The organism is Paenibacillus sp. 2TAB23, assembly GCF_052115165.1.
Taxonomy (GTDB): domain Bacteria; phylum Bacillota; class Bacilli; order Paenibacillales; family Paenibacillaceae; genus Pristimantibacillus.
Window position 1 is genome coordinate 1 of sequence record NZ_JBFRGD010000001.1, and the last position, 57,671, is coordinate 57,671.

Below are 57,671 nucleotides of genomic sequence, written 5' to 3' on the forward strand. Positions count from 1 at the left end.
GCTTACAGCTCATTCAATAGGGTTACTTGGCCGCTGTTAGAGCATATTGGTGCTTACAGCTACCCTTCAACCTCACTCCTACGCCAATCTGACTCCATAAGAACGCATGTGTGCTTACAGCTCATTCAATAGGGTTACTTGGCCGCTGTTAGAGCATATTGGTGCTTACAGCTTCCTTCACTCTCACCCCTACGCCAATCTGTCTTCATAAGCACGCATGTGTGCTTACAGATCACTCAATAGGGTTAACTTGCTGCTGTTGAACATATAGGTGCTTACAGCTACCTTTCAATCTCACTCCTACGCCAATCTGCCTTCATAAGAACGCATGTGTGCTTACAGCTCATTCAATAGGGTTACTTGGCTGCTGTTAGAACATATAGGTGCTTATAGCTACCTTTTAATCTCACTCCTGCGCCAATCTGTCTCCATAAGAACGCATGTGTGCTTACAGCTCACTCAAGTGGGTTACTTGGCTGCTGTTAGAACATATAGGTGCTTACAGCTATCTTTCAACCTCACTCCTACGCCAGTCTGCCTCCATAAGAACGCATGTGTGCTTACAGCTCACTCAATAGGGTTACTTGGCTGCTGTTAGAGCATATAGGTGCTTATAGCTACCTTTTAATCTCACTCCTGCGCCAATCTGCCTCCATAAGAACGCATGTGTGCTTACAGCTCACTCAATAGGGCTACTTAGCTGCTGTTAGAACATATAGGTGCTTACAGCTACCCTCACTCTCACCCCTACGCCAATCTGACACCATAAGAACGCATGCATGCCCACAGCTACCGGTTTTGCATAATTTCCTAAACCATAAAAAATAAAAAAAGAAGCCGCAGCAGCGACTTCTTCCATTAGCTTTTGTATTCAACTTACGCCTCAAGTATGAACAGCTTGCGCGTCAAATCTGTAAGGCGCTCATCGATCCTGCGAACTTCTCCGGATTCCTTCGTTTGATTGCGAAGGTCAAGCAGCTCATTGACAGCGCTGTTTAACAAGCCGATCTCGCGCTCGATAAGTCGACTGCGGAATACTCGCTCCAACTGACCTAACGTATCCTTGAATTCGAACACGACTCGGTCTCCCGTTTTGGAGCTTTCGACAATTTGGTGAACAGAACCATTCTTATAATGATAGATCATCGTATAATGACTATAGATTCGGTTGACGATCGCATTGCCGCGGAAAGCAGACAGTGCCTTTCGCATGGCATTGGTCAGCCTCGGTTGCACAAGACGGCAGGATAGTACGCACACATAATAGTCTTGTTGACGTTCAAAGGTCAGTCGGACTTCTTCCCTCCCTGCTACGTCTTCGAGAACGAGCTCTTGATTCCCATTGTCGAGCACTAGCACCTGAAGGTGAATTTGCTGCTCTTCAAATAAACGGATAAACTCAGCCATCTCTTCATTCGTCAATTGCAGTTTGGCATTTACATACTCTGTGGCTAGCCGCTTAGCCATAAAAATCTCCTCAATTCTTTGAACTTGCACGCTTTGGACTTATAACTCTGGTCTCGTTGCTTAAGTATATTATACGTGATCTGAACATTTTATTCCTGCTGTTCATCCCCGATATTCTCGCATATTCCACAAAATAACGGAAGAATTCACGAGTATTGCCGGCTTTTTCACTGTATCCTCTGCTTTATATAAGAACTTGCTGCTCTTGCTACCTCATGTAGCAATCGCTTCGTTAATAATATCCCAAAGCTGCTCTCTTCCAATACCCAATTCCGACGAAAATAAAACAACAGAATCGCGCGGATCCACTTCAAGCGTTTTTTTGACCATTTTGATATGCTTGTCCCACTTCGACTTTGGAATTTTGTCCGCTTTCGTTACGACGACACAGGTTGGAATTTCGTAGTGCTTCAGCCATTTGTACATCTGCTGATCCTGCGCCGACGGTTCATGGCGGATATCAATGATCAGAAGCTGCAGCTTAAGCGGCTCTCGGCCTTGGAGATACCGCTCAATCATTTCGCCAAACAGCACGCGCTGTGTCTTCGAAACCTTTGCATAGCCATAACCCGGAAAATCGACCAAATAAACTAGATCATTTACCCGATAATAGTTAAGCTGCTGCGTTTTTCCAGGCTGCGAGCTCGTTCTTGCTAAGTTTTTGCGTAAAATAAGCTTGTTGATCAATGAAGATTTTCCTACATTCGAACGCCCTGCCAGAGCAATCTCTGGCAAGGCGTCTTCTGGATATTGGTGGGGCTTTACTGCACTGATGACGAACTCTGCTTGTGTAATTTTCATAAAATCGATGTACCTGCCTTCTCCTCCGTTTGAACGGGAAGCAACGCATGCTGCAGCACTTCATCCATATGACTGACAGGAAAAAATTGCATATCATGACGTACGCTGTCGGGAATATCCCTTAGATCCCGTTCATTTTCTTTCGGCAACAGTATCGTGCGAATTCCTGCCCGATGCGCGGCTAGTGATTTCTCTTTCAAGCCGCCGATCGGCAGCACACGGCCTCTGAGCGTTATTTCACCCGTCATCGCTACTTCCTTATTCACGTAACGGTTCGTTAGTGCTGAAATAAGAGCTGTTGCAATGGTAATGCCCGCAGATGGGCCGTCCTTTGGAATAGCGCCCTCTGGAATATGAATATGAATATCGTTTTTCTCATGGAAGGACGGATCAATGCCAAGCTCGATCGCTTTCGAGCGGGTATAGCTGAACGCAGCTTGGGCCGATTCCTTCATGACATCACCTAGTTTACCAGTTAACGTTAGCTTTCCGCTACCTGGCATTACGGTAACTTCAATTACAAGCGTATCTCCGCCAACCTCCGTCCAAGCCAGACCGGTCACCGCGCCGATTTGATTCTCGCTCTCGGCAAGACCATAACGGAACTTAGCTGGCCCAAGCCATTCCTTAAGCAGCTCGCTCGTCAGCTCAAGGGGCTCCAAGATTTCGGTTTGCTCTTGGGACACGAAATGCTTGGCTGCTTTACGGCATACGGCTGCGATTTGCTGCTCCAAGTTACGTACACCTGACTCGCGCGTATACTCCCGAACAAGCTGCAGCAGTACCTCTTCCTTGATAACCAAATGTTCTTCCGTCAGCCCGTGCTCCTTCTTCTGCTTCGGCAGCAAATAACGCGTACCGATTTGCAGCTTTTCAAGCTCCGTGTAACCGGGAATATACAGGACCTCCATACGGTCAAGCAGCGGACGCGGAATATTATGAAGCGCATTGGCAGTCGTAACGAACATTACGTTGGATAAATTAAACGGTACTTCAACGTAATGGTCACTGAACGTATTGTTCTGCTCGGGATCCAATACTTCCAAGAGCGCAGATGCGGGATCTCCGCGGAAATCCATCGCCATCTTGTCAATCTCGTCAAGCAAAAATACCGGGTTCAAGGAGCCAGCGGTTTTCATTCCTTGAATAATACGGCCGGGCATCGCTCCAACGTAGGTGCGGCGATGTCCGCGTATCTCAGCCTCATCGCGCACGCCGCCGAGCGAAATGCGTACAAATTTACGACCAAGCGATTTGGCGATCGAACGAGCAAGCGACGTCTTGCCCACACCTGGAGGACCTACTAGACAGAGAATCGGTCCCTTCAGCTGCTTTACAAGCTGCTGTACAGCCAAATATTCGAGCACCCGCTCCTTTGGCTTCTCTAATCCGTAATGATCATCATTAAGAATCGCTTCGGCCTTGCTCAAGCTTAAATCATCATCCGTCGTCTTGTTCCACGGCAGGGAAAGAAGCCAATCGATATAATTGCGAATGACGCCGCCTTCAGCTGAGGTAGACGGCATTTTCTCGAGACGATCGATTTCCTTCTCGATTTTCTCTTTAACCTGCTCAGGCACCCCCGCTTCAGCGAGCTGTGAACGCAGCTCCTCTACCTCGCCTGCGCGGCCTTCTTTCTCGCCAAGCTCCTTCTGGATCGCCTTCATCTGTTCACGCAAATAATATTCCTTTTGCGTTTTTTCCATTTGCTTCTTGACGCGTTGGTTGATTTTACGCTCGAGCTCCAGCACCTCGCGCTCGTTATTGAGAATATCCAGCAGCTTCTCTAGACGCTCTCCGACATCAACCGTTTCAAGAATATCCTGCTTATCCTTGATTTTGAGCGACAAATGGCTAGTAATCACGTCCGCAAGCCGGCCTGGATCATCGATATCGGATACAGCTGCATAGGTTTCGGGCGTAACCTTTTTCGATAAAGAAATGTAATGCTCGAATTGGTTCAGCACGGAACGCATAAGCGCATCAACCTCAGGATCATCCGTCTCCTGCTCCGGCAATTCTTTCACGGACACTTCGTAAAATTCATCATTCGGCAAATAGTCCAGGATCTCAGCGCGCGACACACCCTCCACCAATACGCGGATCGTGCCGTTCGGCAGCTTCAGCATTTGCCTTACCTTCGCAATGGTGCCGACTTTATAAATATCTTCCTCCGTCGGCTCCTCAATGTTCACTTCAGACTGTGAACAAAGCAATATCATATGATCTTCGACCATCGAGCGCTCAAGCGCCCGCACCGATTTGTCCCTACCCACATCAAGGTGAAGCACCATGCTGGGATAAACGAGTAGCCCTCTTAGCGGAAGCAAGGGCAGCCGACGGCCTTTCGTTTTACTAGGTCCCACACCAGCACCTCCAATTGTTAACGTCTACCCTAGTTTATCATTCTACGGAATCAGCCTGCAAATAGGGAACGGCGGAAGCGATAAAAAGATCGGTTCCAAACGGCGCTTCCACTCGTACCGAGGAGTTCTCCGCCCCAGGAAATACATACTTAAATACTTCTTCTACCTTTTCGACCGGTATCACCTTAAGACCTTCCAGGTCTGCGAAAATCGCCTGCCAATTTTCTCTTGGAATGATGACCGTATTCGCTCCTGCTTGAAAAGCAGCCTCAACCTTGGCCAGTACGCCGCCGACCGGCTTCACATTGCCGTGAATGCCAACCTCGCCGGTCATAGCCAGCTTATTGTCGATCGGTATCCCTTTTATTGCCGAAGTGATGGCCGTCGCCATCGCAATACCTGCGGAAGGCCCATCGATCGGAGTGCCGCCCGGGAAATTGATATGCAGATCGAAATCCTGCGGATTCAGACCTATGCGCCGCAAGACGGTAAGCACATTTTCAACCGACCCCTTCGCCATGCTCTTTCTTCTCAGCGTACGAGACCCGCCGCCGAGCTCTTCCTCATCCACGACGCCTGTAATCGTGAACTGCCCTTTGGAAGCAGCCGCCGGAATCGCGCTCACTTCGATTTCAAGCAATGTCCCCATGTTTGGACCGTACACGGCAAGACCGTTCACGAAGCCAACCTGAGGCGCATCCGGCACTTTGCGGTCGGGACGCGGAGGAATCTGACTGCTGTTCACCACCCACTCAATATCCCCGGCAGCAATCGCATCCCGTTTCTCTGACAGCGCCACGCCAGCAGCCAGCTGTATGACGTTTACCGCTTCACGACCGTTCGTCGCATAACGCTTGACGACATCAATAGCTTCCGGGCAAGGCGCAAAACCGATTTTTCTTACTGCATTTTCGGCGACAAGCCCAATTTCATCTGCAAGCAGCGGACGAAAAAACACCTCCATGCAGCGGGAACGGATAGCTGGCGGAATCTCCTGCGGCGAACGCGTTGTCGCGCCTACAAGCCTGAAATCTGCCGGCAGTCCGTTTTGGAATATATCATGGATGTACACCGGAATGTTGGAATCTTCGGAATTGTAATAAGCGCTCTCCAGAAAAACCTTGCGGTCCTCCAGCACTTTTAACAATTTATTCATCTGTACCGGATGCAATTCACCTATTTCGTCAATAAACAATATGCCGCCATGCGCTTTCGTCACTGCACCAGGCTTCGGCTGCGGGATACCTGCTACCCCCATGGCTCCAGCGCCTTGATAAATCGGATCGTGGACCGAGCCGATCAAAGGATCAGCAATTCCGCGCTCGTCAAATCGAGCCGTAGTCGCATCGATTTCCGTGAACTTTGCTTCCGGCAAAAACGGCGAGGAAGGATTCTTTTTCGCTTCCTCCAACACGACGCGCGCAGCTGCGGTTTTACCGACGCCTGGCGGACCATAGATGATCACATGCTGCGGATTAGCGCTGCATAAAGCTGCCTTAAGAGCACGCAGTCCATCGCGCTGGCCGACAATATCCTGCATCGCCTGCGGTCTTGTTTTCTCCGCAAGCGGCTTCGTTAGGGACACGCTTCTCAGCTTCCGGAGCTTGTCCATTTCTTTCCGCGACTCTCGATCGACCGCAGAGCGGTTCGTCTTCTGATTGCGCAGCAAATTCCAGAAATACAAGCCGATTACAACGGCAAAAAAAACTTGGATCAACATCAACACAACACTTAAACTCATAACATTCCGCTCCTTTCAAGCGTAAACGGTCGTAACCGTGTAGTAGTGAAGACTCGTTTCGCGTAGAAATAGAAGGCTCATGGAGGAGTATTGCTCCATGCTTCTATTTCAAGCGTAAACGGTCGTAACCGTGTAGTAGTGAAGACTCGTTTCGCGTAGAAATAGAAGGCTCATGGAGGAGCTATTGCTCCATGCTTCTATTTCAAGCGTAAACGGTCGTAACCGTGTAGTAGTGAAGACTCGTTTCGCGTAGAAATAGAAGGCTCGTGGAGGAGCTATTGCTCCATGCTACTAATTCAAGCATAAACGGTCGTAACCGTGTAGTTGTGGATATGTGGCAATGCACACACATATTCTGCGAATTTATATGGAAATATTGTTAATTTTTCCATTATTGTTTTTCAACTTTTTAAGGAGCACCTTCTTCGTTGCCAGTTGAGCATGCTTTCCGTATTTTTCACTCGTAATGGATAGTATTGCCCCTACGATGTGGTAATAACCGTTAATTTTCGTTAATTTTACAACGAGCACCCTTCACCCCATCCAGCTCATGATGTTCATGAAACGCTTGAGCGGGACAATGAACAATGTGATTGGCGAAATGACAGTAATGGCTGGCCAGTCATACCACTTCGAACCAAGGAGATAAGCCGTCCACAGCAGCATGACCGAATAAGCAATAAAGTTGCGGTACAGTCCTTTTTTTATCAATAGCTTGTACCCTATTCCAATAGCAGCAGCAATCGTCAAAACAAACCATATGGTGATATAACTCATTGCTCATTCTCCTTATTTCTCATTCTCCTTATTTTTTTCCCTCTCTTAATTTGTTGACGTTAATCGGCTGATTGCTGAGTCCTACATTTGTGATCGTAATTTCAGCCGATGCCTCGAGTTTAATCGTAGAGAAATAATGATCCCAATCCTTCTTCCATTCTCGCCACTGCTTTCGGTATTTTCTATGCGCCATATCGGCAAACCCTACTGCATCGGTCTGCAAGCGCTGAGCCGCTTTCCATCCCGCATTTGTAAACCGCAGCAGCTCTCTCTCCGCCGCGGTTTCCAATTCGTCAACGATCTCAGGCTTATACAAATCCATGGACGCGCAGTCTGACTGGGTAAGCACGGCTTTTCCTTTTATGTTGGCTTTCACGGTCATCACTCCCTCCTTCAAAGAAGGCTGAAGCGCTGTTGAAGAATCTGAAAGCTGTAAAGTTAAATACTTATTTTCGTCATTCGGACACGCAAAGGTCAGCATTGCATTCTTAACATCATTGCGTAAAAATGCTACCCCTAGCGACTCCTTTCGCGAAAGCCAACCCACCATTTTATCCTTTTTAATAACAGCTACTCTGCCTAGCTTAACTTTGGCAGGCAGGGTTGTGCTTTCAAAAACTTTAAGCGAGGAGGCATCCGAATTCCCTGCTACAAAAACTTCGGGAAGCAGCGCGCTTCCTGAATCGCTAGCCAGATTCATAGCCAGTTGATAAAGCTTCACCTCAGGCAGAACAGACGTAAATTTGGACTCCAAGTGATTAATTTCCCTAATGCCGTCACCAGAAATTTTTGAGATCTGCATCATTTGCTCCAGGATTTTGCGGGCGCTGCCTGGAGCGATGAGTACATCAACAGTCTCACGCGCATCTGTGTTTCTTAAATAAACGTCTAGTACCGGATTCAGCCCACGGCGTGCCGTTTCTTCGCTGACAATGATGACCCTGTTATGAGCAAAATAAAGCTTGCGTGGGCTTTCAAAAAAGCTTCGCGCATTTGCCTCCCTAATCGTTTTCCCCGTGGTCGAATAAACGTTCACTGGCGCCCCTGCTCCGCCTCCTGTAATACCGATCCCAGATGAGATAGACGATGGGATGACCACTTGAAAGGAAACGAGCCAATCCTCACCTTTTCTATCGACCGACGTAGCCGACGTTATGGCAAGCTCATTGAGCTCGATTCGGTTCCAGCAGCCTGTGAGTAGAAGTAAGCAAAGAACATATGCCGTTGCAACACGCCATAACCGCACTCTTCTCATAAGCCCTCCAAAGACGGCATCGCTTTATGTTTCGTCAGTCGCAGTCCGATCCAAATCAGCATGCAAACGGCGTAATTGTTGAGCAAAAAATAAATGGTCAGTGTCGTATAGCTGAACTCGGCAACAACCACATTGCTTGGCCATGCAAACAAAGCATTAGCAAGAATAAAAATGCCTCCTGCTGCGTAGTGGCTGAAATGGGGCGTAATCTTAAAGGTTTGCTCCGTAAGCTGAAAAAAACCGAACGTAAAGATGGAAACCTGAGCAAACATGGAGGCTGTCCAAGCCGATATGAGAAACACGTCAACTCGTTCGATGAATTGACCAATTTCTACCGTCCCGATAGCCGCAAAAGCAGGATATGAAATCGCTCCTATGATCTTGGTTCCAAACACCGCAATTGTGACCATCGTGACCAACATAAATATTGTGCCAGAAATCGCGGTACCCCAAATCGCCACTTTAATGGAAGATTCAGGTTTTTCCAAGTAAGGCATAATCAACAGCAATACTGCGATTTCGGAGAGACATCCGAGCGGCATAAGCATCGCTTCCACATGGTCTGATGGCGGGCTTTCAATAAACGGCAGAAATTGATTGAAATCGAGCTGTCCCCATATCAACACCATATTAAAGCCTACAAAAAACGTAAAAAATAGAAACACAATAAAAATGACGCGGGCTAATGATTCGATTCCTTGTGATGCGATATATACGGAAACGAGCACGATGATTCCCGCCAGCATAACCATCGGCGTAGTCAAAAGCGCCTGCTCGGACATGAAATTGGAAAATTGCCTGACTATAACGACAGAAGCGACAAAATAATACACACACAGAACTAACCCCAGCCCCGTGGAAATCATTTTACCAAACCGGTTTTGGAGCCACTTAAGCAGCGGCTGCCGATTCCCTTCGGCACAAACATGTCCGATCACAAGCGCAAGCAGCAGTGAAAAAACAAGAGCTAGCAGTACCGAAATCCAACCATCCTGTTTAGCAATTTGAATGACAAAGCTTGGTATGTAGAACAATGAGCTGGGAACGATTGCGATCACGACAATAACGATCGCCTCCAAGGTCGTTATACGCTGCTTCACTGCTGCTCGCCCCCTTTCTGTGTATGCTCATCATCTGTTTCCGTAAGGCTGCTTGGCGTCCCCTGACGTACGGTTCCGGTTTGATTCTGGTAGAGCCTCGGCCGTTTCTTCATCGCCCACCACGGCACGCGAATAAAGACATCCTTTAAGTTGCCAGGCACAAGCGGCGCAATCGGCGCCAAATACGGAACGCCAAAAGATCGCAGCGCCGACAAATGGGTTAAAATCATCATAAGCCCCGCCAATATCCCGAATACTCCGAAAGTGCCCGCAAGAATCATGAGCAGAAAACGGATTAGGCGGGCAGCGGTACCCATGTTGACGGATGGAATAACGAAGCTGGCAATCGCCGTAAACGATACAACGATAACCATCGCTGCCGAAACGAGTCCCGCCTGTACAGCTGATTGACCCAGTACAAGGGCGCCGACGATCGAAATGGCTGGTCCAATGATGCGCGGCATTCTTACGCCGGCTTCACGCAATATTTCGAACGTCACTTCCATAATCATCGCTTCAATTAACGCAGGGAATGGCACCCCTTCCCTTTGAGCGGCGATACTGATTAACAGCTGGGTTGGCAGCATTTCTTGGTGAAAGGTCGTAATGGCAATATAAATGGATGGCAGCAGCATCGATGCAAAAAAAGAAAAGAAACGTATGATCCGCAAAAAGGTGGAAATATCATAACGCTGGTAGTAATCTTCACTCGATTGAAAAAACTTAACGAACGTAACAGGGGCGAGCAGCACAAACGGCGTACCATCTACCACAATCGCGAATTGACCCTCAAGCAATCCCGCCGCTACCGCATCAGGGCGTTCGGAGTTCTGCAGAAGCGGAAACGGTGTAAACGTTTTGTCTTGAATAAACTCCTCGATATACCCGCTCTCCAAAATACTGTCCGTATCGATTAAATCCAATCTGCGGCGAACTTCTTCGATGACTTTTTCGTCAGCAATTCCTTTCATGAAGACGAGTGCGATCGTTGTACGAGTCTGATGCCCGATTATTTTGTATTCCATACTCAAATTCGTTGACTTAATCTTATTGCGAATCAGCGCCGTATTAATGTGAAGAGTTTCGGTGAAGCCTTCCTTCGGGCCGCGAACGACGGTTTGCGTGCTCGGCTCCTCTACAGATCGTTTTTCCACCCCGCATGTATATGCCGCAATCGCATTCTTGTACCCATCAAGCAGTACAATTGAATTGCCTTCAAGCATGGCATGCAATACTTCATTAATACTGTCAAGCTTTCGAACGCCCCCTACCGCCAAGGACCGATACATCACGCAATCGAAAGGTGATTCCTCCTGCTCGGAGCCGCTGCTCAGTGGCGGCTCGGCTAACATGCTCATCACAAGGAGATTAACCGCATTCACATCTGTCATGCCTGCAATGTACAGAAGAGCCGCCTTGCTGCTTTTGAACATATGCAGATGCCTAATCATGATATCAGGCTGCGTGCCTAGCTCGTCGGTAACCATTTTTATGTTCTGATCCAAATCGGCAGATAATCGTTTTAGATTTTTTTCATTTTTAGAATCGCCTGTCTTTTTTTCATCCTTAGAATTACCGGCCTTTTTTTCATCCTTAGAATTACCGGCCTTTTTCTCATCATTCATTTTGCATGCACCTTTTCACTCCGTCTCTTTTTGATGATGGCCAGTACAAGCAGAAGTAGAGGAATCCATATTTGAAATATGGGAAAATGGTATTTTACGTTATACCGAAAGCCGAACCACACTTGTTCCATGTAGTTTCTAAATATAAAAGAACCAAAATAGATCATTGATCCTATTGTCAGAACAGTAAATATTTTAGATGAATTCAACATTTGCTTTAAAGCCAGCACCGCCCCGAAATAATACGCCGTAAGTTTAAAAAATACGCCCGTAAAAAGGAGAAGCGCCACCAGCGGATCAATCCGCTCTAGAAACTGAGCGAAATCAATCAAGTTCGTCATCTGCATCAAGGGAATCGTTACTTTGCCGGCGAGGCTGCCTAAGCCCGCGAGAATAAAAAAATTCGTGAACGTAATAAACAAACCTGAAAACAAAAAACATTTTACGACCAGGCTTGCCATATTTCCTTCATGCTCTGTATACTTCCAAAACATCATAAACAAAATGATCTCGCCGAACGGAAATGAAATCAGCTCTGGCACAGCAGCTTCCCATACTGGTTTGAATCCATTGTCAAGCACAGGTGTTACATTCTCAACATGCAGCAGGCCTGACCATGCGACTAGCAAAAACAAAAAAATATAAATGATGACAACGACGGGCAGAATCGCTTCGGCCATTCTAAAAAAAACATCCACCCCATGAAATACTGTATAAGTAGCCAATAGGCAGACCACGAGCATGAGTACGGGCAATGGGGTTTGCGGAAGCAAGTACATAATGATTAAATCGCCGAACTCTCTGACGTTCCGGATCGACTTATAACAGAAATACAAAACATAGGTGATGGAAATCACGTAACCGAGAGGCTTTCCCATTAATTCGAAAATGATTTCAATTAGATTTTTTTGCGGCATCAAACGATACAAGGATAAATTAACGCCCCATAATATGAGCAAGCCGCAGAGCATTCCAACAATTACAGCAAGCCACGCGTCCTTGGAAGCATCACTAGCGAGCAAAAACAACGAGGAGCTGCCGATCAGAAACAATACGATCATGGATCCAAGCTGATTGAGACTAATCCGCTCCACATTCTCCCCGCCTTTATTTCTGAGATGTAATCAATATTTTTCCTTCAATCCCGTAAATTATGCACTTATGGCAAAAGTAACTGTATTCGCTGCAAATAAGAAGAAACGCCTGAGGGCGTCCTTTCTATAGACGCCATCGTTTCGGCGAAACGTATAGAGAAAGGATGAGTACACTCCTATCCTTTCCTTTACATCAAAAAGAAACGGCTTAGCCGTCCTCTGCTGAAGAAGGATATCCGTTTCTCGTAGAAATAGAAAAATACTTTATCGCATGAAGCCTATAAAGTCTTATATATTAAAAAAAGGCTTACCGCATCCAGGTTGGATGCAATAAGCCTATTTGTTCATTATGCTGGCGCATGGTGCTTCCGGCCCGGAATTTCTCCGGTCGCTTCGAACACGCGCACAATTTCGTCGATTTCCTTCTTCAGTTCGGCTAGCAATTCAGCTTCAGGCACCTTACGAATGAGTTCTCCGTATCGGAACAGCATGCCCTCGCCTCTAGCACCTGCGATACCGATATCGGCTTCTCGCGCCTCGCCTGGACCGTTTACCGCACAGCCAAGTACAGATACTTTGATCGGCACCTTGATTTTGGAAATATATTCTTCCACTTCATTGGCAATAGAGAATAAATCGATATCAAGGCGACCGCAGGTTGGACAAGATACCAGCGTTGCCGCATTGGTTATGAGTCCAAAAGTTTTGAGCAGCTCCCGAGCTACTTTAACTTCTTCAACCGTATCCGCGCTCAGACTGATTCTCAGCGTGTTGCCGATGCCAAGCGCCAGTAACGCACCAATGCCTGCAGAGCTCTTAATCGTCCCCGTGTGCAGCGTGCCAGCCTCTGTAATGCCAAGGTGAAGCGGATACTTGATTACTTTTGCGGCCATAGAGTAAGCCGCAATAGCCATCGGCACATCGGAAGCTTTGAGTGAAACGATAATATCGTGGAAATCAAGCTCTTCCAGAATTCCAATATGGAAAAGCGCGCTCTCTACCATCGCTTCCGGTGTTGGATAACCGTATTTCTCAAGGAGATGATTCTCCAATGAACCGGCATTAACGCCAATTCGAATCGGTATTCCTTTCTCCTTACATGCCTTCACGACTGCTTCTACACGCTCGCGACGGCCGATATTACCCGGATTAATCCGAACCTTATCTATGCCGTTCTCGATAGCAAGCAATGCCAAACGATAATCGAAATGAATATCTGCTACAAGAGGAATATGAATGCGTTTTTTGATTTCCTTGATTGCCTCAGCTGCTTCTTTGTTATTGACCGTAACTCGGACAAGCTGACAGCCCGCCTCTTCCAGTCCCAAAATCTCCGCAACAGTCGCTTCGACGTCAGCTGTCTTCGTTGTACACATACTTTGAATAATGACCTCGTTACTGCCGCCAATCGTTAGATTACCGACTTTAACCGCCACTGTATCCTGACGCAAATACATAAGCTAATCTCTCCCATGAACGTCAAAGTCCACCCTTTGACTGGCGGCAATGAAGCCGCACGGCTGGGTGGAAACAATGACGGTAGTCAAGCGTAATCGGCAAAGCCGTCATTGGCGACAAAAGCTCGTTACGCAGTTGGACTGCAAGCCAAGCAAAGCGCCCAAACTCACAGCCCATCTATTTGAACGCTAGCTTACGCGCTCTCTTCCTTCTTCTTGCTTTTCTTAGCAGTGAGCTCCGGCATGATCTTCTCTTGCACCGTCTGCTCCGTGATCAGACATGTGCTCAGGTCATCGCGCGAAGGCACTTCGTACATCACTTCTAGCATGATGCTCTCGATAATGGCACGCAAGCCACGAGCTCCGGTGTTACGTTTGATCGCTTCTTTGGCAATCGCATCGAGTGCAGCCGGTTCGAAATCAAGCTTCACGTTATCCATTTCAAGCAGCTTCTGGTACTGCTTTACGAGCGCATTCTTTGGTTCGGACAAGATCCGAACAAGTGCAGGCTCATCAAGCGGCTCAAGCGTGGAAATGATCGGCAACCGACCTACGAACTCCGGAATAAGACCGAATTTCAACAAATCTTCCGGCAATACCATCGTTAAGTATTCGCCTGCCTTCAGATCCTTCTGCAGCTCGCCAGTGGAGCTGAAGCCAATTACTTTCTTACCGATACGACGTTTGATCAAAGACTCAAGACCGTCAAACGCGCCGCCGCAAATGAACAAAATGTTCGTTGTATCGATTTGAATAAATTCTTGATGAGGATGCTTGCGCCCGCCTTGCGGCGGTACAGATGCAACCGTGCCTTCCAAAATTTTGAGAAGAGCTTGCTGTACGCCTTCGCCAGATACATCCCGTGTAATCGACGGGTTCTCTGATTTGCGGGCTACTTTATCAATCTCATCGATGTAGATAATGCCGCGTTCCGCTTTCTCCACATCGTAATCCGCAGCTTGAATGAGCTTAAGCAATATATTCTCAACGTCCTCACCGACGTAACCTGCTTCTGTAAGCGAGGTTGCGTCCGCAATCGCAAAAGGAACATTCAAAATTTTCGCCATCGTTTGCGCGAGCAAAGTTTTACCGGAGCCCGTAGGTCCTAACAGCAAAATATTACTCTTTTGCAGCTCGACGTCTTCGATCTTGCTGCCGGAATTAATCCGCTTGTAATGGTTGTAAACCGCTACAGACAACGATTTTTTCGCAAACTCTTGACCGATGACATAAGAATCCAGGATGGCCCGGATATCTTTCGGTTTCGGAATATCCTTAAGATCAAGCTCTTCCTCATTGCCGAGTTCTTCCTCAACAATTTCAGTGCACAGCTCGATACACTCGTCGCATATATAGACGCCGGGACCGGCAACCAATTTACGTACTTGATCCTGCGATTTGCCGCAGAACGAACATTTCAACTGGCCTTTTTCGTCGTTGAATTTAAACATGTAATCACCCCTTTGATTAAATCGTCGATACCGGTGCTGTAATCACCTTGTCAATCAAACCGTAGGCAAGAGCCTCTTCCGCGCTCATGAAATTGTCACGGTCGGTATCGCGGTCGATTTTCTCATATGGCTGTCCGGTGCGATCTACATAGATTTGGTTTAGCTTTTGCTTCGTTTTCAAAATCCAATCCGCATGGATTTTAATATCCGACGCCTGACCGCGTACGCCGCCGAGCGGTTGGTGTATCATTACTTCAGCATTAGGAAGCGCAAAGCGTTTGCCTTTAGCTCCCGCAGTAAGCAGTAGCGAACCCATGCTGGCTGCCATCCCCATACAAATGGTGGACACCTCAGGCTTGATATATTGCATCGTATCAAAAATACCCATTCCCGCAGTCACGGAGCCGCCAGGAGAGTTAATGTACAGATGTATGTCTTTCTCTGGGTCGTCGGCCGCCAGAAACAGCAGCTGTGCAATGATAGAGTTTGCAACATCATCATCGATTGCGCTCCCAAGGAAAATAATGCGGTCCTTCAGTAGACGGGAGTAAATATCGTAAGAACGCTCCCCGCGATTCGTTTGTTCGACTACGATCGGTACCAGATTCATGCGACCAACCTCTTTTCGTTTATGACTTTGGTTACTTACTTATTGTAACACGTAGTCGTAATGATGTCATTTTTCCACTTATACATTATACGACGACGTCCGTTCGATATGTACGGAGATTAACCTCCAGAGCAAGCACAATTCCATATGTAGGGTCAAAATAAGGCACGTACCAATGACGTGCCTTATCCTGAGTGAAGCTTTTATTCAGTTATGCGTATGTGGCTTATTAAACAGCTTTGCTGTTTTCAAGCAAGAACTTGATTGTTTTGCGAAGCGCAATATCTTCTTGAAGGCTGTTAAGGTTGCCGTTTTTCGAGAAGATTTCACGAAGCTCTTCAGAAGGACGGTTGTACGACTTGGATAGCTTCTCTAGCTCTTCATTCAAATCCTCATCGTTAGCTGCAATACCTTCAGCTTTGGCAATCGCGTCAAGCACAAGGTTGTTTAGAACGCGTTTCTCAGCGTCTGAACGCATTTGTTCGCGAAGCACGGATTCATTTTGTCCGGAGAACTGGAAGTACAGATCCATGTTCATGCCTTGCGCTTTGAGACGGTTTTCGAAATCCTTGATCATGTAGTCCGTTTCGGAAACGATCATCGGCTCAGGAATTTCAACTTCTGCAGCTGCAGTTGCTTTATCTACAACGGCAACTTCACGAGCTTGCTCGCCTTCTTGAACTTTACGCTCTTGAAGCTTGCTCACAAGATCCTGCTTGTACTCTTCAAGCGTATCGAATTCGCTGACATCTTTAGCAAACTCATCGTCTAGAGCTGGAAGGCTCTTGCGTTTGATTTCGTGAAGCTTCACTTTGAACACTGCAGGCTTGCCTGCAAGGTGCTCTGCGTGGTATGTCTCAGGGAATGTTACATCAACATCCTTGAAATCGCCGATTTGCATGCCTACAACTTGCTCTTCGAAGCCTGGGATAAAGGAATTCGAACCAAGCTCAAGCGAATAACGCTCGCCTGCTCCGCCTTCGAATGCTTCGCCGTCTACATAGCCGTCGAAATCGATGACAGTGATATCTCCATTCTGTGCAGCGCCTTCTTCAATGACGGAAAGCTCAGCATGACGTTGTTGCAGACGCTCTAGCTCAGCAGCAATTTCTTCTTCAGTAACTTCAGCAACAGCAGTTTCAACTTCTAGGCCTTTGTATTCGCCAAGTGTAACTTCAGGCTTAACGATAACTTTTGCTTTGAACTTGAACGTTTCGCCTTTAGCGAATTGCTCAACATCAATCTCAGGACGGTCAACCGGCTCAAGATTATGCTCGCTTACTGCTTCGGAATAAGCGTCAGGCAGCAGGATGTCAATTGCATCCTGGTACAGGCTTTCAATTCCAAAACGGGATTCGAAAATGCCGCGCGGCACTTTACCTTTACGGAATCCAGGTACGTTTACTTTTTGTACGACTTTCTTAAATGCTTGATCAAGAGCGACAGTGACTTTCTCCGCTTCAACCTCCACGTCGATCGACACGATGTTCTTGTCTATTTTTTCCCAAGTTGCTTTCATTTTATGCCTTCCCCTCCGAAAATGCTCATGCATCAGTAGTTATCACGTTTCATAAACCATTCTATTATAAACAAGCTGGGCCAGATTATCAAGACTCTGGTTCATCTTCTCCGGATTGCTGCAGCACAGCAACCTGTCTTAAAGCCTTGCAAGCTTGCTCATAACGGAATCTCAATCCTTCGGTAATGCCGTATGTATCACGAATATCGTCATCGTTCGCCGAGCCGTATACGGTGAGAAGCAGCGTCAAATGCAGCGCAGCAGCAAAATAATCTACCGTATCGTCATCGTCTCTCAGCATCCAATGATATGCAGCCGTACCATACAAAAATTGCAAACTTTCTTTCCATAACTCTCTTGCAAAATGCGGCAATGTCGGATCATCAACCTCGGCAACCTGCTCGGTTCGCTCCAATATCCGGATGATCGGATTCGGAAACTCGTCCATTGAAAGCGGTATAACCTCCAGGTCAAGCTCAGTTGCCTCCCCGAGCCTTTCAAGCGTAATCGTGCCTGTCGCCCCGCGCTTCCTCAAGCATTGCAGCGCCTTGAACTGCACAACTGGATGAACCTGCTGGGTGACCAGCCAATTTTTGATCGTCTCATCCATATCCGGCGCCTGAATGTAGGCAGCGCGTTCAAGGGCAAGAATCTGCTGATCGATCATCGGATGGTTCTGCATGATGTAGAGCACTTGATTTACATAAGCTTCATCCTGGTCAGGAGGATTGAGAAACTGCTCGCGTATCGTAGCTTCATCCTCTTCCTTTTCCTGTTTGGCTGTAATAAATCCCGTGCCGTCTTCTGCATTCCCATCCTCAGGGAAAGCCATATCGAGCCATGTCAGAAGACTGTCCCACTCTTCATAATGGCGCGCGTCCTCGCCCTGGCATTGCAGCAAAAAGCGCAGCAACTCCTTGGCCTCCCCGTATTGCTCCGCTTCTAGCATACGGGTTAACTGTACCTGATAATGGTCCAGCATGCTAGGGAACAAATAAACGTTGTCCTTGTTGTCGCTTTGTGCGTCATTGGGAGTTGTAATGATAACACCGCCTTATGGTCACGCCGTTTGTTCATACGTACAATCTTGCATTCGATTATACCATGTACAATCAAAAGAAAAAACAAATGTCGTTTTCTAACGGTTTTTTAACCGATTTCCATCTAAAAAAGCAAATAAGTAAAATAAAGCTTGCAATAAAATATTCTCTTATGATATATTATTGCTTGTGTCCCGGTAGCTCAGCTGGATAGAGCAACGCCCTTCTAAGGCGTCGGTCGGGAGTTCGAATCTCTTCCGGGACGCCATTAACTACAAATTGAATCTTGCTTTAATACAAAGCCGTAATTCCTTTCATTTTCAAAGGAAATTGCGGCTTTTTTATGTTCAGCTTCATCCATCGCCTGCCCGGTTTCATTTCAATTTACACATTTTTTACACACATGAAACATGCTGTTCCCGTACAAGGATAGATCATGGCAACCCCGATAGGCCAATATCATTACACCACAAACACCCAAACACTGACCGTCATCCTCGCATAATCTACACTGTACTCAAATTGCTGGGAGGTGGATGTTTAATGGGTGGTTATGTCGGTGGTGCTAACAGTATCGGTTTTATCCTTGTATTGTTCATTTTGCTGGTAATTATCTCTCGCGGTACTGGCTTTGGTTTCGGCGGTTACTAATTTCTATGAATAGATAGTCATAACGTAACCTCCATGCGTTCGGACTGCTTCATTTCTTAGAATAATATTGCATAGGGCCATTCCATGGACCCTATGCATTGCTGTATCTACAGCGTATTGGAAGTCCAAACACGCCAGGCAGACTACAATAAATAGAGGCCTTCCTGAGGGACATTTCCCTTTGGAACATCTCTATTTTTAGATAGGTATAACCAGTATCTACGCAGTCATCGTTGCTTTCTTTTCGCTAACGAATTGGTATAATTGCTCTGACTTCTCTTCCGTCAGCTCGCCACTATTGTCGAAAACGAATATAGAAGAATTCGGTATATCCCAGTTAATCTGCGGTACAAATTCAATACGCTTCTCAAAGTCGCCCCAGTTGTCCAGCTTCCACTGGTCGCGCTCCGTATGCCGCCCGATAATTCGGTTCTTCTGCAGTTCCATATCCTGAAGCGTCACTACAACAACCTTTATGTCTACCGTTTGGAGTGACAAGCCTGCCGATTCAACGACCTCTTCGATCCACTGCTTATTTTTGAGCTCCGCCGTAAAAGGGGAAATCATAAACACGTTCTGCCCCGCAGCGAGATTCTCGATACATACATCCTTCGCTGTGTCATATTCCAAATCGCGCAAATGTTTCTTGTAATACTCCGAATCCCGGTCACGTTTGTCTAGACCATTAAGCTCAAGTATTGCTTCGACAAATCTGCCCCCGATCGTATCACGATCCAGAAATGCCGCAGGAATGCGATCTGCCAGCTTCCTCGCTACCGTTGTCTTGCCTGTGCCTGCTACTCCCACGAAAAAAACCAACTTTTGCAAAGCGATAAACCTCCACTATTTTTGTAGAAGTATATCATTTTTTGTTCGATTTTAATAGAACGGGATCATGCTGCATCGATGTAAAGGCTTCAATTTAAGTTCTTTCAATAGTCCGACTGCCTCTCTCCAGCGGCCGGACTTCTGGTATCCGCCTATAACAGCTGCATCGATTCAATATGACGCTTCGTCGTTTCGGTTCCATGCTCATGCAGTTTCTGGTAAATTTGCTGAATAAGGTCGTCATAACCCCCATTAATCTCGCCATCGCTCGCTGAACCGAACGGCGAGTGGGAGAAATGGAACATCTCGGCCTCATCCATGCTGGATAGCTCGTCAAACAGCTCTCGCAGCTTGATATGCTCCTCCTCGCTCAGACTGACTTCAAGCTCGTATGCCGCCGCTTGCGGATCCTCTAATATTTGTCCCGCCTGAACGGATACATAATAGCGCTTGCGTTCCACTCCGCCTGCTTCCATATCAACCACGCTTCACACGCTCCTTTTTCGTAACTAGGCTTTATACAGACCCCCCTAGCATCCCCCATCGGACAGACATTTTATCCCTTTTTCCGCATATAACTGATATTATCGCTACTTTGAGACCAGTAAAAGAGAGGAATGAGATCGATGTGTGGAATTACGGGCTGGATCGATTGGAACCGTGATCTGACTAAGCAAAGCGAAAGCTTAGAGAAGATGACCGACACCCTTGCACCGCGCGGTCCCGACGCTTCCGGTACGTGGATATCGGCGCATTGCGCCTTAGGCCACCGCCGTTTATCCGTTATTGACCCGGAGAACGGCGCACAGCCAATGATACGCCATACCGGCGATGACAAATATGTCGTTGTCTATAACGGGGAATTGTACAATGCGCCTGAGCTTCGCAAGGAGCTTGAGAGCAGAGGCAGAGCTTTTACGACAAATTGTGATACAGAAGTGCTGCTGGTTGCCTATATGGAATGGGGCAAAGCTTGCGTGGAGCGTTTTAATGGAATTTTCGCATTTGCGATATGGAATGTTGCCGAACAGGAATTGTTCCTCGCGCGTGACCGGCTTGGCGTAAAACCGTTGTTCTACAGCATACAGGATGGTTTGTTCATATTCGGCTCGGAGCAAAAGTGCATATTGGCTCATCCTGCTGTGAAGCCTGAGGTCGGCGCGGAAGGTCTTGCCGAAATATTCATTCTCGGTCCTGCGCGAACCCCCGGCCACGGTGTATATAAACAAATTAGTGAGCTTAGGCCCGGCCGCTGCATGACTGTCAATCACTCGGGCGTCAAGACCGTTACGTATTGGCAGCTTGAAAGCTCTCCACATGCGCAGAGCATCGAGGAAACGGCAGAGCAAGTCAGGGAATTGTTGAAGGATACCGTTGAGCGCCAGCTCGTATCCGACGTTCCCGTATGCACGCTTTTGTCCGGGGGTCTCGATTCCAGCGCATTAACGACTCTTGCCGTCCAATACTACAATGAAAACGGGCAAGGAAACGTGCATACCTATTCTGTCGATTACACGGATAATGACAAGCATTTCAAGGCGCATGCCTTCCAGCCCAATAGCGATGCGCCATGGATCGAGAGAATGACTTCACATCTCGGAACTATCCATCATCCGATTCAATTCGACACGCCGGAGCTGGTCAATGCCTTGAAAGCAGCTACTCTCGCACGGGATCTGCCTGGGATGGCAGACGTCGATGCCTCGCTGCTACTCTTCTGCCATGAGATTAAAAAGGATGCGACGGTCGCGATATCCGGGGAAGCAGCTGACGAAATTTTCGGAGGATATCCGTGGTTCCATCGCGAGGAGGCGCTTAATGCCAACACGTTCCCTTGGTCGCTCGCCTCAGCCATGCGCGCAGACCTGCTTGCCCCGGACGTCGCAGCTTGGATCAAGCCAATCGACTATATCGGAGACCGATACGCGCAAGCAATCGGGGAAGTGCCCCATCTTGACGGAGAAAACGAGCAGCTGCGCAAAATGCGCCAAATGTCTTATTTGAATATTACCCGCTTCATGCCAACGCTTCTCGATCGCAAGGATCGCATGAGCATGGCGGCAGGACTTGAGGTGCGGGTGCCTTTCTGCGATCATCGGCTCGTCGAATATGTATGGAACATCCCTTGGGAAATCAAGACGTCTGGCGACCGGGAAAAAGGCATTTTACGGAAGGCGCTGCGCGGCATTCTTCCCGACGACGTATTGACCCGTAAAAAAAGTCCTTACCCCAAAACGCATAACCCGAATTATTTGGCGGCGGTCAAAGGCCTTTTGCTGGACGTATTGAATGATCCGACTTCGCCTCTGCTTCCCCTCATTAATGTCGCAAAGGTTAGAGAGCTTGCCGAATCGGATTCTGCCAAGTCTAATATCCCATGGTTCGGCCAGCTCATGTCCGGGCCTCAGCTATTCGCGTACTTGTACCAAGTAAACCTCTGGCTGAAGCAATATAAAGTCGTCATAGGGTAACCGTACCGTACGCTCTTCGTCCTAAGTATACAGAATGAAACACCCCCAGCTGCCGGGATGCCCGTTCAATGGCACTCTAGCTGCTGGGGGTGTTTCATTTGTTCATGTCTTACGCCTGCTCCAATTGGGGAAGAAGATGTCTCAGTGCTTCTCCGCGGTGGCTGATTTGCTGTTTTTCTTCTTTCGTCAGCTCAGCCATTCCGCGGTTTAAACGAGGCACCCAAAACAACGGATCATAGCCAAACCCGCCATCGCCGTGCGGTTTGTCCGTTATGACGCCGTCTACCGTTCCTTCTGCTTCAATAAACAGCCCCGTCGCCGGATCATACAGCGCTAATGCGCAAACGAATTGAGCCTCGCTAAGCAGCTGTGAGCCGTCATCAAGACTGCCCAATTCCGGCAGGCTTCCTTGCTCATGCAAACGTTTAAGCTCGCGAATGAGCTTCTCGTTATTGTCTCCATCTGACGCGTGCTCTCCCGCAAAACGAGCAGAATACACGCCGGGAGCGCCGTTAAGCGCCGTTACGCGAAGTCCTGAATCATCAGCCAGCACCGGCACGCCAAGCGTGTCGCCGGTCGTCTTGGCTTTGATGCGCGCATTAGCTGCAAATGTGTCGCCATCCTCTACTATATCGGGAATCTGCGGGTAATCATGTAAACTTAGCGTTTCCTTGCCAAGCTTCTGAAGCGCATGTGCGAATTCCCTTACTTTGCCCGCATTTTTGGTAGCCACCACAATCTTCTCATGCAGGAGCAGCTGATGCTTTGACATGATAGTTAGCCTCCTATACGCGCAGCCAATGGCCCAAGGACCTCGCGCTGCTTGCCGATCAACTCCGCTATGCCGGCTTCTCCGAGAGCAAGCAGCTGATTAAGCTCCTCGCGTGAGAACGGAGCATCCTCGCCCGTGCCCTGCACCTCTACAAATTTCCCATTGCCTGTCATGACGACATTCATGTCGACCTTTGCTTTGGAGTCCTCTTCGTAATTCAAGTCCAGCATTGCTTTCTCCTGAATAACGCCAACGCTTACCGAAGCCAAGAAATCAGTAATAGGATACTTGGCGAACTGCACCTTCTCCGAAATCTTGTTGACTGCAATCGTCAGCGCGATGAACGCTCCTGTAATCGAAGTCGTACGGGTGCCTCCATCGGCTTGGATAACGTCGCAATCCAGCGTAATCGTACGTTCGCCGAGTGCTTGCAAATCAACGACCGAACGCAGCGCGCGTCCGATTAGACGCTGTATTTCCATTGTCCGTCCCGTCAGCTTGCCTTTGGCAGCCTCGCGGATGTTGCGTGAATGCGTTGCCCGCGGCAGCATGGCATACTCAGCATTAATCCAGCCTTTCCCCTGACCCTTCATAAAAGGCGGAACCCGGTCCTCCACGCTGGCCGTACAAATAACCTTCGTTTCTCCGACCTCGATAAGGACGGAACCCTCTGCATATTTGTTGACGCCTGTCGTTATGGTTACCGGCCGAAGCTGGTTCGGTTGCCGACCGTCGTTTCTCATTTTTATTTCCTCCTGAGTCATGCGTAATATGGTTTAGATAATCCTTGGATTCCATCGTACAATCTTTCCTATTCTAACAAAGTAACCTTTGAATTGCATCTGCGCCAGCGAAAAAGATATCCAAGTGCTGCCGGTGGCCTACGAGCCTAATTTAAATACAAAAAGGGACTGTCCCATAAGTTAGTTGCTTGACGATGTAATATCTTTGTTGATCAGGCTAAACGGCAAACTGCACATAAACTGCACATTTAAATGTTCTTCCGATCTCCATTGCCCTGGGATTCCTTTGAATCAACCAGGAAAGGCCCAAATCCCTTCACAAACACGAACGCGGACGCTTCTCCATAATCATTTAAATGCTCCGTTTACCATCAATTGCTAAAGAAATCAGCAAAAACCAAAATCAAAAACAAGCGTTGCAGATTAGCACTCTGCAACGCTTGTTTAATGCGAATTTTTTCTTATTTTCGATTGTGCGAGCTGCTTCTTCAGGGAGCGACCCCCTTTTGAGTCAGCCTCTTAAACCAAATTATGCAATCTGAGCTTAATTATGACTTAATGGCGTTAACGTGATGCGGACGGCTTACCGGCTCGCTGTAGGATTGGTCCTTCATGTCCACGATGTTCGCTTCCCCGTTCACTTTAATCTGAACGGCAGCTGCGCCAGTGCTTTCAGTAACCGAGAGCACGAGTGCCTGCAGCATCTCAGTCGGCAGCTTCTGACCTTCTTGATACGCCTCGTCCTTCAAGTCAACGGTTACCGTGTTCCCTTCACGAACGATGTCGTTCACGAGTACGTCAGGAAGGATAACGCTGGTCAGCTCTTTTTTGTTAAGCGGGCCTGAGATCAGCTGCTCGAGCGCTGCCTTGGCAGGATCCGAAGAACGCGCGACTAGCCGTGTGACCGGTACATAATATTGCTCATCGTTCAAGGTTTGTGCGGAGAAATAAAGCGTGACCGGCGTCGACTGTCCATAATTGACGCCTTCGGCCGCTTCGATATTAATGCCTACTGCGCGCGTAAGCTTCTCATCAAGCGGATAGCCGTCTACCGGCATTTCCGGCAGCTTGGCGCCTTCATACCAGATTTCAACGCCCTCAATGCCTGTCATAGCCGTCAACGTCCATGTAATGGCTTCTACGATCGTGCGCTCATCCTGCGCGTTATAATCGGCGAAAGGCTCCGAGAATTCGACCGTTGCCAGCTTTTGCTCTTTGTCATACGTGTAAGACTTTATTTGTGTGCCCTGCGGGATGACAGCGCGGAAATCCTCAGGAAGCTGGCTGGCATAAGCGCCATTCTCGACCATCATCTCTAGTGCCTTCTGTCCGGCTTGTTCGTTTGCTCCTAGCGTTGTTGTCAGCGAGATCGGAGCCAAATAGCCATTCCGGTCCTCGAGGTAAACCGTCATTTGTGTTTCGCCTTCAACGACTGCCTGTCCGGTTTCAGCATTGTCAACACCGTCTTTAACCTCAATCTGCGGCGGATCGATTGACTGGCTTGTCTCCTGAGAAAACAATCCGCAACCGGATGTAAGAATCGGCAACACGAGAACCCCTGAAAGTACGGCACCCCTAATCCATCTTTTTTGAATCATATTGACCTTTCCTCCCTAATCGAGTTTTGCCTGGCGGCTTTGTACAACTCCTTATTTGTAGTACTATGTATACGAGCCCTTCCCTTTTTTAGACCAGTTTTGTCCATAAAATCCTAAGGGGGAACAAAAACATGTCCAATCCCGAAATTTATAGCCTTAACAGCCGCAAAGTGGCGGAGGCTACAGACGAATGGCTCATCAAGCGCGGTGTAACAAAGATTGCGATCGCCGAGCTCGTGCATTTCCTGCAAAAGGATTATTTCCCTGACCTGACGCCTGAGGATTGCATCGTTCATGTCGACGCCGTCCTGTCCAAACGAGAGGTTCAGAATGCCGTATTGACGGGCATCCAGCTCGACATCCTTGCAGAGGAAGGCAAGCTGATGGCTCCGCTTCAAGATATGATCAAGCATGATGAAAGCCTTTATGGATGCGATGAAATTTTGGCATTGTCGATCGTCAACGTTTACGGCAGCATCGGTTTTACAAACTTCGGTTATGTCGACAAGCTCAAACCAGGCATACTGGTTAAGCTGAATGATAAAAGCGACGGAGAAATCCATACGTTTCTAGACGACATCGTCGGCGCAATCGCAGCATCGGCTGCCAGCCGAATTGCTCACCGCAGGCAGGCGGAGCGAGAGGGCGTAACACAGCCGCCGCTCGATTAAACCAGGCCATCGATGTTGGATTTTGCTTCGCAAAACCTAAGCGTATGCTTTCGATGTTGGATTTTGCTTCGCAAAACCTAAGCATATGCTTTCGATGTTGGATTTTGCTTCGCAAAACCTTTAGGAGGTTCCCTACATGAATTACGATATATTTTACAAAGGCGCTTTTGCCATGCTGAAGGTTAAGCTTAATCCAGGGGAAAGCGTAAAGGCTGAGATGGGGGCAATGGTCTCCATGTCGCCGAGCATCGACCTCAAAGGCACGACGGATGGCGGCTTTATGCGCGGACTCGGCAGGATGCTTAGCGGGGAAACCTTCTTCTTTCAGGAAATGACAGCAAACAGGGGACAAGGTGAAGTTCACCTTGCTCCTCCTTCCCTTGGCGATATTGAAGCGATTGAGCTGGATGGCTCATACAAGCTTTATGTACAGAAGGATGGATTCCTAGCCGGCACAAGCGGCATTGAGGTCAATACGAAAATGCAGAACCTAGGCAGAGGGCTGTTATCTGGCGAAGGTTTTTTTATCGTGGAGATCAGCGGGAAAGGCACCGTCTTCCTCTCCTCGTACGGCGCTATTCATGCGCTCAACCTAGCACCTGGGGAAGAAGTCATCATTGATAACGGTCATTTGGTTGCATGGCCGGGCTACATGAATTACACGATTGAGAAAGCCTCCAAAGGCTGGCTCTCCAGCATCACTAGCGGTGAAGGACTCGTCTGCCGCTTTCGAGGCGAAGGTGTCGTGCTTATTCAGAGCCGCAATCCGGCAAGCTTTGGAAGCTGGCTGAAAAAGTTCATTCCCGGCGGCAGCTAACAACCTGCTGATGAACCGCATGCGTATCCATGAACAGGACTCATAACTTAAAGCCAGCACGTCTCCCGACATGCTGGCTTTTGTCTATTTTAAGCCTAGTACGCTTTAGTTGTTAATGATTGCATTCCAAAATCTTCTCATCCCCGTGTATATGCAGCAGGACAAGGAGCAGGGAATCACATTGTTAGTGCTGGGAAAGTAAACGTTGCGTCAAAACCTTTACTTGCCGCTGTTTAGAAATGACTTGTTCGGCAAATAATGCAGGGCGCGGACGAAACGAACAGTTTTGGTCTTCGCCCGCATAACAATGGAATGCGTCTCTGCCCGCTGATCGGGGAAATACTGAACACCCCCTAGAAACTCACCTGGCGTCACGCCTGTTGCCGCAAAATAAACGTCTCCCGTACCGATCATATCCTCCATCGTCAGAACGCGGTACGGATCCTCGATCCCCATTTGAACGCAGCGATTATACTCGTTGCCGTCAGCAGGCATCAAACGCGCTTGCAGCTCGCCTCCCAAGCACTTCAGCGCTGCAGCGGCAATGACACCCTCAGGAGCTCCGCCGGAGCCCACATACAAATCAATTCCCGCCTCAGGAAAAGCAGGGGCCATTGCACCGGCAACATCGCCGTCCGACAGAAATTTAATGCGTACGCCGACTTTGCGCAGCACCTTTACGATAGATTCATGGCGCGTTCTGTCCAGAATCATGACCGTTAAATCCGAAACCTTTTTATTTAAGCCATCCGCCGCTTTCTGCAGCGTCACGTCCATTGGATCGGTAATAGACAATTTGCCGACTAGAGCAGGCCCGAAGGCCAGCTTCTCCATATACATATCCGGCGCGTGGAGCAGTTGGCCTTTCCCTGCTACCGCCAGGACAGACATCGCGTTGTTCAAACCTTTCGCGACAATTTCCGTGCCTTCAAGCGGATCCACAGCGACGTCAACCTCAGGCCCATTCAAGCTGCCCACTTCCTCTCCGATATATAGCATCGGCGCTTCGTCCATTTCCCCTTCTCCGATGACTACCGTGCCGCGAATGGACACGGAATCAAACATGGAACGCATGGCGGAAGTCGCCGCTCCGTCTGCGCTATTCTTATCGCCTCTCCCCATCCACGGTGCCGATGCGAGTGCCGCAAGCTCCGTTACCCTCACAAGCTCTAATGCCAACTCTCTCTCCATGTCATCCAGTCTCCTCTACCCTCATATGACGGAACAGATCATTAGCATACATGTTGAAGTCATTTCCGTTATTTAATATGTATCATATATTTATTTATGTCGCAATATATATTTCCAATCTTCATTAAACCATCATTAATAGGTTAAAGGATGCTTATCAACTATCATCTACAGGTTGGAACGACAAAAGAGCGATCCGACACAGAGCAAGCTCTGCGCGGATGCGCTCTTTTATCTAAAGAACCAAGCAAGATCATCAACTATTCATAAATCTCAATTTCGTATAGTGACGGGCCGTACGGCGGCATAGCTTTATCCGTAATCAAAACGCGCACATATCTGGCTGCCGTGCTGCTCTCAAGCGTTACGGCTTCCGTGTATTCGGCAGCACTCAGACTTCGGTTCAGCGCATGCACGGATTGCCAGTCCGCGCTTTCGGCAGACAGATCGCTTCCTGTCGCCGCCACTTGGATATCCACAGCTTTTCCGTAAGCAGCTTCCCATACCAATACGATTTTGCTTATGTCATACGTATGATTCAAATCAATATAAACCCACTCGGCGTTGTAAGGAGCGATTGCATTGTCGCTCCACTTCGCTTCCCATCTTGTGCCCGCGTTCCCGTCAGTTAGCAAATTCGCAGGAAATACATTGTTGAAGCTGGACGCCGCTGCTTGCTTGTTCAGCGCCAGATTCGTCCCTTGTTCCGGTTCCGGTTCCGGTTCTGGTTCTGGTTCTGGTTCCTGATTGGGATCCGTACCTCCGCTTGAACCGCCGCTCACCCAAGTGCCGTAAACCTCGAACTCCCATAAGGAATAGCCGTATGGCGTCCCGCGTGCACTGCCCAGCATTCGGATATGTCTCGCCTCTTCCCCTTTTAAGGTAATCGGGTCAACGCCTCCGTTTCCTGCGGCTTCTGTAAAGACGTCTGTCCAATCATGCTCTCCCGGGATCGCTGCCGTAGACACTTGAAGCTTGTAGGCTTTGCCGAAAGCACCCTCCCAGCTTAACACGGCGCTCTCAAGCGAATATTGAGCCCCCAAATCAATGGCTAGCCACTGCGGATCAGAAGCGGCGGACTCCCATCTTGAATTGCTGTTTCCGTCAACAGCATTGGCAGCAGGCTGGGGCCCGGTTGAGGCTGACGCTGCCTTGTGAAGCGCTACGTTTGCAGCAGCGGTCTTCACCTGCTGCTGTACCTCGCTGATTCCGTAGCCGGCAGCCGTTATGGCGATTGCGTACGTTTTGATCTCGGGAAATAAAGCGGCATTTAGCTTGATTTTGCCCGCTTCCACCGTATAGCTGCCGTCAGCCGCGGCTACGCCGTCAATCGATAGCATCGTAATCGCCGCACGCCATGCAGGCGAATCAACGAATCCAAGCTCGATCGGCTGGCCAACCTTATTGTCTGACGTGTCCGCACTTAGAACTGGCGGAGCAGCAACCTCGCGAATCGCAACGTTATCTACATAGATAACATGCTCGCCGTCTGGCGTTACGAAGGCTCCATTCACGACATTTCCAAGCAAAAACTTGAGTGTTAGATTTACATCGCTTGTTGGCAGGAGACTTTTTTTGTACACGGCATGCGGATCACCCGTGATATTGAAAAGAACCGATTGATTGTTGTTATAGCCGCCTAATTCGAGTGCGATCGGACGGTCAAACGGACCAGGAGCTGGAAGCTCTGCTCCCGACCATGCCTGAAAGCTGAGCTCGTAGACCTTTCCAGCCGTTAGCTTAATGCCGGATTGGGTGAACTGAGTGGACCAGCCGACCGGCACATTCCATTCGGGGTGCATGCCTCCGTTGTAATAAATATCGATACGGGCAGCCCCATCCTTAACCTCAACCTTCGAATCTCCACCGTCACCGAACCAATGCTCCCAGCTTGCCATCCCGTTCGACATATTGCCATTCAACACGAGATTGCCATCCGCCGGAAAAATGACTTGATTGACGTCGGTATCGCCAAAGCCCCATGCCTTGATTTTAATCAGATAAGATCGATCGCCCGTAAAGACCGACTGATCGATAATGATAGCACCAGGCTGAACGTTATACCGGCCTTCGGCTATCACGGCACCGTTCACTTCAATCGCAGCAATGGCTGCTCTCCATGCTTCATGATCGACAAAACGTATTTCTGCCTCTTCGCCGACACGATTCGCAGTTGAATCCGGAATGAGCGTAGGAGGCCTAAGCACTGGAGCATCCTTAACCTCAAGCACCACGTTATCTATAAAAATATCATGTGGGCTCGCTGCGCTCCGAGCCGTTTTGCCAAGCAGGAATTTCAGAGCGACTTTATCGTCTGCCCCCATTTTGAATGAGAATTCAAAATGCTGCATCGCATTCGTCAGCATGAGCGGCCCGCTGTAAAACCGTCGCGTATAACCTGCGTTTTCGAGAGCCGCTTCGATATCTCGCCCGACGGTTGATCTGGCATCAAAGGAGAGCTTATACGTCAGCCCTTTCGTCAAGTTTAACTCTGACTGATTAAGCATGACGTTCCAAGCCTCTCCGCCAACGTTCGTTATCGCAATTTTGGCTGCGCCATTGTCTTCAGTAAAGACAGCCGCACCGCCTTGCGTGAACGGTTCCCAGCCGCTCAGCGCGTAAGAGAAGTCGCCGTTCTGGAGCGGGAACAAATCGACACCCGTGAAATCTACATTCAGATTAGTCGTGCGAACGAGCTGAATATTGTCCAGTTGAATAGCACCCACGCTTCCTCCGAGCAAAAAGACCAGCTGAGCCTCTTCATCCGTCACGCCTTCAGGCATTGTAAACGTAACCTTATAGTTCTTATTGTCTGCCGATAACGAAATACCATGGGGACCGCTATAAATCATATCGCCGTCCTTGCTCGCAAGCTGCACGCCGATCGGACGAGCCTCCGAAGATTGAGCATCAAAAGTAAGCTCATACGTGTCTTTCTGGAGAAGATTAATCCCCTGCTGAACCAACCGCACGCTTGCTTCGTTTGCACCGCCGTTCGCAATGACGGCACGAAGCTTGCGCGTCATTGGATCAACGCTGACCGTTGCAACCGCCGAATCTGCCGCAAGTGCATTCCAATAGAGCAGACGGTCCATTGTGCCGAGATCAAAGCCCCCGTTATACACATGGTTGCCGTTGTTGAGCGGCTGCTTCGCGGCACCAGGCTCATTCAAGGAGTCAATAGCTTCCAGACGAACGTTGCCGATCCACACGTCATTCGTATTCTGACCGAGATTGAATTCCACGCGAGCTTTGGCATTTGTATTTGCCGTCATGAGGAAGCGGTATTCATAATGGCCCGTTTGCGTCTTCAAGGCCGCCTCGAAATTATCGGAATAAATGCCCCATCCGCTGTCCGCATCGCCGCCGAGCTTGACACTCATGCTGCGCGGCGCGGATGCCTTCGCATCGAAGCTGATTTTATAAGCCTGGCCCTTCACTAACGTGACATATTGAATGAGCTGCAGGGAATATGGTACATTTCCGCCATTCGTAATATCCACCTTTGCAAACGGCGTGCCTGTACCTGCACCAGCATCGACAGAGACGCTTCCCGCTCCTCCGAATTCAGCGCCATGAAGAAAATTCCAATATTGATAGTCAAGCTCAGGAGCTGCGGTCGTAATATCCTTCACGCCTTGGCTGTAGGACGTATCATAAATAAGGTTCCCGTCTATTGCTGCTTTACCGCCTTCAGGGAACGTATCCTTCACAAGCGTCGGCTCAGTTGGCTGCATGTAAGCTCTCCCCGTCAGCTCATAAGCACGGACATAATCAACCAGCATCTCCGCAGGCAGAAGCGAAGGGTCCGGCTTGCGTCCACCGTCGTAATTGCCGCCTATGGCGAGATTCAAAATGATATAGAATTCTTTGTCGAATGGAGCTGGAAAAGCATATTTCTCCTGCTGATCGGCTCCCCAGCTATGCCAGTCATTAATCGTCTGAAAAAGATTGCCATCCACGTACCAGCGAAGCTCCCCAGGCTCCCATTCTACCGAATACGTATGGTAGCCCGTTATATCCTGGCCCTCTGGGAAATGGTATTGCGCGCCAGTCGCCTTGTTGTTCGGCGCGTTTTTGCCATAATGGATCGTACCATCGACCTCGCCGACCGTACGGCCGCGCGCTTCCATAATATCGATTTCGCCGGAGGACGCCCAGCCGCCGTACTCGCTGTCCTTCGGCATCATCCAAAATGCCGGCCAGATGCCCTCGCCTTCCGGCATCTTGATGCGTGCCTCGAATTTACCGAATGCTTTGCTGAAGGTAGGGCTGGTCCATAGGCGTCCCGAGGTATATGTTTTCCCGCCAAAGCTCTCATTCTTGGCTTGGATGACAAGCTCGCCGTTCTCCACCTTAATATTTTCTTTTCTATAATATTGCTCCTCGTTATTTCCCCAGTTGGCTACTCCGTAATCGCTGCCGTTGCCAAGCTGGTAACCCCATTTATCAAGGTTGACGCCATTCGTATCCACGTTCGTGCCAGTCCCGTCAAACTCATCAGACCATACGAGGCTCCACATAATCTCCTCTTGAATGTCCTGCAGCGCATTTGCAAGCTCGTAGCCCGCTGATTTAACGGCTATCGTGTACGCTTTTGCAGCTTGAAATACCGATTTGTCGATAGTCAGCTTGCCAGCGGACAGTGAGTAAGCGTCCGCCGGAAGCTTGCTGCCGTCTACGATCACTGCCGAAACAGCATTTCTCCAGGCTGCGTTGTCCGCAAACGTAATCTCGATATCAATGCCCTTTGCATTGTCCAAGGCATCCGGCGACATCACGGGAGGCAAAGCGAGCGTAATGTCATTTGTGCTGCGTGCCTTTTCCCCTGCTGCTTCCTTGGCGCCTTTAAGCTCCAAGCGAACATTATCAATATACACGTCATGAGCGATACCTGGTGCTCCCGGCTGATTGCCCATTAGCAGCTTGAAGCCAGCCAACTCATCCTTATCCAATGTGAATTCGTAGCTGTATGTTTGCGTTACGTCATCCACTTGCACCTTCTCGTTCAAATAGCGGACATAAGTGCCGTTCTCAACAACGGCTTCAATAGTGCGCGGTATGGTCGATCTTGCCGCAAAGGAGACGATATAGGTCTTTCCTTTGGCGAGAGCAAGCGACCCCTGCTGCAGTATAATATCCCAGGCATTCGCGCCGGTATTTGCAATGGCTGCCTTAGCAGCACCGTTATCCGCCGTGATAGCCGCGCTTGAGGAGCCATCGTATATTCCCTGTACATGACTGGTCCAGTTCTGCATCGCTTCATCGAAATATCCATTTTGGAGTAAAAAGGCTTTGGACCTTGCATCTTTAAGCTCAATCCGAATATTATCGACATAAACATCATGCGCGCCGATCACGCTCGCTCCTTCGAGCTTGCCAAGCAGCAGCTTAAAGGACGGCGTCATGTCGTTCAGCGCTTGCAGCTCAAAGCTGAATGTCTGCTTCGTTTCTGTGAGCTGTACCTTTTCTGATAAATAACGCGTATTGTTGCTGTCGATCACAATTTCCATTTCGCGGTTTTTGGATGCTCTAACATCTAGTGAGACGATATAGGTATTGCCTTTAAAAAGATCGAAGTCGGTCTGCATCAGCATGACATCCCACGGATTGTTGCCTTCGCTAGCAATGGCCATCTTCAGCTCGCCGTCCTGCGCTGCGAATACGGCGCTTGAGCCCCAGCCGTCGTACCGGCCTTGCACATGCTCCGCCCAGCCTGCCTTGCCATTCGAGAAGTCGCCGTTTTTAACCGGGAACTGATCGTTCAGCGCCAGCTCGCCGATATTGTAGTTGGTCAGACGGACCATGGCTACATCATCGATAAATACATTCCCCTGTTCACCGCCGAGTAAGAAGATCAGTTGCCCATTTACGTCTGTAGGCTGCTCCATCGTGAACAGCAGCGTATGCTCCGTCATCTCCGAGGTTAACAAGAATGTCTCGGGATTGGCGTAGTAGCCGCCATTTTGCTTGCTAACGGACGCTTGAATCGTTCTTTCGGAAGCGGCTCTGGCTTTGAACGTAACTTTATAATCATTTCCTTCAACTAAATGAACGCCGAATTGCGTGAGTTTAACAGCATCTCGCTCCGTACCGCCGTCCGAAATCGCAACCTGAAGCTCACGATCCGCCGCATCTACTGCTGCAGAAGCGCTGCCGCCAAGCGCAGAGAAGTTCCAATAGGTCAATCGGTCTATCCGTCCGATATCGAAGGTCCCGTTATACACATGATTGCCATTCAGCGGCTCCTTCGGATCGTTGTCATGGTAGGGGTCCGGCGCAGTCGTCTCTTCTACCTTCACATTGCCGATCCATACCGGGTTCGTGCTTAAGCCCAGATTGAACTCCAGCCTTGCGAGCGTATCAGTTTCCGTTCCCATTTGAAAAACCATCTCGTAGGATTGAATGTTGCTCGACAGCCTTGCGTCAAGGCTATCGGAGTAGGTGGTCCAGCCTCTGTTCTCCCCTCCGCCAAACTTCACCGCCATATTGCGGTTTGCGTTGGATTTTGCATCAAATGAAAGCTTATACCATCTGCCTTTGCCAAGCGTCACGTTCTGAATCAATTGAACGGCATGGGCGGCATTCCCGCCTGCCGTAATGTCCGCTTTCGCGAAGGGTACACCGTTCAGCTGTTCCACCGTGATCGCACCATTACCTTGGAAAGTGCTGACATGGGCAAAATTCCAAAATTTCGTATCCAGCGCCTGATCCGGCTCCGCGATCGTTGTGAACGGTTCGGCATAGCTGCTGTCATGTACGAAATTGCCAGCGATCGGCTGCTTATATTCGGTTAGATAAGGCTCTTTTTCAAAAGAAGGCTCTACCGGCGATTTATAAGGCCTATTCGCAATGTCATACACCCGCACATAATCCACTTCCATCTTGCTTGGAATGTCCGAAGCATCGGGCAGCCTGCCGCCATCGTAATTGCCCCCAACCGCTAAATTCAGAATCATATAGAACGGCTTGTCAAATGGTGCTGGAAATACATATTTGGCAGGCTGATCCGCTCCCCAGCTGTCCCAGTTGTTAAGCTTTTGGAATAATTCGCCATCGACGTACCAACGGATCTCGCCTGGCTCCCATTCCACGCCGTACGTATGATAATCGGTTATGTCCGTATCCGCCCCAAACTCGTATTCCGCGCCAGTCGATTTATTATTAGGCCAGTTCCTTCCATAATGAATCGTTCCGCCGACCTCATTCGGCAAACGTCCGCGCGCTTCCATAATATCGAGCTCGCCTGAGGCTGCCCATACGCCATACTCGCTGTCCTTCGGCATCATCCAGAATGCCGGCCATATTCCCTCTCCTACGGGAAGCTTCATACGGGCCTCGAATTTACCAAACGTTTTGTTAAAGGTCGGCTCCGTATACAGCCTGCCCGAAGTATAAGCTTTGCCGCCGTAGCCGTCGTCATCAGCCGTAATCGTCAGCTTGCCGTCTGCGACCGATATGTTCTCGGCGCGGTAATATTGCTCCTCGTTATTGCCCCAGCCGTCCAAGCCGTATTGTGAACCTGTGCCGAGCTGATATGCCCATTTGTCTAAGTTGACGCCGTTCGCATCTATGTTGTCTCCGCTCCCGTCGAATTCGTCATTCCATACGAGCTCCCACTCGTCCGCAGGCGCCGCAGTTGGTGCCGTCGTTGGTTCCGTTGTTGGTCCTGTTGTCGGTGCAGGAGTCGGTCCTGTAGTTGGCGCCGTTGTTGGTCCCGTTGTCGGGGCAGGAGTCGGAGTCGCTCCAGTACCTCCGCCGCCTTGCCCAGGCGTTGCTTGCTGGCCGCTTATCAAGACGCCATTCTCAATAACAGCCTTGTCGCCTTTACCAAGTTTTTTGTCATTCACAACGATGTCTGTGCTTTCATTAATAATCTGCTGCACATTTCCTTTCGCTTTAACGCTCGTTCCTGCAGCCTTCTCTTTAATCTGCAGCAGCGAGAGGCTAGCAGCAGCATCCAGCTCCAGCTGCGCTGTTGATTCAATGATAAGCTGCTCCGCATCCGTCTTATTCGTGAATATCACCCTTACTTTGCCTGCCGCTTTGTTAACATTCAGCTTATTCAGCTTGGAATGAATGAAATGAATGCTGTTAACGCCGCCTCCTTGAATGTAAACCGTGCCTTTAACCTCCAAATCCGTTAGAAAAACATCGCCTTCGCCAATGCCTTGCGTCAGAAATAGATTACCGTCTATAACCGCATCGTCTAGTCTAACGTCAGCCGCATTTATGACTGCATTCCCTGAAATGCGCAATTTGTCATAGCTGCCTGCTTTATTCACGACCTCCACGGCCAAACGGTCCAATAAGGCGATTGCTTCCGCTCGCGTGATTGGCTTAGCAGGTCTCAGCGTTTGATCGGGATAACCATTTATGTATCCGCCGGCCAGCAGCTGCTCAAGCGAAGCTTTCGCATAAGCCTGTACCTGATCTCTATCCTTAAAAGAAGCAAGCTTGTCGCCTTGCTCGCCTTCAAGCATGAACAATCCCGCAGCGATCTTTGCAGCCTCTTGCCTCGAAATAGATGCGCCTGGCTTAAAGCTGCCATCCGGATATCCCGTTATGAAACCAGCTTCCTTTACAGCAGCGATATCCTCACTGTACCAAGCGTCTGCCGCAACATCCGTAAACGAGCTTCCCTCGCTTTTGTTCAAACGGAACACCGCGTTAACAAGCTTCGTAAATTCCGCTCTCGTCACTTGACGATCCGGCTGTATGCTGCCGTCTGGGTATCCGCCGAGCATGCCTTTGTCTATCCACTTCACTAATGTCTTCTCGCCCCAATGAGCTGTGCTGACATCCGAAGCACTCTCCGCGTTCACTATAGGCAGGCTGCTTGCCAGCATCATGAACACAAGCATGATTGAAATAAACCTTTTATTCATTCCCACTCTACTTCCTTTCCATTTGAGTTGGCTAACTGCAAACGCTTACTTGCGTTTTCAGAAGAACAGCCTGCACCTTACAGCTCAATAATGAAACTGCATCGTGACAGGCTGTTCGCTCGGTCGATTCAATTATGCTTCCTATGCAAGAAGCAAGCACCTCTGCATATGACTATTTGACACTGCTGTACCACTCATTAACTTCCTTCGTAATTTGCTCGCCGCCGGATTTTTTCCAGTTCTCTACCATCGTGTCGAACGAATCGACAGGCTGCTGGCCATAGACGATTTTGTTGAACGTTTCGTTAAGCAGTTTATTCAGAAGCTCGTTTTTGCTTTGCATCGTTTCAGTCAATGGGCCCATGTAGTAATTTTTCATGCGAATTGCATTTTGATCCATAACAACCTTCATCGCATCTGTATTCTCTTTCAAACGCGTGTTGAACTCTTGCTTCTCGTAAGGCGTAACCGCTTCGGCGCCGCCAGCAAGCTTCACATGCGTTTCTGCGTACAATGTCGGAATACGAGCGCCTTCGAACGTCAGCGTGTAGAATAGCGGCGGAGCCGTTTGATCCTTCAAGCCCGGGAATAGGTCCGGGTATTTCGCGATATCAGCCGTAATGGAGCCGTCAGGAAGCGTTGCATAGTCATAGCCCTCCGCGAAGCCCTTCTCGAACTCGCTGCCTGGCTGCGGATTAGCCATATTATCGAAGAACCAGTTATAGTAATGAATGATTGCTTCTGGATTTTTAGCTTTTTTGTTTACGAATACGTAACCGTTAGCTGGCGGGTTGCCGCCTGCAGAACCGATTTTGCCGTCAGGACCAGCCGGAATCGGATAAGCCTTGTATTTCGCAGATGGCACGTTGTTCAGAAGATCAGGGAACGGCCATGCTGGAAGCCAGTTCGGTCCGAACATAATGCCTGCTTCGCCTTTCGTGAATAGCTCCGAGCCTGTAGTTTCGTCAAGCAATGCGGAATCCTGTGAAATGTAGCCTTTGTCAAGCCATTCCTTCAATTTGGAAAGTGCTGCTTTGGCCGCCGGATTAATGGAGCCGTGCTCCAGTGTGCCGTCTGCTGCTTGGTTCCATTGGCCTGGCATTGTGCCATGTGCGCCGAAGATGAAGCCGATATCGGTCATCCAGTTCGCAAATCCGTTTTTGAAGCCCGTTGCAAGGCCCAGCGTATTCGCTTTGCTGTCGCCGTCTGGATCATTTTTCACAAATGCTTCCATTACCGCTTCCATCTCGGCTAGCGTAGTAGGTGCTTTCAGATTAAGCTTCGTCAGCCAATCCTCGCGAACCCACATCACATGATCCGCATTGTAAGCGTAATCTAGAATTGGCAATGCCATTTTGTCTCCGCCGCGGCTGATTGGCAGCCAGATGGTTGGATCTAGATCCAAACCTGCTTTGTAAGTATCGTTAGCGTATTTGTCTACCAGGTCGCCTACCGGCATGAACTGTCCGGAGTCAATCAGCATGTTCACCGTTTCCAAGTCACCGCGGTAAGTAACCACATCCGGCATTTCCTCGCCCGACGACAGCATGAGGCGCAGCTTCGTTTTGTAAGCGTCGTTCGTGTTCGTTACAACCCAGTTGTATTTAATGTCGATGCCTAGTCTTTCTTTAACAAGGCGAGTATGAACGTTGTCTTCGATCGTTTCGCCTTCCTTGAAGACTGATCCATTTTGGTTAAGTCCCCACACTGTCGTTAAGGTGACGGGTGTCGTGTACTTGCCATCGGCAAACCCTTCTGCATTGCCTTCTTCTGTTTGTGCAGGCTCATTGCCTGGCTTGTTGCTTGCCGGTGCGTTCGTGCCTTTGTTTGTGTTGTTGCCACCGGAACATGCCGCAATCGCTAGCATAAATGATAGTACCAATAAGACCGAAAGCCACTTCTTCATGCCTTTACCCCCGTAAGTTATATTTTGTTATTAATTACGATATATGTTATATCGCTTGTTTCCAATATACAGCTCGCTTTGCTGGTTCGATAGACCAACTTTTTGTTATTGATGCCTTTTTCTTGCGCTATTCCTTCACGGCTCCAAGAATGATTCCTTTTACAAAATAACGCTGCAGGAACGGATACACGAGCAGGATCGGAAGCGTCCCGATAAAGATTTGCGCCGATTTGACCGTGCGCTGCGAGATATGCTTCAGCTCATTGACATCGGGATTTATTTTATTGAAATCCTGCTGAACAATAATCGTTTGCAAAAAAGTTGATAATGGATATTTTCTATAATCTGTAATATATAACAGACCATCAAACCATGAATTCCAATGTGTAACCATTGTGAATAGTGATATCGTCGCAAGAGCGGGCATCGATATCGGTAAAAAGATACTCCACAACGTCCGGAATTGGCCTGCACCGTCGATTAGCGATGCTTCCTCAAGCTCTTTCGGAACCGCTCGAAAAAAGTTCATGAGCAGGACCATATTGAATACATTGATGGCTCCGGGAAGAACGAGCGCCCAGATCGAGTTCATCAAATCCAAATTGCGGATTAGCATGTACGAAGGAACAATACCACCGCTGAAGAGCATCGTAAAGAGGAAATACCACGTATAGACCGAACGGCTTTTGAATGTCCGCCCATCCTTGGACAAAGCGTAGCCCGCTAGTATCATAAGCGACATGCCCACAACCGTCCCCAGTGCGGTACGCTGCAGGCCTACGAGCAGCGCATTATGGAAGTTATCGTTGTTCAGTGTTTTGGAATAAGCTTCAAAGTTGAAGCCGATCGGCCATAGCTTGACGAGGTTCGCGTTCGCCGGCGAGCTGGCGCTTAAGCTGACCGCAAGAATGTGTACGAGCGGAATGATGCAGGAAATGCAAATGACGGCTAGTAAAATATAGTTGAATACCGAGAATGCTTTATAACCTGATGTTTTGTAATACATGCTTTAACTCCCTCCCCCTTTCTCTAGAAGATGCGATAACCTGCGTATTTGTAAGCCATGCGATAAGAGAACACAATCATGATTAGACCAATAATGGATTTGAACAAGCCAACCGCTGTACCGAAGCTGTATTGACCGTTCAAAATGGCCGTACGATATACGAACGTATCAATAATGTCTCCTTTGTCATAAACAAGCGCATTGTATAGATTAAAGATTTGATCGAAGCCTCCGTTTAGAATATTGCCAAGCGACAGCGTGCCTACCACAACCGCAATTGGAATCATGGAAGGAACGGTAATGTGCAGCGTCTGCTTCCATCTTGTAGCCCCGTCTACCTCGGCAGCCTCGTAAAGGGAAGGATTAACGCCTGAGAGCGCCGCTAGAAACACGATCGTATTAAAGCCGAAGTTTTGCCAGATATCACTGACGACGACCGTGAATCGGAACCAGTTGCCTTCGCCGAGCCAGAATACGGATTCCAATCCGAGCGTGTTGAGAAGCTGATTAACGATGCCTTTGCTTCCGAGCATGTCTGTTAGAATCGCGCCGAGAATGACCCATGAGATGAAATGCGGCAAGTATACGAGCGTTTGAACGACCCGTTTGAAAAACATTTTGCGTACCTCATTCAGCAGTATCGCGAACGTGAACGGCACCACGAGGCCGAACACGATTTTGAGTCCCGAAATGATTAAGGTGTTCATAATAACCTGCTTGCTGTCCGGATACTCGAACATGAACCGAAAATGCTCCAGACCGACAAGCTTCGAACGAAATATACCGTCATATGGCTTGAAGTCCTGAAACGCCATAATAAGTCCACTCATTGGCACGTAAGCGAATATGAAGGTAATGATCGCTGCCGGAAGCAGCATGAGATGCAAGGGCCAAGTGCGGCTAAATAATTCTCTCGCTCTTTTTTCCTTTTGTTGTTTTGGTTTCGTTTCTTGCTGCAGCGGTTTGTTTAGCGCGCTTTCCACTGATCTGCCCCTTTCCAAACAAAATTTGATTGTGTTTTATCATCTCTCCTGTATGATTAATTTTATCAGCAGTCTCTCCTGTTCTATAGACCACGATCTTTGGAAGCATGCCACTTTGTAGACATATGTCACTTTATTTTCATAAAAAGAGAGGTCCCAAGCATGCGTTTACGCGAAAATACGTTTGCCAAAATGATTACCTTGATCATCCTGCTGCTCATCCCGATCATCGTTTTGTATACGCTTTCCATCCAGACAAGCATCGGGGTTATCAACGATGAGATGAAATCGCTGAAGCAGAAGGACATTACGTTTCTCGCCAGCGAAATCGATAAAAGCGTGACCACGCTGTCAACGCTGGGCTTCCTGCTCAGTGAGGATATCCATATCCAGCAGCTGCAAAACCTGCATCTCATCGAGAGCGCTTACCAGCGCAATGACGAGAAGCTGCGCATTCTCGAGCGGCTGCGGCTGCTGAACGTCGCCCAGCGCTGGGATACCCAATACAGCATCACGGCGCCTGCGAGCAAGCAGCTAGTTTCCACCAATACGTATTTGTCCTATGATTTGGATTCGATCAAAAAAATATTTACGCCTAACTGGAAATACAAGGAGATGACGATCCAAAGCATAAAGCAAAACCGCTTCGTTCGTCATATCGTCAAGCCGAAGCGCTTGGAAGGGAATTTGGACAAGGCCGGAATAATCGTCGAAATATCGTTTCCCGAGGAGCATCTCATCAAGGATCTGGATACGTTCAAACTTGCAGGCAAAGGAGATCCTTTCCTGCTGCATGCAGACGGAAGCATGATCAAAAACCGCACGGCCGACAAGGAAATGACAGCGAGCATCCAAGCTTTGATGCAGCAAGCGACGGTCAGCGAGGCTTCCAATCAAATCATTACGATTAGAGGGAATGATTTTCTCGTTACCTCCGCGCATGTCAAAACGCTGGATTGGTATTTGATCGATTATGTGCCGCTTGCGGACGTTCTGAAGCCGATCGTCAAGAGCCGGAATTTATTTTACGGCTCGGTCGGCCTGCTGCTTATTATGAGCTTGCTTGCCGGTTACCTGCTTTACCGGAATGTACAGCGGCCAATTGGCCTGCTTATCCGCAGTGTAAAGCGGCTACAAGAGGGGAACTACGCGACCCGGATTACCGCTAATCCCAAAAATGAGTTCACTTATCTATTCCAGCGGTTTAATGATATGGCCGCCAATACTGAGCAGCTGATACAGAAGGTTTACGTGGAGGAACTGCGCAGGCGCGAGGCTAACGTGAAGCAGCTGCAATCACAGATTAACCCGCATTTCTTATACAATTGCTTTGCGCTCATCCGCAGCCTAGCCCGGCTCGGCAAGAAGGAATCCGTCATGAAGCTCGCGATGCATCTCTCCACCTATTACCGCTATACGACAAGGGTAGAGAAGCTTACGGCTACGCTTAAGGAGGAGCTACAGCTCGTCGAAAGCTATTTGGAAATCCAGCAATTCCATATCCAGCATCTCTCCTACCACATCCAGGTTCCAGAGACGATGCTGTCCGCTGAGCTGCCGCGGCTGCTCCTGCAGCCGATTGTCGAGAACGCCGTTCTGCATGGCATAGAAAGATTCGATGGAGACGGGCTCATTACGATTACCGGTGAGAGCGATGACCGCTATCATACCATTATTGTCGCCGATAACGGGATCGGCATGACCGAGGAGCTGCTGCGCAAGCTCGAGAAAAAAATAATGAATCCGCCCGATGACTCAAGCGGCTGCGCGCTTTGGAACATCCGCCAGCGCATGCTGTTCCAGTTCGGCCAGGAGGCTTCCATCACCTTCCGAATTCGCGATGAAGGCGGCGTTGCCGTTCACCTGTCTTGGCCGCACGAAAACTATTCCAACTAGATGAATCAATAGGAGCTGTGTAAGATGTATCAACTATTAATTGTAGATGACCAGCCTGATCTGGTTGAGGACCTCGCAAGCAACTTGCCTTGGCAATCCGTAGGGATTGCTACTGTATATCAAGCGCATTCGGCAGCGGAAGCGCTTGAGATCATGAACGCCACGCCCATCGATATCGTCATTACCGACATTCATATGCCCGGGCAGTCCGGACTCGATCTAATCGCGCAAATACGAGCCTCTTGGAGCAACGTCAAATGCATCCTGCTCTCGGGCTACAATGACTTCGAATATGCGCAGAGAGCGCTGCAGCATCAGGCAACGGACTATTTGCTCAAGCCCGCCGAGGATGAGGATCTGCTTCAGGCAGTGAAGAAAGCTGCCGGGCAGCTGGAAGAGCATTGGCAAGCGATCAGCTCGCATCATAGCGCGCTGCATTCGTTGAAGGACAACTTGCCGATTCTAAGAAGCCATCTGCTGCTGTCTCTGCTGCAAGGCGAGGCCTTCACCAGCGAGAAGCTGGCGGAGAAGCTGGATATGCTCGATTTTTCCTTTACAATGAATGAGCCATACGGCTTGATGCTTTTGCGGATGGAGGATTATTTCTATGAGCAAACTGAACGCGACAGCGCCCTGCTGGAGTATGCCGTATGCAATATCGCGGAAGAAATCTTCTCCGAGGAGTACAAGCTTTGGCATACGAAGGACGGTCATGGCTATTATGTCTTTGTTATCATGAGCAAAGCCGATGCGCGACAGGAGCAGGCACAGCTGCTGCATCAAATGGAACAAAAAGCGGCACAGCTCCAGCACTACGTCAAGCTGTACTTGAAGGGGACCGTCTCGCTTGTGCTAACGAAACAGGATGCTTTCCCGCTTGCCATGCACGAAACCTATGATTTTTCGTTGATTAACTTCAGGCAGCGAATCGGAAGCGAACGCGGATTTTTGTTAACCGTTACCGAGGAGGCGAAGCATGGAGAGGCCAATTCCCTCTCTCACCTCTACAATCCGCCGCTCTTCATTCATTTATTCGAAGCGGGACAATGGGATGCAATCGAAGAGAAGCTGAGGCTCGTTTTCGAAGAGCTTGAGCTTAAATGGGGAGAATCGCATGAGCATATTCTGGAAACGTATTTCATGATCGTAAGCTCGCTTAGCTTCTCGATTCACAAAAACAAGCTTTGGATGGCTGACATCATGGGAGCCGATTTCAACCAGCTGCTCAGCGGCCCCCATTTCCACACGATCAAGCAGCTTCGTTCCTGGACGGAAAGCATTCTCGCAGCTTATCGGAGCCATATGAGCAGCCGCGTGCAGCATTCCCGTTCCAGTACGGTTCAGAAGGTACAGGAATACGTGTCCGGCCATTTGGAGGATGCGTCCCTGCAATCGATAGCTGCTCATGTTTTCTTGAACCCGTCCTACTTGTCCAAGATTTATAAGCTGGAGACCGGAGAGGGCATCAGTGAATATATTTCACGCTTGAAGATGGAAACGGCCGCTCATATGCTTCGTACTGCACCAGATAAAATTTACGAGATCGCGGCGAAAGTCGGCTATTTGAAAACAAGCTATTTCATTAAAGTATTCAAAGATCGATATGGCATCACGCCTCAGGAGTTTCGAGATCGCTAGCATCCGTCGCACAATAGAAACGGGCGCCATCTATAACGGAAGAAGCGGCCCTGCCCTTTCTGTCCAAATGAACCAAATGCGCAATTGTCTCCGACATCGCAAAGCGCAATTGATGGGCGTTGCCGTTTAACCTTTTCCCAAACAGAGCCTCGCACATGCCATAGGCAGTGCGGGGCTCTTTGCTGAGCATCGCTGCCATTTTGTCCAGCCTGCTGGCATGATGCTGCAGCAGCTCGTCGATTCGTCCGTGGAAATCGGTAAACGGGTCACGATGTCCTGGATAAGCAAGCACAACCTCATATTGCTTGAGCACAAGCAAGCTTTGGAGAAAATCAGCTAACGGATCATTGTCCTCCCACGGAACGACGCTTACGTTAGGCGTGATATGAGGCAGGACTTGGTCGCCGCATATCATCCATTTCCGCTCTGGCTGATAGAAGCACAGCTGACCATTCGCATGCCCCGGTGCATCTATCAACCGCCAGCTTAATCCGCCTATCTGCATGTGCTCTCCCGCTTTGAAATAATGAACCTGCGGCTGAGGCGTCACCATTGCTACAAACGTTTCGAGGTTATCGGCTATCGCTTCTCTTTCCTGCAAAGGCATGCCATGCTCCTCATAGAGCGATTGCAATTGGTGGGAAAAGCCGCTATCCTCTCCCCAAAGCCTTATGGCATACTCATGTGCAGTCCTCGTTATGTATACTGGCGCCCCGCTTCGCTCCTGAACGTAACCTGCCAGCCCGTAGTGATCCGGATGCTGATGCGTCAGGATGACACGTGTTATGTCGCCCCACTGCAGGCCATTTTGCTGCAATACCGCAGTCCATACGTTTATCGCTTCGTCCGTTCGCAGTCCTGGATCAATGATCGTATAGCCGGCCTGCTCCGGTATCAGGTAGCTATTGACCCATTTCAGAGAGAACGGAACGGGCACCTTAATCTGCAGCCAGCCATCCTGCCAGGATGTCGTATAAAAAGAAGTGTCTGCTTCGTTTGCTGTTTGTTTGACTCGGTTCCCATGCGCGCTCTTCATTATTTCGACCTTCCGGTCATGATCATCCGCGGGGAATCGGTTGCTTCATATTCACAGCCGTCATAGTCGCCGTATAATTGCTCCAACACAAGTCCCGCATCGGCTAGATTGCGCTCGAACCAAGCAAGAGGAAACAACCTGACACGCTCTAGGTATTGCCTTTTGTTCGCTTGATTCTTCAATTCCGTGACCGTAATTTCCTTCTGAACCCAACCATTTTTGACCGAGCGAAACTCTTGAATATGGATGCCTTCTTCCTCATCCACCCGATCCGAACTCGGAACAAGCGTCTTCTCCACGTAAGCAGGATTTAGAAAATCAATCAGAAAAGAACCATTTTTGCGTAGTACCTTAGCGATTTGCCTTAACACGTTCACGTTATCCTCCTCCAGCGAAAAATAACCGAAGGACGTAAATAAATTAACGGTGCAATCAAAGCTTCCTGGCTCAAAGGGCAGCTCCCGCATATCGCCCTGCCTCCAATTAACCAGGCCTTTCTCATCATGCTTCCTTGCTTCTTCAAGCAACGTCTGAGATAGATCTATTCCCGTTACCGAATAACCAAAGCCCGCCAAAGCCAATGCATGCCGCCCCATGCCGCAGCCAATATCCAGCATCTGCGCATCCTCCGGGAGCTTCAGCCACGCGATCATTTTACGGGCTTCTTCATTTGCGTTTTCCCAGTCCCTATGTTTGTAGACAAGCATATAATCGGAGCCGAAGCTCTGTTCGTACCATGGTTTCATTATGTAGCTCTCCTTCATTATGAACCTTTCAGACCCAAACGTTATGATTGCTTCATTGTACTTGAATTCGTGCATAGTCGCAAAACGAATTGAGCTATATAAAATGAACTAAACATCAGTATGCCGTTATCACTGCGTGACCAAAGTCATTCTTCCGATCGCGGTTGCAGCCAAATGGTTTTGGTTCGTTAACTTCATATATGGTTACCATTTGGTCTGCAAAAGCGAACATTCCATTTCTCCAGAACGACTTTGTTCTCTCTGCTTGACTGCTCATTCATTAGTTCAACTTATATAGGCATATTTTATGGTTTTATGTGCAAACTATGGAAGCTTATCCAGTAGTCATCCCTCATCCAGGATGCATAGAAAGGAGATCCTACCTATGAACGAACGTATCCGATTATTGTTTGCGGAAGCTGTGGATATCAAGATCGAGGTACTGCAGAACAGCGAAATGACGATTGAAATTGCATATATCGCGCCGCTTTGCGAGGAAAATAAAATCAATGATTTTATCATCGTCCCTTTCACCAAAGATTTCTACCCGTTTGATAGCCAGCTGAAAACAAATCCCGATTACCGCAAGGTCGACGATGTCGCCAAATGGCAGGATCTGATGTTACGAGGAAATGTACTCATAGAATCCGACGGCATTATTTATTCTTTTGAAGCTTCCCGGATCATCAGCATCGAGAACCCGCAGACGCAGGTAGAAAGCGCTATACAGGGTCCTCAGCTTGCTCTAAGCGAAGATTTGAACATCTCGCTGAACCTCATCCGCAGCATGTACCCTTCAGCGGATTTGTCCGTAGAGGAGCATACCATAGGTTCTTTGTCCAAAACGCCTGTACTGGCTTTATTCGATCAAAGACGCGTGGACCCTACGGTACTCGATAGCGTTCGTACGAAGCTCACGACGATCAACGTAGAAATGCTGCATGCAGCAGGAGAATTGGAGAAGCTGCTCGTTGGGAAACGCAAGCATTTGTTCCCGACCATCCTTATTACGGAGCGTCCTGACCGAATTACCAAAGCCCTTTCCAAAGGCAAAATCATTATTTTGCTCAAAGGAAATATGTTTGCGATTATTTTACCTGCTACCTTTTTCGATTTCATGCATGCAATGGAGGATGATTACGATGCTTACTGGATGACACGATTTCTTATCTTCCTTAGGTATACTTCTATCGTATTGACGATTACATTGCCAGCGCTCTATATCTCGGTTGTATCCTACAACCCGGAGCTGTTTCGCGTGCAGCTCGCTTTCTCGATTGCGGGAAGCCGCTCCGCGGTCCCTTACCCTTCGTTTATCGAAGTATTTATTATGCTTTTTATGATCGAAACGCTTATTGAAGCGAGTATTCGCTTGCCGCGCTATATCGGCTCTACAGCTACGACGGTCGGAGGGCTTATTCTCGGACAAGCAGCCCAGCAAGCGGGGTTAGTCAGCAGCATTATGATCATTGTGACATCGGTTGTGGCGATCTCTAACTTTGTCATTCCCGTCAATTCACTTTCCTTTGCCATACGTTTCTTGAAATATCCATTAATCGGCATTTCCATATTTTTCGGGATCTCAGGTGTCGCGGTTGGCTTGTTCGTTTACATTGCCTATCTCTGCAATCTGAGAAGCTTTGGAAAACCATATATGCGCATCTTCGGAAAATTAAGACCTCTGGAAGGTGATATCGGGCAGGTGAAGATTAAATGAACCGCTATGTTTTTTATAATTTTATGCTCGTCAGCTTTATCAACTTGATGCTTTACGTCCCCCATATATTAATTCAATACCGTTATACAGGTGCCGTATCATCTATTGTAATCGGCATTCTAATCGGTACGATTCTCGTTTACCTGTATACAAGCGCCATGGCTCGGTTCCCTGGCAAGGGGCTGCCTGAAATTTTAAAGCTGTATAATCCAAAATGGCTCGTCTCCATCATGATGTTTTTTCTCGCGATCATGTGGTGGTTTGCGACGACCGTCGTAGTCGTAGCCTATGCGGTGCTAATCAACCGCTTCTTTAATCCCGATGCCAATACAATCGTCATTCTGATTATGCTGGTCCTTGCCTGCGGCTATGCGGCTACCCGATCGACGCTGTCGGTCATGTTTGTCGTTGAGATCGGGCTGATCATCAATGCGCCAATCATCCTGTTTGTATTGTTCAAAGCTGTGCGCAGCACGCAGCTCAGCTGGGATGCCATCCATATTGTTGCCAATTACGTAACCGCGATGCCTACCTTATCCTGCATTGCAGCAGCATCGTTTATTTTTACGGGTTACATTAATTTATCGCTGTTCAATCGGCTGCTTCCGCCTAATTTCCGCTTTAAATTCCGGTTTATCTATCCACTCTTCGGTGCCATGATCCTGCTGATTACCTTCTTTGTTCCTATCGGCTTTCACGGTACCGAGGGCGTAGCGCAATACATATACGTATGGAGCCTTACAGCCGACTCGCTGCTGATGCAATACGGGTTTATCGAGCGCGTGTTGTTTCTATTCCTGATCGTTTATTTAAATTTGACACTCGTTTATACGATGTCAGGCTGGCATCAAGCGATGGAGTTCGTCAAAAGCAGCTTCCCAAGCTATAAACCTGAAATCGACAGTCCCCAAACACCTGTATCCAATTATGTCATTGTCGGCATCTTTGCTCTACTAAGTGTGCTCTATCTCGTCATGACAAACGAAAAAATCAATATGCAGATTACATCCTATTGGCTTATCGTGCGATTATTCGTTGAAATCGGTACCGTGATCTGGGTATTCGTATTAAGCAGGAAAGGGGCAAAAGCCGCGTGAGACTATTCATCCGAATCTTTCTTGCATTGTTTGCAGTCAGTCTGCTCGGAGGCTGCGGTTTTAAGGATATTGACAAGCGCTTCTTTGTCGTTGCGCTCGGAATAGACCAGTCTGACAACGAGAAGAAGCCTTATCGGCTCACTTTGCAGCTTGCCGTACCCTCTCCTAAAATCGAACCTGGCGCTTCCAAAACACAAATTGAAACGATTGATTCCCAAAGCATTGCGGAAGGCGTGCGCATGCTGAAAGCCTACGTCGACAAGGAGCTTGATTTCGGGCATTGCAAAGTGTTTCTCATCGGCGAGAAGCTTGCACGAAAAGATTATCAGGACTTACTGCAGTGGATGTCCAGGAGAAGGGACATTCAAAGCGTCGCCGACATTGCAATCGGCAAGCCTGACGCAGAGTCCTTGCTACAGGTGCAGCCTTTGTCTGAGCGATATCCGGGCAACACTTTATTTCTAAGCTTTGGAGCAGACGGAACAGAATCCTCCTACACCTATGTAGAATCTGTATCCGATTTCTCAAGACGTGCCTCAGAGAAAGGGCTTGATCCCTTAATGCCTGTAATCTATAAGGATACCAAAGAAAGCTTCATTATCAACCGAACCGCGCTTCTCAACAAAAAAAGGGTAAAGCTGATTTTATCATCAGCAGAATCCCAGCTTTATAATCAGCTTGCGAATGATTTCACCAAATCTTCGATGCATGGCATGTTTGAGGGCATGGACCTCGTCGTCGCCATAACTGCAATCCATTCCAACTTCCGCATCGGGAAACAAAATGGAGAGGATACCATCACGGTAAATATTAAGATGCGGGTTGTGTTCGAGGAGGCACCTAAAGGTCTTTATGACGAACAATGGCGACCAATTGAGATCAGTCTTAATCAGGAATATGCCAAATCCTGTCTAGCCCTGCTTAAAAAAATCCAAAAAGCGAACGTGGACCCCATCGGCTTTGGGCTGCGCTACCGCGCAAACCATCCGGGAAAGGATGTCTGGAAAGAATGGAAATCCATTTACCCGAATATTGCGTTTAAAGTAAATGCCGATATTCGAATTGAGGGCACTGGGCTTATTAAATAAACAAAGTGCCGCTTGGGAGTTTCCTAGCGGCACTTTGATTAGAAGCTGCTTATTATTTAAGGAGCAGTCTTTTCGTTTTCTTCAGCTCGTCAATCGTTCCTGCTCCAATGCCGAACATCGCTGTTCGCAGCTCGAACTCAATCCGCTCGAACTGCTGGCGAAGCTGTTCCTGCGATAGGATGCTGCTGTCGTTGGCCGCTTGGGGAAGCAGGACCCGTCCGTATCCCGCAAGATCGGCGCCAAGTGCAATGGCTTTGGCTGCGTCAACCCCGCTGCGTAGGCCGCCGCTGGCAATAATGATAGCGCTTGGCAGCCGATCACGGATTTCTATTACACTATCAGCTGTCGGAATGCCCCAATCAGCAAATGACTCCGCTGCCTGTCTACGGAGCTCGTCGCTGGAGCGGAATTTCTCGACCTGACTCCATGAGGTGCCTCCCGCTCCAGCAGCATCGATAAAGGAAACGCCTACATTGGCAAGCGCTTCAGCCGTGTCCGCATCAATGCCCCAGCCAACCTCTTTCACTCCTACCGGTACGTGCAGCGTTTTGCACACCTGTTCAATGGCGGGCAGCAGCCTGCGGAAATCGGTATCTCCCTCGGGCTGAAACACTTCCTGCATGCTGTTGAGATGAAGGACGAGCGCGTCAGCCTCCGCTATATTTACCGCTCTGCGGCATGATTCTACACCGAATCCATAGTTGAATTGTACCGCGCCAATATTAGCAATGACCGGCACGGACGGCGCGTCGCGGCGAATCGAGAAGGAGCTGGCCAGCTCTTCGTTCTCAATGGCTGCCCGCATCGAGCCAAGTCCGATTGCCCAGCCCCGCTCCTCTGCAACGATTGCCAAGCGGCGATTAATCGCCCCGGCCTCGTCAGTGCCTCCAGTCATGGAGCTTACGAGAAGCGGCGCGCCCAGCCTCTTTCCAAACCACTCTGTTTCCAAACTAATCTCGCTGAAGGAAAGCTCCGGCAGCGCATTGTGCTTAAAACGGTATCGCTCCAAACCCGTCTCGATGCCTACGCTGTTTACCTGCTCCTGCAGGCAAATTCGTATATGCTCTCCCTTTCGCTTCGCGGTAGCTGCTTGCTGATCAACTGACATGCTCGTACCTCCCAAGCGCAAACGGTCGGCGGCTTTTCTATGGCAATGCCGCTCGCATTTCGCTTCTCTATCATTTTATATCTTATACTGTTTAATTAGCTCCTCGGCGACAAGCTGACCATATAGCGCCACAATTGGCGTCCCGCCTTTCGGATACGTTGTCCCGCCTGTAAAACAAAACAACTTAATCCCAGCCACTTAATATCGGCAGCGCGGTTGCCCGGACGGAAAAGGCCTTCTTTGCACCGTTTGAGGAAATGCCGTATATAGAACCTTACAGCTAGACATTCTCATACTAGCATAGCATAATTTTCTGTTTCTCGCTCCCAGCTCCATGACTTTGACACATATGGAGCGTTCACCAGCACGAATAGGCTGCTCGCTCCTCGACATGAGCCAGTATCGCAATTATGGCAGGATAAGCATAGGGAGGAGATGCGCCAACATAGGTCCCGTATCTGACCAGTATCACAAGCGTATTTTGATGGCCGATATCTCGTCTTCGCAGCTTAAGCTGTCCTTCACTTTAAAATGATTTTTACAATCATTAATTTGGAGTTTACAATCATTTTATATTGTTAATTCGTCATTTTTCCTATAAAATAAAGATAATGAAATCACCGAGGGGGCATTCACATGGAAAAGATTATTTTTCAAACGCAAGAGGAACTAGACGCTTATGCAGCTCAGCTTTTTATAAATCTCGTTAAAGAAAAACCTAACGCCGTGCTTGGACTCGCAACTGGATCGACACCTATCGGCATTTATGACAAAATAGTAGAGTCTTATAATAAAGATAAAGTCAGCTTCAAGGACGCAACCTCCTTCAATCTGGACGAATATGTCGGCATAGCGCCTGAGAATGAACAAAGCTACGCGCATTATATGAACAAGCATTTATTCTCCCATATTGATATGCCTGCCCAAAATGCTCACCTGCCTAACGGCATGGCCGCTGACATGCATGAGGAATCCGCACGTTATGATGCAATGCTTGAGGCTCAGCCTGTCGATATGCAACTGCTTGGCCTTGGGCACAACGGCCATATCGGCTTCAACGAACCGGACGTTCACTTATCGGGGGGCACGCATGCTGTAAAGCTGAAAGAAGAAACCCGCGAAGCGAATGCCCGCTTCTTCGCTTCCATGGATGAAGTTCCTGAATATGCGATTACGATGGGCGTAGGCTCTATTCTCAAAGCAAATACGCTATTGTTGGTCGTTCGCGGCGCTGACAAAGCACAAATTGTGAAGGAAGCTTTAACGGGGCCGATTACGACCAGCGTTCCTGCTTCCTTGCTCCAAACACATGCCCGCGTCATTGTTTTGCTCGATCGCGAGGCTGGAAGGATGTTGGCCTAACCGATGAAAAGTTGTACGAATTGGCTTATTCATAATGTGAATATCGTGCTTGAGGATCGTGTAGTATACGGCAGCGTTATCGTGCAAAATGGCAAAATTACGCAGTTGGTTACGGAGGATTCGTCTAATGCAGCTGCCATAGCTGCGGAAAGCGGACTATCCACCATCGATGGCGAGAATGGATACCTGCTTCCCGGCTTCATTGATGTCCATGTACACGGCGGCTTCGGTGCTGATTTCATGGATGCCGACAAAGGCAGCTTCGATACGATCACTCGTTTTCACGCTTCGCAAGGCACGACTGGCATGCTTGCGACTACAATGACCGCTTCAAAAGAAGCGATTGAAGCCGTATTGCATGCGGTATCTGATTACCGCAGCACTGACATGCCATATGCGGCATTATATGGCGTCCATTTGGAAGGGCCATTTATTAGCGAGAAGTGGCCTGGCGCTCAAAACCCGGCATTTATCAAGACCCCGCAGCTCGAATGGATGCAGCAATGGCAAACGGCTTGGCCAGGGCTCGTGCGGCAGCTTACTTTGGCACCTGAGAAGGAAGGCTCCATTGAAACGATTGCTTGGCTCGCTGAACAAGGCATCGTTACGGCATGCGGCCATACCGATGCCGTATATGAAGAGGTCATTGCAGCGGCTGACGCCGGCTTGTCGCAGGCGGTTCATACTTACAATGCGATGCGTGGACTGCATCACCGTGAGCCAGGAACGCTCGGCGCAGTGCTGACCGATGACCGTATTGCTGCCGAGCTTATTGCTGACGGCGTACATGTTCATCCCGCAGCGATCCGGCTTCTGCTTGCAGCAAAACCTGCTGAGAAGGTTATTCTCATTACGGATGCTATGGCTGCCGCTGGCATGCCTGATGGCGAATACAGTTTAGGCGGCCTAGCCGTTGTCGTGAAGGATGGGGAAGCCCGCCTGCGCGAAGGGGATGCCCTTGCAGGCAGCTGTTTAACGATGATCGGCGCGCTTCGCTTTATGCGCGAGCATACGGCATTGCCGCTGGAGCAGCTCAGCAGGCTGGCAAGCGGCAATGCCGCAAAGCAGCTTGGCATGAGCGAGCTTACCGGCTCTATCGCTAGCGGCAAGCAAGCCGACTTGGTCTGGACGGATGCTGAGCTGCAAATCAAGCAAACTTGGGTACAAGGACGTTCGGTATTCGAAGCCAGCTCAAACGAGGCTTAACTTAATAGTATGGCAATAGCAAAGAGCACGGGCATTCATTATTGCCCCGTGCTCTTTTTTGTACAACCACATTGGATAATCGAGTTGGATAAACGAAGAGCTTGCAGCAAGAAAAATAGACTTCTAGATAGGCATGTCCAGCCTTATCGAGAAGTCTTCCATTGCTGATTGCTCATAGATCTCAGCTGGCGCTGCAGCTAACCGGTCACATGCACCGAAATATGATGCTCCTTCAGCACCGCTGCCAGCTCCTTGGCTAGCGGGACATCCGTTATGACGCCCCGAAGCTCTGCAAGAGCGGCAATAGAGAATAACGAGGTACGATCTGTTTTGGTATGATCAAATACGGCATATGCCGCTTGCGAACGCTTAATTAGTGCTTTGGCGATTTGCGCTTCCTGCTCCGAATACGTTGTGATTCCTCCAGTTGCGGAAATACCGTCAACACCGATAAACATCTTGCCAATATGCAGATGGGCAACCATCCCTTCGCCTAGCGGGCCGCACAGTTCGAAGCTGTTGTGTCGCATAATGCCGCCCGTTACGACAACTTGAATATCGCTTCCTGCAAGCTCCATCGCGATATTAACCGCATTGGTGACGACGGTTATCCCTCTGCGTGCTTTGAGCAGCTTGGCGATAAGGAAGTTGGTTGTGCCACCCGAGAGCCCGATTACGTCGCCCTCAACGATGAGTGACGCTGCAAGCGCTGCGATATGCTCCTTCTCCAGAATCGACAGGCCTTCCTTCTCTGCGAATGGCAAATCCCTTACGGCATTCAGGCCATCGTACATCGCTCCGCCGATCGTCCGAATGACTGGATGCTCGGCTTCCATTTGCTCTAAGTCACGGCGAGCCGTAGCTTCCGAGCAGCCGAATCGCTCTACCATCTCAGGTATCGTCACTCTTCCCTGCTGCTTTAAAAGCTGCAGAACGGCTTCACGGCGACGCTGTCCCTTATTGCCATTTGCTTCAGCCATTATCAACGCTCCACCCATGCTTTGGTGGACAGCCGCTGCTCGACGACGCTCCACTCGGGCAAAGCTTCCCAATCGCCACGCATTTGTACAACCAATGAGCCATTTATGCTGGCTAATCGCACAGACTCAACCGGTGACAAGCCCTTCATAATACCAGCCAAAAAGCCCGCGCAGAATCCATCTCCTGCGCCAACGGTATCTACGACCTGCTCGGCAGGATAGAAGGGCAAGCTCTCTTCCTGGCCGTTATTCAATACGACAGTCGTATCCCCTCTGCCCTTGATGATCGTAACAGCCTTCAACTGCGTTAATTGTGCTTTCACATGCTCATAGTCATCCGTATCATAAAGGAGCTTCAGCTCGTCCCAGCCTGGCAGGAAGTAATCTGCATCCGCAGCAAACGGCAGCAGCACTTCTCTGGCCTCTTCGATGGACCATAGCTTTAATCGCAGGTTAGGGTCGAAGCTGATAAGAACGCCTGCTTCTTTGGCGATATCGATAGCGCGACGAAGCGTCCTGCGGCAATCCTCGCTAAGCGCTGCGGTGATACCGGTTACATGAAGCAGCTTGGCGCTGCGGATATAATTCTCGTCCAATTGCTCCGGCAGCATGCGGCTGGCAGCCGAATGCTTGCGGAAGTAATGAACGGCCAAACGGCCCGCTACATGCTCACGGAACATCATACCCGTTGGCGCTTCCGTGCTTAGCTGCGCGCGAGATACGTCTACACCTTCGCCGCGCAGCGTTTTGAGAATGATTTTGCCGAACGGATCGTCACCTAAAGAACCAAACCAGCCGACAGAGGCGCCCAAACGCGCAAGCCCGATAGCGACATTGCTTTCCGCTCCGCCGAAGCTTTGCTCAAGCGTCGCAGCACGTTCAATCGACTTATGCTCTTGAGGCATAAAGAGAGCCAGCGATTCGCCAAACGTTACAATTTCCGGTGTTGATACATGCACGTTAATTTCCCCCTACAGCTTTTAATTTGGACGAATACTAGCTAATTTGGTACATTGGGTATTTCATGAAATAAATAATCACGATATATAGAACCAGCACGATGATACTCATGACACGCGCTTTGCTGATATGCGCGGTTGCGCTTTTTCCTTCTTGGATAGAAGCGACCACGAGCTTAAGCGGCTTCGAGATGATCCCGCCAAGCGCAGCGATGGCAAGGAACAGCAAGACGACAATGACCATCCAGGCTACTGTGTAATCTGCCTTTGAGATCAGGTATCCGCCCGTTAGCAATTGTAGAATTAGAAAGTACTGTGCAATGCGATTAGCTGACAACAGTCCCTCTGCAAGACCGCCTTGTCCAACGCCAGCCAAATTGGACGCTTTTCCTACCATAATCGGCAGCACGATATAGAAGCCCATTCCCACTGCTCCCAATACATGCAAAAACACCATAACCTTCTCCATTTTTACTCCTCCTGTTTTGGTAAAACATATTCAGCGAACCACACTTGCCAATATTGTGTATATCGATTAGTTTATCAGAAACGAGATTATTTTCAAATAACAACGCTCCCAGATCCTCCCTATACAGGCCATAATTCCGAGCTTATTTGGAATCGTTCCCGAAATTTTCACACCTTGCTGACATTCACCGTCTGCTAGAAAACGAAGGCGTTAGGATCCTTTCAAACCGTACTTGCTCATTACCCCGTGAATGGCGAAGTACGTAACCTCTTCCGGCAGCGCGTCCTTAATCGGACGAAGCTTCTCTATGCCCTGCTCGCCAATCGTTTGGACGATCAACTCCTCGTATTCAGCAGGAATGATTCTGCTCCAATCGACCTCCTCGCCCTCTTCGGCGCAGCGAATAATATGACCCTCAACCGTTACTTTGCTTAAGCCGCGCTCCTTTGCAATCTCAGCTGGCTCTTGTCCCGCTTGAAAATACGCGAGTGTCGCCAAGTGGCTTGGCTGCTCATCGCTGCCGCTCGCTGTCTTCCCTGAAGCGGCAGGCTGCCTGGCGGCTCTTGGCTCAGCAGGGACAGTGCTGCCGTCTCCTGCCAACGATTGAATGATAGCGATTAGATCGCCCCCGTATTTATCGGCTTTCGCGGCACCGATTCCTTTGACGCCAAGCAATGCATCGACGCTTTGAGGCTGTGCATTGGCGATTTCCCTTAACGTTGCATCGAAGAACAGCATAAACGGCGGAACACCCTCCGAAGCGGCTTTCTCCTTACGCCATTGCTTAAGGGCATCGAATAGCGGAGATGCAGCAGCATGATCGGCTGAAGCAGCCTGCCTTACGGTAGCCCGCACCCTTTGCATAATCGACTCGCGTCCCTCCAGCACCGGAAGCGCGCTTGCAGCCAAGGATACGACCGGATATTGGCCTTCGCTCAGCTTCAAATAACCTTCTGCAACGAGCCAATACAGCCAGTCCGCGATTTCCTTCTCCGGCAGATGGCGCATGAGGCCATATGTAGTCAAACGATCAAGCCCAAACTCGAGCAAGCGCTTATCCTTCGAGCCCTTCAGCACCTTGGCTGCCATTGTCACGCCGAAGCGTCCTCTCATGCGTCCGACACAGGAGAGTGCCATCTTTGCTTCCTCTGTCCGGTTAACGGGCTCGCTCTTGTCGAGGCAGCTGCTGCACTTGCCACAGGCACCTACCCCCGTCTCGCCAAAATAATCAACGATAAACTGCTGCAAGCAGCGCTGCGTACGGCTGAAATTCATCATCGTGTGCAGCTTGGCAAGCTGAATGGACTTGCGATCCGTATCTCCCGTCCCCTGCTCGATGAGGAAGCGCTGCACCTGCATATCAGCCGGCTCAAATAAGAGAACACATTCGCTCTCTTCACCGTCGCGGCCTGCCCGGCCCGCTTCCTGGTAATAGGACTCAATATCACTCGTCATCTGCCAGTGAAGCACGAAACGAACATTTGGCTTGTCAATCCCCATTCCGAATGCATTTGTTGCAACCATGACGCGAATATCATCAA

General features: G+C 49.0%; 42 protein-coding genes and 1 tRNA gene (1 of these 43 running past the window's edge). 12 read left to right on the plus strand and 31 right to left on the minus strand.

Annotated features, from left to right (window positions below; genetic code table 11):
* Nucleotides 1–876: 876 nt before the first annotated feature.
* The 14 genes from AB4Z29_RS00005 to AB4Z29_RS00070 all read right to left on the minus strand — a co-directional run bounded on the left by AB4Z29_RS00005 (nucleotide 877) and on the right by AB4Z29_RS00070 (nucleotide 18,176).
* Entirely contained in the window at nucleotides 877–1,467 is a 591-nt protein-coding gene (locus AB4Z29_RS00005) for a non-ribosomal peptide synthetase module (protein ID WP_441941137.1), read from the minus strand.
* Nucleotides 1,468–1,680: 213 nt separating this feature from the next.
* Nucleotides 1,681–2,268 carry a ribosome biogenesis GTP-binding protein YihA/YsxC gene (gene yihA / locus AB4Z29_RS00010; protein WP_441941138.1) on the minus strand — a complete coding sequence of 196 codons (588 nt, stop codon included), beginning with the start codon at nucleotides 2,266–2,268 and terminating at the stop codon, nucleotides 1,681–1,683.
* Nucleotides 2,265–4,634, minus strand: coding sequence for an endopeptidase La (gene lon / locus AB4Z29_RS00015; protein WP_441941139.1), 2,370 nt, complete (start codon nucleotides 4,632–4,634; stop codon nucleotides 2,265–2,267). The genes yihA and lon overlap by 4 nt, the downstream gene beginning before the upstream one ends.
* A gap of 37 nt (nucleotides 4,635–4,671) precedes the next feature.
* Nucleotides 4,672–6,375 (minus strand): ATP-dependent protease LonB, encoded by a 1,704-nt coding sequence (gene lonB, locus AB4Z29_RS00020; RefSeq protein WP_441941140.1) that lies wholly within the window; start codon nucleotides 6,373–6,375, stop codon nucleotides 4,672–4,674.
* A 534-nt stretch (nucleotides 6,376–6,909) separates the two neighbouring features.
* Nucleotides 6,910–7,152: a hypothetical protein gene (locus AB4Z29_RS00025; protein WP_441941141.1), complete on the minus strand. Its 243-nt coding sequence runs from the start codon at nucleotides 7,150–7,152 to the stop codon at nucleotides 6,910–6,912.
* A 28-nt stretch (nucleotides 7,153–7,180) separates the two neighbouring features.
* Nucleotides 7,181–8,407, minus strand: a complete 1,227-nt coding sequence (locus AB4Z29_RS00030) for a Ger(x)C family spore germination protein (protein WP_441941142.1) — start codon at nucleotides 8,405–8,407, stop codon at nucleotides 7,181–7,183.
* On the minus strand, nucleotides 8,404–9,507 hold the full coding sequence (locus AB4Z29_RS00035) for a GerAB/ArcD/ProY family transporter (RefSeq protein ID WP_441941143.1): 1,104 nt from the start codon (nucleotides 9,505–9,507) through the stop codon (nucleotides 8,404–8,406). Before AB4Z29_RS00035 ends, AB4Z29_RS00030 begins: the two co-directional genes overlap by 4 nt.
* The gene (locus tag AB4Z29_RS00040; RefSeq protein ID WP_441941144.1) at nucleotides 9,504–11,132 is read right to left on the minus strand and encodes a spore germination protein; all 1,629 of its coding nucleotides are present in this window, start codon (nucleotides 11,130–11,132) and stop codon (nucleotides 9,504–9,506) included. The genes AB4Z29_RS00035 and AB4Z29_RS00040 overlap by 4 nt, the downstream gene beginning before the upstream one ends.
* A complete protein-coding gene (locus tag AB4Z29_RS00045; protein ID WP_441941145.1) occupies nucleotides 11,129–12,226 on the minus strand; it encodes a GerAB/ArcD/ProY family transporter in 1,098 nt (365 codons plus the stop codon). The genes AB4Z29_RS00040 and AB4Z29_RS00045 overlap by 4 nt, the downstream gene beginning before the upstream one ends.
* A gap of 347 nt (nucleotides 12,227–12,573) precedes the next feature.
* Nucleotides 12,574–13,683 carry a flavodoxin-dependent (E)-4-hydroxy-3-methylbut-2-enyl-diphosphate synthase gene (ispG, locus tag AB4Z29_RS00050; RefSeq protein ID WP_183557585.1) on the minus strand — a complete coding sequence of 370 codons (1,110 nt, stop codon included), beginning with the start codon at nucleotides 13,681–13,683 and terminating at the stop codon, nucleotides 12,574–12,576.
* 194 nt (nucleotides 13,684–13,877) lie between these two features.
* Entirely contained in the window at nucleotides 13,878–15,134 is a 1,257-nt protein-coding gene (clpX, locus tag AB4Z29_RS00055) for an ATP-dependent protease ATP-binding subunit ClpX (protein WP_076271649.1), read from the minus strand.
* Nucleotides 15,135–15,150: 16 nt separating this feature from the next.
* Nucleotides 15,151–15,744, minus strand: coding sequence for an ATP-dependent Clp endopeptidase proteolytic subunit ClpP (clpP, locus tag AB4Z29_RS00060; RefSeq protein WP_053374767.1), 594 nt, complete (start codon nucleotides 15,742–15,744; stop codon nucleotides 15,151–15,153).
* 229 nt (nucleotides 15,745–15,973) lie between these two features.
* Nucleotides 15,974–17,263, minus strand: coding sequence for a trigger factor (gene tig / locus AB4Z29_RS00065; protein ID WP_441941146.1), 1,290 nt, complete (start codon nucleotides 17,261–17,263; stop codon nucleotides 15,974–15,976).
* An 88-nt stretch (nucleotides 17,264–17,351) separates the two neighbouring features.
* A complete protein-coding gene (locus AB4Z29_RS00070; RefSeq protein WP_441941147.1) occupies nucleotides 17,352–18,176 on the minus strand; it encodes a hypothetical protein in 825 nt (274 codons plus the stop codon).
* 318 nt (nucleotides 18,177–18,494) lie between these two features.
* Here AB4Z29_RS00070 and AB4Z29_RS00075 point away from each other — a divergent pair.
* Nucleotides 18,495–18,571 (plus strand) — tRNA-Arg (locus AB4Z29_RS00075).
* Nucleotides 18,572–18,846: 275 nt separating this feature from the next.
* A complete protein-coding gene (locus AB4Z29_RS00080; protein ID WP_212758534.1) occupies nucleotides 18,847–18,954 on the plus strand; it encodes a dihydroorotate dehydrogenase in 108 nt (35 codons plus the stop codon).
* A 219-nt stretch (nucleotides 18,955–19,173) separates the two neighbouring features.
* On the opposite strand, the gene AB4Z29_RS00085 is transcribed toward AB4Z29_RS00080, so the two are convergent.
* Both AB4Z29_RS00085 and AB4Z29_RS00090 read right to left on the minus strand, forming a co-directional pair.
* A complete protein-coding gene (locus tag AB4Z29_RS00085) occupies nucleotides 19,174–19,782 on the minus strand; it encodes an AAA family ATPase (protein WP_441941148.1) in 609 nt (202 codons plus the stop codon).
* 152 nt (nucleotides 19,783–19,934) lie between these two features.
* Nucleotides 19,935–20,258 carry a hypothetical protein gene (locus tag AB4Z29_RS00090; RefSeq protein WP_183558465.1) on the minus strand — a complete coding sequence of 108 codons (324 nt, stop codon included), beginning with the start codon at nucleotides 20,256–20,258 and terminating at the stop codon, nucleotides 19,935–19,937.
* 150 nt (nucleotides 20,259–20,408) lie between these two features.
* Here AB4Z29_RS00090 and asnB point away from each other — a divergent pair, with 150 nt between their 5' ends.
* Nucleotides 20,409–22,253 carry an asparagine synthase (glutamine-hydrolyzing) gene (asnB, locus tag AB4Z29_RS00095; RefSeq protein ID WP_441941149.1) on the plus strand — a complete coding sequence of 615 codons (1,845 nt, stop codon included), beginning with the start codon at nucleotides 20,409–20,411 and terminating at the stop codon, nucleotides 22,251–22,253.
* A 109-nt stretch (nucleotides 22,254–22,362) separates the two neighbouring features.
* On the opposite strand, the gene rdgB is transcribed toward asnB, so the two are convergent.
* From rdgB to AB4Z29_RS00110, 3 genes are all read right to left on the minus strand, one after another.
* The gene (gene rdgB / locus AB4Z29_RS00100; RefSeq protein WP_441941150.1) at nucleotides 22,363–23,025 is read right to left on the minus strand and encodes an RdgB/HAM1 family non-canonical purine NTP pyrophosphatase; all 663 of its coding nucleotides are present in this window, start codon (nucleotides 23,023–23,025) and stop codon (nucleotides 22,363–22,365) included.
* 5 nt (nucleotides 23,026–23,030) lie between these two features.
* On the minus strand, nucleotides 23,031–23,768 hold the full coding sequence (gene rph, locus AB4Z29_RS00105; RefSeq protein WP_441941151.1) for a ribonuclease PH: 738 nt from the start codon (nucleotides 23,766–23,768) through the stop codon (nucleotides 23,031–23,033).
* Between the two features lie 548 nt (nucleotides 23,769–24,316).
* The gene (locus tag AB4Z29_RS00110; protein WP_441941152.1) at nucleotides 24,317–25,366 is read right to left on the minus strand and encodes a GerMN domain-containing protein; all 1,050 of its coding nucleotides are present in this window, start codon (nucleotides 25,364–25,366) and stop codon (nucleotides 24,317–24,319) included.
* Between the two features lie 131 nt (nucleotides 25,367–25,497).
* Between AB4Z29_RS00110 and AB4Z29_RS00115 the strand changes: the two genes are divergently transcribed.
* Complete coding sequence (locus AB4Z29_RS00115) at nucleotides 25,498–26,037, plus strand: phosphatidylglycerophosphatase A family protein (protein WP_441941153.1); 540 nt, start codon at nucleotides 25,498–25,500, stop codon at nucleotides 26,035–26,037.
* Nucleotides 26,038–26,173: 136 nt separating this feature from the next.
* Nucleotides 26,174–26,854: a TIGR00266 family protein gene (locus tag AB4Z29_RS00120; RefSeq protein ID WP_183557556.1), complete on the plus strand. Its 681-nt coding sequence runs from the start codon at nucleotides 26,174–26,176 to the stop codon at nucleotides 26,852–26,854.
* Nucleotides 26,855–27,073: 219 nt separating this feature from the next.
* Here the strand turns inward: AB4Z29_RS00120 and glpX are convergent, their stop codons facing one another.
* From glpX to AB4Z29_RS00145, 5 genes are all read right to left on the minus strand, one after another.
* Nucleotides 27,074–28,045, minus strand: a complete 972-nt coding sequence (gene glpX, locus AB4Z29_RS00125; RefSeq protein ID WP_441941154.1) for a class II fructose-bisphosphatase — start codon at nucleotides 28,043–28,045, stop codon at nucleotides 27,074–27,076.
* 260 nt (nucleotides 28,046–28,305) lie between these two features.
* On the minus strand, nucleotides 28,306–36,933 hold the full coding sequence (locus AB4Z29_RS00130; protein WP_441941155.1) for a carbohydrate binding domain-containing protein: 8,628 nt from the start codon (nucleotides 36,931–36,933) through the stop codon (nucleotides 28,306–28,308).
* Between the two features lie 172 nt (nucleotides 36,934–37,105).
* Complete coding sequence (locus AB4Z29_RS00135; protein ID WP_441941156.1) at nucleotides 37,106–38,839, minus strand: extracellular solute-binding protein; 1,734 nt, start codon at nucleotides 38,837–38,839, stop codon at nucleotides 37,106–37,108.
* Nucleotides 38,840–38,966: 127 nt separating this feature from the next.
* The gene (locus tag AB4Z29_RS00140; protein ID WP_183557542.1) at nucleotides 38,967–39,845 is read right to left on the minus strand and encodes a carbohydrate ABC transporter permease; all 879 of its coding nucleotides are present in this window, start codon (nucleotides 39,843–39,845) and stop codon (nucleotides 38,967–38,969) included.
* Between the two features lie 23 nt (nucleotides 39,846–39,868).
* Nucleotides 39,869–40,723 carry an ABC transporter permease gene (locus AB4Z29_RS00145; RefSeq protein WP_183558463.1) on the minus strand — a complete coding sequence of 285 codons (855 nt, stop codon included), beginning with the start codon at nucleotides 40,721–40,723 and terminating at the stop codon, nucleotides 39,869–39,871.
* Between the two features lie 267 nt (nucleotides 40,724–40,990).
* Between AB4Z29_RS00145 and AB4Z29_RS00150 the strand changes: the two genes are divergently transcribed.
* Entirely contained in the window at nucleotides 40,991–42,724 is a 1,734-nt protein-coding gene (locus AB4Z29_RS00150) for a sensor histidine kinase (protein WP_183557539.1), read from the plus strand.
* Between the two features lie 24 nt (nucleotides 42,725–42,748).
* A complete protein-coding gene (locus tag AB4Z29_RS00155; RefSeq protein WP_441941157.1) occupies nucleotides 42,749–44,362 on the plus strand; it encodes a response regulator transcription factor in 1,614 nt (537 codons plus the stop codon).
* Here the strand turns inward: AB4Z29_RS00155 and AB4Z29_RS00160 are convergent.
* Both AB4Z29_RS00160 and AB4Z29_RS00165 read right to left on the minus strand, forming a co-directional pair.
* Nucleotides 44,334–45,398 (minus strand): MBL fold metallo-hydrolase, encoded by a 1,065-nt coding sequence (locus AB4Z29_RS00160; protein WP_441941158.1) that lies wholly within the window; start codon nucleotides 45,396–45,398, stop codon nucleotides 44,334–44,336. The two genes, AB4Z29_RS00155 and AB4Z29_RS00160, sit on opposite strands and share 29 nt — an antisense overlap.
* Nucleotides 45,398–46,144 (minus strand): class I SAM-dependent methyltransferase, encoded by a 747-nt coding sequence (locus tag AB4Z29_RS00165; protein WP_441941159.1) that lies wholly within the window; start codon nucleotides 46,142–46,144, stop codon nucleotides 45,398–45,400. Before AB4Z29_RS00165 ends, AB4Z29_RS00160 begins: the two co-directional genes overlap by 1 nt.
* A 385-nt stretch (nucleotides 46,145–46,529) precedes the next feature.
* On the opposite strand from AB4Z29_RS00165, the gene AB4Z29_RS00170 reads away from it, so the two are divergent.
* From AB4Z29_RS00170 to AB4Z29_RS00180, 3 genes are read left to right on the plus strand one after another with little or no spacing between them, the layout of a single operon-like run.
* Nucleotides 46,530–47,861 (plus strand): spore germination protein, encoded by a 1,332-nt coding sequence (locus AB4Z29_RS00170; protein ID WP_441941160.1) that lies wholly within the window; start codon nucleotides 46,530–46,532, stop codon nucleotides 47,859–47,861.
* Nucleotides 47,858–48,958: a GerAB/ArcD/ProY family transporter gene (locus tag AB4Z29_RS00175; protein ID WP_441941161.1), complete on the plus strand. Its 1,101-nt coding sequence runs from the start codon at nucleotides 47,858–47,860 to the stop codon at nucleotides 48,956–48,958. Before AB4Z29_RS00170 ends, AB4Z29_RS00175 begins: the two co-directional genes overlap by 4 nt.
* A complete protein-coding gene (locus AB4Z29_RS00180; protein WP_441941162.1) occupies nucleotides 48,955–50,046 on the plus strand; it encodes a Ger(x)C family spore germination protein in 1,092 nt (363 codons plus the stop codon). The genes AB4Z29_RS00175 and AB4Z29_RS00180 overlap by 4 nt, the downstream gene beginning before the upstream one ends.
* 52 nt (nucleotides 50,047–50,098) lie before the next feature.
* On the opposite strand, the gene fni is transcribed toward AB4Z29_RS00180, so the two are convergent.
* The gene (gene fni, locus AB4Z29_RS00185; RefSeq protein ID WP_441941163.1) at nucleotides 50,099–51,154 is read right to left on the minus strand and encodes a type 2 isopentenyl-diphosphate Delta-isomerase; all 1,056 of its coding nucleotides are present in this window, start codon (nucleotides 51,152–51,154) and stop codon (nucleotides 50,099–50,101) included.
* Between the two features lie 636 nt (nucleotides 51,155–51,790).
* Between fni and nagB the strand changes: the two genes are divergently transcribed.
* A complete protein-coding gene (nagB, locus tag AB4Z29_RS00190; protein ID WP_441941164.1) occupies nucleotides 51,791–52,516 on the plus strand; it encodes a glucosamine-6-phosphate deaminase in 726 nt (241 codons plus the stop codon).
* A gap of 3 nt (nucleotides 52,517–52,519) precedes the next feature.
* The gene (gene nagA, locus AB4Z29_RS00195) at nucleotides 52,520–53,722 is read left to right on the plus strand and encodes an N-acetylglucosamine-6-phosphate deacetylase (RefSeq protein ID WP_441941165.1); all 1,203 of its coding nucleotides are present in this window, start codon (nucleotides 52,520–52,522) and stop codon (nucleotides 53,720–53,722) included.
* 197 nt (nucleotides 53,723–53,919) lie between these two features.
* Here nagA and AB4Z29_RS00200 read toward each other — a convergent pair whose 3' ends face one another.
* The 4 genes from AB4Z29_RS00200 to recQ form a co-directional block, all read right to left on the minus strand.
* Nucleotides 53,920–54,702 carry a DeoR/GlpR family DNA-binding transcription regulator gene (locus tag AB4Z29_RS00200; protein ID WP_441941166.1) on the minus strand — a complete coding sequence of 261 codons (783 nt, stop codon included), beginning with the start codon at nucleotides 54,700–54,702 and terminating at the stop codon, nucleotides 53,920–53,922.
* 2 nt (nucleotides 54,703–54,704) lie between these two features.
* Entirely contained in the window at nucleotides 54,705–55,661 is a 957-nt protein-coding gene (locus tag AB4Z29_RS00205) for a sugar kinase (RefSeq protein ID WP_441941167.1), read from the minus strand.
* A gap of 37 nt (nucleotides 55,662–55,698) precedes the next feature.
* The gene (locus tag AB4Z29_RS00210; RefSeq protein WP_441941168.1) at nucleotides 55,699–56,130 is read right to left on the minus strand and encodes a hypothetical protein; all 432 of its coding nucleotides are present in this window, start codon (nucleotides 56,128–56,130) and stop codon (nucleotides 55,699–55,701) included.
* Nucleotides 56,131–56,340: 210 nt separating this feature from the next.
* Nucleotides 56,341–57,671, minus strand: partial view of a DNA helicase RecQ gene (gene recQ, locus AB4Z29_RS00215; protein ID WP_441941169.1) — the 3' portion only. The gene runs 829 nt beyond the window's last position; the window shows 1,331 of its 2,160 coding nt (coding positions 830–2,160); its start codon lies off the right edge, out of view; it ends in the stop codon at nucleotides 56,341–56,343.

What these genes read in the sequence shown, in the direction of transcription:
- AB4Z29_RS00005 (WP_441941137.1), bottom strand. Translation starts at nt 1,467, where the DNA reads ATGGCTAAGCGGCTAGCCACAGAGTATGTAAATGCCAAACTGCAATTG.
- yihA (WP_441941138.1), bottom strand. Translation starts at nt 2,268, where the DNA reads ATGAAAATTACACAAGCAGAGTTCGTCATCAGTGCAGTAAAGCCCCAC.
- lonB (WP_441941140.1), bottom strand. Translation starts at nt 6,375, where the DNA reads ATGAGTTTAAGTGTTGTGTTGATGTTGATCCAAGTTTTTTTTGCCGTT.
- AB4Z29_RS00025 (WP_441941141.1), bottom strand. Translation starts at nt 7,152, where the DNA reads ATGAGTTATATCACCATATGGTTTGTTTTGACGATTGCTGCTGCTATT.
- AB4Z29_RS00030 (WP_441941142.1), bottom strand. Translation starts at nt 8,407, where the DNA reads ATGAGAAGAGTGCGGTTATGGCGTGTTGCAACGGCATATGTTCTTTGC.
- AB4Z29_RS00040 (WP_441941144.1), bottom strand. Translation starts at nt 11,132, where the DNA reads ATGAATGATGAGAAAAAGGCCGGTAATTCTAAGGATGAAAAAAAGGCC.
- ispG (WP_183557585.1), bottom strand. Translation starts at nt 13,683, where the DNA reads ATGTATTTGCGTCAGGATACAGTGGCGGTTAAAGTCGGTAATCTAACG.
- clpX (WP_076271649.1), bottom strand. Translation starts at nt 15,134, where the DNA reads ATGTTTAAATTCAACGACGAAAAAGGCCAGTTGAAATGTTCGTTCTGC.
- clpP (WP_053374767.1), bottom strand. Translation starts at nt 15,744, where the DNA reads ATGAATCTGGTACCGATCGTAGTCGAACAAACGAATCGCGGGGAGCGT.
- tig (WP_441941146.1), bottom strand. Translation starts at nt 17,263, where the DNA reads ATGAAAGCAACTTGGGAAAAAATAGACAAGAACATCGTGTCGATCGAC.
- AB4Z29_RS00080 (WP_212758534.1), top strand. Translation starts at nt 18,847, where the DNA reads ATGGGTGGTTATGTCGGTGGTGCTAACAGTATCGGTTTTATCCTTGTA.
- AB4Z29_RS00090 (WP_183558465.1), bottom strand. Translation starts at nt 20,258, where the DNA reads ATGGAAGCAGGCGGAGTGGAACGCAAGCGCTATTATGTATCCGTTCAG.
- asnB (WP_441941149.1), top strand. Translation starts at nt 20,409, where the DNA reads ATGTGTGGAATTACGGGCTGGATCGATTGGAACCGTGATCTGACTAAG.
- rdgB (WP_441941150.1), bottom strand. Translation starts at nt 23,025, where the DNA reads ATGTCAAAGCATCAGCTGCTCCTGCATGAGAAGATTGTGGTGGCTACC.
- rph (WP_441941151.1), bottom strand. Translation starts at nt 23,768, where the DNA reads ATGAGAAACGACGGTCGGCAACCGAACCAGCTTCGGCCGGTAACCATA.
- AB4Z29_RS00110 (WP_441941152.1), bottom strand. Translation starts at nt 25,366, where the DNA reads ATGATTCAAAAAAGATGGATTAGGGGTGCCGTACTTTCAGGGGTTCTC.
- AB4Z29_RS00115 (WP_441941153.1), top strand. Translation starts at nt 25,498, where the DNA reads ATGTCCAATCCCGAAATTTATAGCCTTAACAGCCGCAAAGTGGCGGAG.
- AB4Z29_RS00120 (WP_183557556.1), top strand. Translation starts at nt 26,174, where the DNA reads ATGAATTACGATATATTTTACAAAGGCGCTTTTGCCATGCTGAAGGTT.
- glpX (WP_441941154.1), bottom strand. Translation starts at nt 28,045, where the DNA reads ATGGAGAGAGAGTTGGCATTAGAGCTTGTGAGGGTAACGGAGCTTGCG.
- AB4Z29_RS00130 (WP_441941155.1), bottom strand. Translation starts at nt 36,933, where the DNA reads ATGAATAAAAGGTTTATTTCAATCATGCTTGTGTTCATGATGCTGGCA.
- AB4Z29_RS00135 (WP_441941156.1), bottom strand. Translation starts at nt 38,839, where the DNA reads ATGAAGAAGTGGCTTTCGGTCTTATTGGTACTATCATTTATGCTAGCG.
- AB4Z29_RS00140 (WP_183557542.1), bottom strand. Translation starts at nt 39,845, where the DNA reads ATGTATTACAAAACATCAGGTTATAAAGCATTCTCGGTATTCAACTAT.
- AB4Z29_RS00145 (WP_183558463.1), bottom strand. Translation starts at nt 40,723, where the DNA reads ATGCTGCTTCCGGCAGCGATCATTACCTTCATATTCGCTTACGTGCCA.
- AB4Z29_RS00150 (WP_183557539.1), top strand. Translation starts at nt 40,991, where the DNA reads ATGCGTTTACGCGAAAATACGTTTGCCAAAATGATTACCTTGATCATC.
- AB4Z29_RS00155 (WP_441941157.1), top strand. Translation starts at nt 42,749, where the DNA reads ATGTATCAACTATTAATTGTAGATGACCAGCCTGATCTGGTTGAGGAC.
- AB4Z29_RS00160 (WP_441941158.1), bottom strand. Translation starts at nt 45,398, where the DNA reads ATGAAGAGCGCGCATGGGAACCGAGTCAAACAAACAGCAAACGAAGCA.
- AB4Z29_RS00165 (WP_441941159.1), bottom strand. Translation starts at nt 46,144, where the DNA reads ATGAAACCATGGTACGAACAGAGCTTCGGCTCCGATTATATGCTTGTC.
- AB4Z29_RS00170 (WP_441941160.1), top strand. Translation starts at nt 46,530, where the DNA reads ATGAACGAACGTATCCGATTATTGTTTGCGGAAGCTGTGGATATCAAG.
- AB4Z29_RS00175 (WP_441941161.1), top strand. Translation starts at nt 47,858, where the DNA reads ATGAACCGCTATGTTTTTTATAATTTTATGCTCGTCAGCTTTATCAAC.
- fni (WP_441941163.1), bottom strand. Translation starts at nt 51,154, where the DNA reads ATGTCAGTTGATCAGCAAGCAGCTACCGCGAAGCGAAAGGGAGAGCAT.
- nagB (WP_441941164.1), top strand. Translation starts at nt 51,791, where the DNA reads ATGGAAAAGATTATTTTTCAAACGCAAGAGGAACTAGACGCTTATGCA.
- nagA (WP_441941165.1), top strand. Translation starts at nt 52,520, where the DNA reads ATGAAAAGTTGTACGAATTGGCTTATTCATAATGTGAATATCGTGCTT.
- AB4Z29_RS00200 (WP_441941166.1), bottom strand. Translation starts at nt 54,702, where the DNA reads ATGGCTGAAGCAAATGGCAATAAGGGACAGCGTCGCCGTGAAGCCGTT.
- AB4Z29_RS00210 (WP_441941168.1), bottom strand. Translation starts at nt 56,130, where the DNA reads ATGGAGAAGGTTATGGTGTTTTTGCATGTATTGGGAGCAGTGGGAATG.